This window comes from Variovorax sp. P1_G12 (assembly GCF_056405555.1).
The window spans coordinates 1-54971 of sequence record NZ_JBFUBW010000006.1; the positions used below are offsets into that span (position 1 = coordinate 1).

General features: G+C 68.6%; 55 protein-coding genes and 1 pseudogene (1 of these 56 running past the window's edge). 16 read left to right on the top strand and 40 right to left on the bottom strand.

All coding sequences use genetic code 11. The features are described from left to right. Positions 1-218: 218 nt before the first annotated feature. The 3 genes from AC1D2O_RS08350 to AC1D2O_RS08360 are packed head-to-tail and all read right to left on the bottom strand — an operon-like array spanning position 219 to position 2213. Positions 219-470, bottom strand: coding sequence for a hypothetical protein (locus tag AC1D2O_RS08350; protein WP_478089950.1), 252 nt, complete (start codon positions 468-470; stop codon positions 219-221). Continuing rightward, positions 412-1281, bottom strand: a complete 870-nt coding sequence (locus tag AC1D2O_RS08355; protein WP_478089949.1) for a YbgC/FadM family acyl-CoA thioesterase — start codon at positions 1279-1281, stop codon at positions 412-414. Before AC1D2O_RS08355 ends, AC1D2O_RS08350 begins: the two co-directional genes overlap by 59 nt. After that, complete coding sequence (locus tag AC1D2O_RS08360) at positions 1278-2213, bottom strand: alpha/beta hydrolase (protein ID WP_478089948.1); 936 nt, start codon at positions 2211-2213, stop codon at positions 1278-1280. The genes AC1D2O_RS08355 and AC1D2O_RS08360 overlap by 4 nt, the downstream gene beginning before the upstream one ends. Before the next feature lie 123 nt (positions 2214-2336). On the opposite strand from AC1D2O_RS08360, the gene AC1D2O_RS08365 reads away from it, so the two are divergent. Continuing rightward, positions 2337-3473 (top strand): iron-containing alcohol dehydrogenase, encoded by a 1137-nt coding sequence (locus AC1D2O_RS08365; RefSeq protein ID WP_478089947.1) that lies wholly within the window; start codon positions 2337-2339, stop codon positions 3471-3473. Here AC1D2O_RS08365 and AC1D2O_RS08370 read toward each other — a convergent pair. Next, positions 3443-4342: a LysR family transcriptional regulator gene (locus tag AC1D2O_RS08370; RefSeq protein ID WP_478089946.1), complete on the bottom strand. Its 900-nt coding sequence runs from the start codon at positions 4340-4342 to the stop codon at positions 3443-3445. The two genes, AC1D2O_RS08365 and AC1D2O_RS08370, sit on opposite strands and share 31 nt — an antisense overlap. A gap of 94 nt (positions 4343-4436) precedes the next feature. Between AC1D2O_RS08370 and bla the strand changes: the two genes are divergently transcribed. Continuing rightward, the gene (gene bla, locus AC1D2O_RS08375) at positions 4437-5306 is read left to right on the top strand and encodes a class A beta-lactamase (RefSeq protein WP_478089945.1); all 870 of its coding nucleotides are present in this window, start codon (positions 4437-4439) and stop codon (positions 5304-5306) included. 10 nt (positions 5307-5316) lie between these two features. Here the strand turns inward: bla and AC1D2O_RS08380 are convergent, their stop codons facing one another. Beyond that, the gene (locus AC1D2O_RS08380; RefSeq protein WP_478089944.1) at positions 5317-6303 is read right to left on the bottom strand and encodes a tripartite tricarboxylate transporter substrate binding protein; all 987 of its coding nucleotides are present in this window, start codon (positions 6301-6303) and stop codon (positions 5317-5319) included. A 154-nt stretch (positions 6304-6457) separates the two neighbouring features. On the opposite strand from AC1D2O_RS08380, the gene AC1D2O_RS08385 reads away from it, so the two are divergent. From AC1D2O_RS08385 to AC1D2O_RS08400, 4 genes are read left to right on the top strand one after another with little or no spacing between them, the layout of a single operon-like run. Continuing rightward, positions 6458-8029: an AMP-binding protein gene (locus AC1D2O_RS08385; RefSeq protein ID WP_478089943.1), complete on the top strand. Its 1572-nt coding sequence runs from the start codon at positions 6458-6460 to the stop codon at positions 8027-8029. Positions 8030-8048: 19 nt separating this feature from the next. Beyond that, a complete protein-coding gene (gene nthA, locus AC1D2O_RS08390; RefSeq protein ID WP_478089942.1) occupies positions 8049-8678 on the top strand; it encodes a nitrile hydratase subunit alpha in 630 nt (209 codons plus the stop codon). After that, positions 8675-9337 (top strand): nitrile hydratase subunit beta, encoded by a 663-nt coding sequence (gene nthB / locus AC1D2O_RS08395; RefSeq protein ID WP_478089941.1) that lies wholly within the window; start codon positions 8675-8677, stop codon positions 9335-9337. The genes nthA and nthB overlap by 4 nt, the downstream gene beginning before the upstream one ends. After that, on the top strand, positions 9334-9699 hold the full coding sequence (locus AC1D2O_RS08400; RefSeq protein ID WP_478089940.1) for a nitrile hydratase accessory protein: 366 nt from the start codon (positions 9334-9336) through the stop codon (positions 9697-9699). Before nthB ends, AC1D2O_RS08400 begins: the two co-directional genes overlap by 4 nt. Positions 9700-9714: 15 nt before the next feature. On the opposite strand, the gene AC1D2O_RS08405 is transcribed toward AC1D2O_RS08400, so the two are convergent. From AC1D2O_RS08405 to AC1D2O_RS08415, 3 genes are read right to left on the bottom strand one after another with little or no spacing between them, the layout of a single operon-like run. After that, positions 9715-9936, bottom strand: a complete 222-nt coding sequence (locus AC1D2O_RS08405) for a hypothetical protein (protein ID WP_478089939.1) — start codon at positions 9934-9936, stop codon at positions 9715-9717. 44 nt (positions 9937-9980) lie between these two features. After that, complete coding sequence (locus AC1D2O_RS08410; protein ID WP_478089938.1) at positions 9981-11060, bottom strand: patatin-like phospholipase domain-containing protein; 1080 nt, start codon at positions 11058-11060, stop codon at positions 9981-9983. A 47-nt stretch (positions 11061-11107) separates the two neighbouring features. Then, positions 11108-13480, bottom strand: a complete 2373-nt coding sequence (locus AC1D2O_RS08415; RefSeq protein WP_478156708.1) for a Tex family protein — start codon at positions 13478-13480, stop codon at positions 11108-11110. Between the two features lie 97 nt (positions 13481-13577). On the opposite strand from AC1D2O_RS08415, the gene AC1D2O_RS08420 reads away from it, so the two are divergent. The 5 genes from AC1D2O_RS08420 (at position 13578) to AC1D2O_RS08440 (ending at position 17233) form a co-directional block, all read left to right on the top strand. Beyond that, complete coding sequence (locus AC1D2O_RS08420; protein ID WP_478086408.1) at positions 13578-14072, top strand: hypothetical protein; 495 nt, start codon at positions 13578-13580, stop codon at positions 14070-14072. Between the two features lie 59 nt (positions 14073-14131). After that, the gene (locus AC1D2O_RS08425) at positions 14132-14494 is read left to right on the top strand and encodes a GIY-YIG nuclease family protein (protein ID WP_478086409.1); all 363 of its coding nucleotides are present in this window, start codon (positions 14132-14134) and stop codon (positions 14492-14494) included. Positions 14495-14568: 74 nt separating this feature from the next. Next, on the top strand, positions 14569-15141 hold the full coding sequence (locus tag AC1D2O_RS08430; protein ID WP_478086411.1) for a DUF2239 family protein: 573 nt from the start codon (positions 14569-14571) through the stop codon (positions 15139-15141). A 74-nt stretch (positions 15142-15215) separates the two neighbouring features. Beyond that, the gene (locus tag AC1D2O_RS08435) at positions 15216-16571 is read left to right on the top strand and encodes an MATE family efflux transporter (RefSeq protein WP_478156817.1); all 1356 of its coding nucleotides are present in this window, start codon (positions 15216-15218) and stop codon (positions 16569-16571) included. Beyond that, positions 16538-17233: a glutathione S-transferase gene (locus AC1D2O_RS08440; protein WP_478086412.1), complete on the top strand. Its 696-nt coding sequence runs from the start codon at positions 16538-16540 to the stop codon at positions 17231-17233. The genes AC1D2O_RS08435 and AC1D2O_RS08440 overlap by 34 nt, the downstream gene beginning before the upstream one ends. A 9-nt stretch (positions 17234-17242) precedes the next feature. Here the strand turns inward: AC1D2O_RS08440 and AC1D2O_RS08445 are convergent, their stop codons facing one another. Together AC1D2O_RS08445 and AC1D2O_RS08450 are read right to left on the bottom strand one after the other, a co-directional pair. Further along, positions 17243-17545 carry a hypothetical protein gene (locus AC1D2O_RS08445; protein ID WP_478086413.1) on the bottom strand — a complete coding sequence of 101 codons (303 nt, stop codon included), beginning with the start codon at positions 17543-17545 and terminating at the stop codon, positions 17243-17245. Positions 17546-17708: 163 nt separating this feature from the next. Beyond that, positions 17709-18686: a LysR substrate-binding domain-containing protein gene (locus AC1D2O_RS08450; protein WP_478086415.1), complete on the bottom strand. Its 978-nt coding sequence runs from the start codon at positions 18684-18686 to the stop codon at positions 17709-17711. A 90-nt stretch (positions 18687-18776) separates the two neighbouring features. Here AC1D2O_RS08450 and AC1D2O_RS08455 point away from each other — a divergent pair, with 90 nt between their 5' ends. Then, a complete protein-coding gene (locus tag AC1D2O_RS08455; protein WP_478086416.1) occupies positions 18777-19487 on the top strand; it encodes an FMN-dependent NADH-azoreductase in 711 nt (236 codons plus the stop codon). 84 nt (positions 19488-19571) lie between these two features. Here the strand turns inward: AC1D2O_RS08455 and AC1D2O_RS08460 are convergent, their stop codons facing one another. Together AC1D2O_RS08460 and AC1D2O_RS08465 are read right to left on the bottom strand one after the other, a co-directional pair. Then, a complete protein-coding gene (locus AC1D2O_RS08460; protein WP_478086417.1) occupies positions 19572-20306 on the bottom strand; it encodes a glutathione S-transferase family protein in 735 nt (244 codons plus the stop codon). Positions 20307-20501: 195 nt separating this feature from the next. Continuing rightward, the gene (locus tag AC1D2O_RS08465; protein ID WP_478086419.1) at positions 20502-22106 is read right to left on the bottom strand and encodes an MFS transporter; all 1605 of its coding nucleotides are present in this window, start codon (positions 22104-22106) and stop codon (positions 20502-20504) included. Positions 22107-22322: 216 nt separating this feature from the next. On the opposite strand from AC1D2O_RS08465, the gene AC1D2O_RS08470 reads away from it, so the two are divergent. Then, on the top strand, positions 22323-23777 hold the full coding sequence (locus tag AC1D2O_RS08470) for an alpha/beta hydrolase (protein WP_478086420.1): 1455 nt from the start codon (positions 22323-22325) through the stop codon (positions 23775-23777). On the opposite strand, the gene AC1D2O_RS08475 is transcribed toward AC1D2O_RS08470, so the two are convergent. From AC1D2O_RS08475 to AC1D2O_RS08525, 11 genes are all read right to left on the bottom strand, one after another. Beyond that, entirely contained in the window at positions 23778-24623 is an 846-nt protein-coding gene (locus AC1D2O_RS08475; protein ID WP_478086421.1) for a PA4780 family RIO1-like protein kinase, read from the bottom strand. Positions 24624-24682: 59 nt separating this feature from the next. Continuing rightward, on the bottom strand, positions 24683-26395 hold the full coding sequence (locus tag AC1D2O_RS08480) for a hypothetical protein (protein ID WP_478086422.1): 1713 nt from the start codon (positions 26393-26395) through the stop codon (positions 24683-24685). 213 nt (positions 26396-26608) lie between these two features. Then, positions 26609-27943 (bottom strand): MFS transporter, encoded by a 1335-nt coding sequence (locus tag AC1D2O_RS08485; RefSeq protein ID WP_478086452.1) that lies wholly within the window; start codon positions 27941-27943, stop codon positions 26609-26611. 79 nt (positions 27944-28022) lie between these two features. Next, positions 28023-29228 carry a multidrug effflux MFS transporter gene (locus AC1D2O_RS08490; protein WP_478156710.1) on the bottom strand — a complete coding sequence of 402 codons (1206 nt, stop codon included), beginning with the start codon at positions 29226-29228 and terminating at the stop codon, positions 28023-28025. A 65-nt stretch (positions 29229-29293) separates the two neighbouring features. Further along, positions 29294-29836, bottom strand: coding sequence for a methylated-DNA--[protein]-cysteine S-methyltransferase (locus AC1D2O_RS08495; protein WP_478086425.1), 543 nt, complete (start codon positions 29834-29836; stop codon positions 29294-29296). A 30-nt stretch (positions 29837-29866) separates the two neighbouring features. Continuing rightward, a complete protein-coding gene (locus AC1D2O_RS08500) occupies positions 29867-30499 on the bottom strand; it encodes a PqiC family protein (RefSeq protein ID WP_478086426.1) in 633 nt (210 codons plus the stop codon). Beyond that, entirely contained in the window at positions 30496-32133 is a 1638-nt protein-coding gene (locus AC1D2O_RS08505) for a PqiB family protein (protein ID WP_478156712.1), read from the bottom strand. Before AC1D2O_RS08505 ends, AC1D2O_RS08500 begins: the two co-directional genes overlap by 4 nt. After that, positions 32126-32791 carry a paraquat-inducible protein A gene (locus tag AC1D2O_RS08510; protein WP_478086429.1) on the bottom strand — a complete coding sequence of 222 codons (666 nt, stop codon included), beginning with the start codon at positions 32789-32791 and terminating at the stop codon, positions 32126-32128. Before AC1D2O_RS08510 ends, AC1D2O_RS08505 begins: the two co-directional genes overlap by 8 nt. Then, positions 32788-33411 carry a paraquat-inducible protein A gene (locus AC1D2O_RS08515; RefSeq protein ID WP_478086431.1) on the bottom strand — a complete coding sequence of 208 codons (624 nt, stop codon included), beginning with the start codon at positions 33409-33411 and terminating at the stop codon, positions 32788-32790. Before AC1D2O_RS08515 ends, AC1D2O_RS08510 begins: the two co-directional genes overlap by 4 nt. A gap of 45 nt (positions 33412-33456) precedes the next feature. Continuing rightward, positions 33457-34221 (bottom strand): carbonic anhydrase, encoded by a 765-nt coding sequence (locus AC1D2O_RS08520; protein WP_478086433.1) that lies wholly within the window; start codon positions 34219-34221, stop codon positions 33457-33459. 151 nt (positions 34222-34372) lie between these two features. Further along, positions 34373-35293 carry a LysR substrate-binding domain-containing protein gene (locus AC1D2O_RS08525; protein ID WP_478086434.1) on the bottom strand — a complete coding sequence of 307 codons (921 nt, stop codon included), beginning with the start codon at positions 35291-35293 and terminating at the stop codon, positions 34373-34375. A gap of 160 nt (positions 35294-35453) precedes the next feature. Here AC1D2O_RS08525 and AC1D2O_RS08530 point away from each other — a divergent pair. Next, a pseudogene (locus AC1D2O_RS08530) lies at positions 35454-35660 on the top strand (MFS transporter); the annotation flags it as partial. A 40-nt stretch (positions 35661-35700) separates the two neighbouring features. Then, positions 35701-36741, top strand: a complete 1041-nt coding sequence (locus AC1D2O_RS08535; protein WP_478086435.1) for an aldo/keto reductase — start codon at positions 35701-35703, stop codon at positions 36739-36741. Positions 36742-36780: 39 nt separating this feature from the next. Here AC1D2O_RS08535 and AC1D2O_RS08540 read toward each other — a convergent pair whose 3' ends face one another. Further along, positions 36781-37140, bottom strand: coding sequence for a DUF1428 domain-containing protein (locus AC1D2O_RS08540; RefSeq protein ID WP_478086437.1), 360 nt, complete (start codon positions 37138-37140; stop codon positions 36781-36783). 138 nt (positions 37141-37278) lie between these two features. Between AC1D2O_RS08540 and AC1D2O_RS08545 the strand changes: the two genes are divergently transcribed. Then, entirely contained in the window at positions 37279-39102 is a 1824-nt protein-coding gene (locus AC1D2O_RS08545) for an SLC13 family permease (protein WP_478086438.1), read from the top strand. A gap of 21 nt (positions 39103-39123) precedes the next feature. On the opposite strand, the gene AC1D2O_RS08550 is transcribed toward AC1D2O_RS08545, so the two are convergent. The 16 genes from AC1D2O_RS08550 to AC1D2O_RS08625 all read right to left on the bottom strand — a co-directional run. Further along, positions 39124-40029 (bottom strand): SDR family oxidoreductase, encoded by a 906-nt coding sequence (locus tag AC1D2O_RS08550; protein WP_478086439.1) that lies wholly within the window; start codon positions 40027-40029, stop codon positions 39124-39126. Positions 40030-40122: 93 nt separating this feature from the next. After that, positions 40123-41061, bottom strand: a complete 939-nt coding sequence (locus AC1D2O_RS08555) for a glutathione S-transferase family protein (RefSeq protein ID WP_478156714.1) — start codon at positions 41059-41061, stop codon at positions 40123-40125. 25 nt (positions 41062-41086) lie between these two features. Next, entirely contained in the window at positions 41087-42727 is a 1641-nt protein-coding gene (locus AC1D2O_RS08560; RefSeq protein WP_478086442.1) for an isovaleryl-CoA dehydrogenase, read from the bottom strand. Positions 42728-42746: 19 nt separating this feature from the next. Beyond that, positions 42747-43763, bottom strand: coding sequence for an NADP-dependent oxidoreductase (locus tag AC1D2O_RS08565; RefSeq protein WP_478086443.1), 1017 nt, complete (start codon positions 43761-43763; stop codon positions 42747-42749). A gap of 23 nt (positions 43764-43786) precedes the next feature. Continuing rightward, a complete protein-coding gene (locus AC1D2O_RS08570; protein WP_478086444.1) occupies positions 43787-44248 on the bottom strand; it encodes a PaaI family thioesterase in 462 nt (153 codons plus the stop codon). Position 44249: 1 nt separating this feature from the next. Further along, positions 44250-45044, bottom strand: a complete 795-nt coding sequence (locus tag AC1D2O_RS08575; RefSeq protein ID WP_478086446.1) for an SDR family oxidoreductase — start codon at positions 45042-45044, stop codon at positions 44250-44252. Positions 45045-45060: 16 nt separating this feature from the next. Continuing rightward, positions 45061-45345 (bottom strand): Dabb family protein, encoded by a 285-nt coding sequence (locus AC1D2O_RS08580; RefSeq protein WP_478086447.1) that lies wholly within the window; start codon positions 45343-45345, stop codon positions 45061-45063. Then, complete coding sequence (locus AC1D2O_RS08585; RefSeq protein ID WP_478086449.1) at positions 45342-45563, bottom strand: hypothetical protein; 222 nt, start codon at positions 45561-45563, stop codon at positions 45342-45344. Before AC1D2O_RS08585 ends, AC1D2O_RS08580 begins: the two co-directional genes overlap by 4 nt. Further along, positions 45563-47395 carry an acyl-CoA dehydrogenase gene (locus AC1D2O_RS08590; RefSeq protein ID WP_478086453.1) on the bottom strand — a complete coding sequence of 611 codons (1833 nt, stop codon included), beginning with the start codon at positions 47393-47395 and terminating at the stop codon, positions 45563-45565. The genes AC1D2O_RS08585 and AC1D2O_RS08590 overlap by 1 nt, the downstream gene beginning before the upstream one ends. Before the next feature lie 22 nt (positions 47396-47417). Beyond that, positions 47418-47891: a PaaI family thioesterase gene (locus tag AC1D2O_RS08595; protein WP_478094815.1), complete on the bottom strand. Its 474-nt coding sequence runs from the start codon at positions 47889-47891 to the stop codon at positions 47418-47420. A 17-nt stretch (positions 47892-47908) separates the two neighbouring features. Further along, positions 47909-49084, bottom strand: coding sequence for an acetyl-CoA C-acyltransferase (locus AC1D2O_RS08600; protein ID WP_478094817.1), 1176 nt, complete (start codon positions 49082-49084; stop codon positions 47909-47911). Between the two features lie 31 nt (positions 49085-49115). After that, a complete protein-coding gene (locus AC1D2O_RS08605; RefSeq protein ID WP_478156716.1) occupies positions 49116-50585 on the bottom strand; it encodes a M20 family peptidase in 1470 nt (489 codons plus the stop codon). Between the two features lie 20 nt (positions 50586-50605). Continuing rightward, positions 50606-52711: a 3-hydroxyacyl-CoA dehydrogenase NAD-binding domain-containing protein gene (locus AC1D2O_RS08610; RefSeq protein ID WP_478156718.1), complete on the bottom strand. Its 2106-nt coding sequence runs from the start codon at positions 52709-52711 to the stop codon at positions 50606-50608. A 180-nt stretch (positions 52712-52891) separates the two neighbouring features. Next, positions 52892-53587: an ABC transporter ATP-binding protein gene (locus tag AC1D2O_RS08615; protein WP_478092063.1), complete on the bottom strand. Its 696-nt coding sequence runs from the start codon at positions 53585-53587 to the stop codon at positions 52892-52894. Between the two features lies 1 nt (position 53588). Then, on the bottom strand, positions 53589-54359 hold the full coding sequence (locus AC1D2O_RS08620; protein ID WP_478092062.1) for an ABC transporter ATP-binding protein: 771 nt from the start codon (positions 54357-54359) through the stop codon (positions 53589-53591). An 82-nt stretch (positions 54360-54441) separates the two neighbouring features. Continuing rightward, positions 54442-54971 carry the final stretch of a branched-chain amino acid ABC transporter permease gene (locus AC1D2O_RS08625; protein ID WP_478092060.1) on the bottom strand. Its footprint extends 784 nt past the window's final position, so 530 of the gene's 1314 nt are visible here — the last part of the coding sequence; its start codon lies beyond the right edge, outside the window — the gene reads right to left on this strand; its stop codon occupies positions 54442-54444.

Consider the following 54971-nt stretch of genomic DNA (forward strand, 5'->3'; position numbering starts at 1 on the left):
TTGAGGCACCGCCGAGCAGCGCAGCGGTGCGCGGATCAGGGCTCGCGACTGTTTGAGTGGAGCGCAGCGGAGCGAGTTTGAGCGAGACCCCGCGTACCGTGAGCAGCGCAGGGCAGCCGCGAAGCGGCCGGTGACGTCGGCCGGCCCGGGGCCTACCGCCCACCGCCGCCGCCCCCGCCCCCGCCCCCGCCCTTCAACAAAACCCTAAACCCCAAAACTCAGGCAACCAGCTTCAGCTCTTCCCATTCGATGCAGCCGCAGACGTCGCGGATGTGGGTCTCGAGCGTGATGTTCTCCGCCGACTGGTGAAAGCGCTCGCCGACGCCGGTGTGGGTGGGCGTGAAGACGGTGTGCCCGGCGGCCCGCAGCGCCGCCGCGGTTTCCCTGTAGCACCAGCCGCCGGGACGAGGCTCAGAGCGTTCGCCGCATCTCGAGGTGCGCGATCCCCGCTTCCTCGAAAGGCTCGCCATGCGGTGCGTAGCCGAGCCGGACATAGAAGGCTTGCGCCGTGCGCTGCGCATGCAGGCTGACCTCGCGGTCGCCGCGCGCCTTGGCCACCGCTTCGAGTGCGCGCAGCACGGCCGCACCATGTCCGCCGCCGCGCAGGGTGCGGTGCACGGCCATCCGTCCGATGCGCGCCAGGCCGGGCGCTTCCGGGAGCAGCCGCCCGGTCGCGATCACCTGGCCAAGCCGGTTGCGCGCCACCGCATGCACCGCGGTCGCGTCATGTTCGTCCCATTCGAGTTCCTTCGGGATGCGCTGCTCGTCGATGAAGACCTCGCGCCGCACCTTGCCCGCGCCCTCGCCCAGCTGCACCCAGTCGCCGGTGGCGACCTCGCGCATCGGCTCGCCGGCCTCGTAGGCCGCGAGGATCTCGCGCAGCAGCGGCGGCACCGGCTTGGAGGTCTGCGTGGCCGGATCGGCGAACACGTAGACCAGCTCGCAACTCACCAGCAGTTGCTCGCCGCGGAACAGGCCGCCGTGGAACACGATCGAGGAGTTGCCCACGCGCTGGCACTTCATGCCGACGTCGAGCAGGTCGTCGACCCGCGCCGAGGCGTTGAACTCGACCGTGGCCTTGCGCACGTAGAGGTCGCCGTCGAGCGCCAGCATCGCTTCCTCGTACGGCAGTGCCATCGCCCGCCAGTAGTCGGCGATGGCGGTGTCGAAGTACATCAGGTAGTGGGCGTTGAAGACGATCTTCTGCATGTCCACCTCGGCCCAGCGCACGCGCAGGCGATGGAAGAAGCGGAAGTCGGATTTCTGGTGGAGGTCGGTCATGGTTGCAAGGCTTGTTTCAGGGCATGGGCGGCATCGGCATGGGCTTGCAGCGCTTCGGGAATGGCGCGGCCCATCTTGACGAATTCGTGAATCACGCCGCGGTAGATTTCAAGGTCGACCGCGACGCCGGCGGCACGCAGCTTGTCGGCGTAGGCGATGCCTTCGTCGACCACCGGGTCGATCTCGGCCAGGCCGATCCAGGCCGGCGCGACGCCCTCGACGTCGTCGGCATTGAGCGGCGCGAAGCGCCAGTCGTCGCGCTCGGCGGCCGAATGGACATACTGGCCGAAGAACCAGCTGATCAGCGCCTCGCCGAGCAGAGGGCCTTCGGCGTAGCGCCGGTGGGAGTCCGTGTCCTGATGCGCCGCGGTGCCCGGATAAATGAGCAATTGCAGCGCGATCGGCAGCCCGGCGTCGCGCGCCAGGATCGCGCAGACCGCGGCCAGCGTGCCGCCGGCGCTGTCGCCGCCGACGGCGATCCGCGTGCCGTCGAGGCCCCACTGCGCGGCGTTCTGCGCGACGTGTGCCAGCGCATCCCAGGCGTCGTCGGAGGCCGTCGGAAACCTGTGGTCGGGCGCCAGCCGGTAGTCGACCGAGATCACGGCGCAGCCGCTTTGCCGGCTCAGCACCCGGCACAGGGTGTCGTGGGTCGCGATGCTGCCGACCGTGAAGCCGCCGCAATGGAAGAACAGCAGCAGCGGCAGCACCTCGCTGGACGGCGCGTACAGGCGCGCCGGCAGCGCATGGCCATCGCGCGCGGGCACGCTGAAATCCTCGACGCGCGCGAGCTGCGGCTTCGGGACTTCGAGCACGCCGGCGCCTTTTTCGTAGGCCGCTCGGGCCTCGGCCGGTGTCAGGGCATTCAGCGGCGGTCGGCCGGCACGGGCCATGCGCTCGATGACGCCGGCCATCTTGGGGGTCAGCACTGCCATGGCCGGGCTGACCCGCCGGAGACAAGCGCTAGGGTAATTTTCGTGTCCAAGGACTGCGGTGCTTGTTAGATTCGAAGGCTCGCATCGTACCGTCCGCTTCACCGAACCACTCGCATCACAGCCATGGCCCTCATCCAGTACCTGACCCAGATCCAGTTCGACTTCGGCGCCGTCCAGCTGCTGCGCAGCGAATGCGAGCGCATCGGAATCACGCGGCCGCTGGTCGTGACCGACGCCGGCGTGCGCGCCGCCGGCATCCTGCAGAAGGCGCTCGACGCGCTCGGCGACCTGCCGGTGGCGGTATTCGACCAGACGCCCTCGAATCCGACCGAAGCCGCGGTGCGGCTGGCGGCCGCGCAATACCGCGAGGCGGGCTGCGACGGCCTGATCGCGGTGGGCGGCGGCTCGGCCATCGACTGCGCCAAGGGCGTCGCGATCGCCGCCACGCACGAAGGCCCGCTCAAGACCTACGCCACCATCGAAGGCGGCTCGCCGAAGATCACCGACCGGGTCGCGCCGCTGATCGCCGTGCCGACCACCAGCGGCACCGGCAGCGAGGTCGCGCGCGGCGCGATCGTGATCGTCGACGACCATCGCAAGCTCGGCTTCCACAGCTGGTTCCTGATGCCGAAGGCCGCCATCTGCGACCCCGAACTCACGCTCGGCCTGCCGCCGAAACTGACCGCGGCCACGGGCATGGACGCCATCGCCCACTGCATGGAAACCTTCATGTCGGCGGCCTTCAATCCGCCGGCCGACGGCATCGCGCTCGACGGCCTCGAACGCGCCTGGGCCCACATCGAGCGCGCCACCCGCGACGGCAGCGACCGCGAGGCCCGGCTCAACCTGATGAGCGCCTCGATGCAGGGCGCGATGGCCTTCCAGAAGGGCCTGGGCTGCGTGCATTCGCTGAGCCACAGCCTGGGCGGGATCGACCCGCGCCTGCACCACGGCACCCTCAACGCCCTCTTCCTGCCGGCCGTGATCCACTTCAACGCCGGCGCCGAGTCGGTCCGGAAAGAGCAGCGGCTGCAGCGCATGGCGCAGGCCATGCACCTGGATTCGGCCGGCGACCTCGGCGACGCGATCCGCGACATGAGCGCGCGCCTGGGCCTGCCCAAGGGCCTGGCCGAGGTCGGCGTCACGCCCGCGATCTTCGAGGCCGTGATCGACGGCGCGATGGCCGACCACTGCCACAAGACCAACCCGCGGCTCGCGACCCGCGACGACTACCGCCGGATGCTCGAAGCGTCGATGTAGGGTGCGCCGGCTTCGGCCAGCAGCCAGTTGCGGAACAGCGCCATCGGCGGACTCGGCGGCCGTGACCGCAGGCGGGTGAGCCAGTAGCTGCCGGTCATCACCTCGATGGCCAGGGGCCGCATCAACCGGCCTTCCTTCAGTTCGCGCTCGAACATCGAGGCCGGCGCCAGCGCGACGCCCGCGCCCTGCACGGCCGCCTCGACCATCAGCCGCGACGAGTCGAACACCGGCCCGCGAATGGCCGGGCAGTCCAGGCCCGCGGCGGCGAACCAGCCGGGCCAGTCTTCCGCGCGATAGGAGCGCAAAAGGGTCTCGTGCGCCAGGTCCTGCGGCCGGCGCACGCGGGCCGCGACCGCAGGGGCGCACAGCACGCTCAGCGGCGCGGTCAGCAAGGGGTCGGCCAGCAGACCCGGCCAGCTGCCGTCGCCGAAGCGGATCGCGAAGTCCAGCCCTTCGGCCGCCAGGTCGACCACGTTGTTGTGCGTCATCAGGCGCAGGTCGATGAAGGGGCAGCTTTCGCGGAACAGCCGAAGCCGCGGCATCAGCCAGCCGACCGCGAAGGTGCCGACCACGCCGATGCTCAGGACCTCGAAGAAATGGCCGTTGTCGAACTGCTGGATCACCGCCTCGATGCGGCCGAAGGCATCGACCAGCACCGGCAGCAGCGCATGGCCTTCGTCGGTCAGGACCAGGCCGCGCGGCAAGCGGCGGAACAGCGACACGCCGAGGCGCGATTCGAGACCGCGCACCTGCTGGCTCACCGCCGCCTGCGTCACGTGGAGCTCCGCCGCCGCGAGCGTGAAGCTGAGGTGGCGGGCGGCGCATTCGAAGGCCCGCAGCGCGTTCAGAGGAAGATGGGGGCGCGTCATTGGATGCGATAGATTTTCTTTTGTAATCTGCAAAATACCATCGTTTGCGCCGTCGTCCGGAAACGCCGAGAGTTGCCTGCTTTCAGGAGAATGAATGATTCAGCGACGACACTTTTCTGCCGGCCTGCTGGCCTCCCTTGCCGGCGCCTGCACCCTGGCCCGGGCGGACGGCAAGGCGGCCCTTTCGGCACGATTCGCCGAGATCGAGACATCCAGCGGCGCCCGCCTCGGCGTCTCGGTGCTCGACACCGGCAGCGGCGCCCGCGCCGGGCACCGCGAGGCCGAGCGATTTCCGATGTGCAGCACCTTCAAGTTCCTGGCTGCCGCGGCGATCCTGGCGCGTGTCGACCAGCGGCAGGAGCGGCTGGACCGCCGCATCGTCTTCACCGCCGCCGAGCTCGTGACCTACTCGCCCGTGACCGAAAAGCGCGTCGGTGGCGCCGGCATGACGATGTCGCAGCTGTGCGAGGCCGCCATCACCCGCAGCGACAACACGGCCGGCAACCTGATGCTCGCGAGCCTGGGCGGACCGCCCGGCCTGACGCACTATGCCCGTTCGCTGGGCGACGCGCAGACGCGGCTCGACCGCATCGAGACCGCGCTCAACGAGGCCCGCCCCGGCGATTTGCGCGACACCACGACGCCGGGCGCGATGCTGGACGACATGCAAAAGATTCTCTTGGGCGATGCGCTCTCGCCGCCGTCGCGTGCGCAGATGGAACGCTGGCTGGCCGCCAACCAGACCGGCGGCCAGCGGCTGCGCGCGGGCGTGCCGCCGGACTGGTCGGTCGGCGACAAGACCGGCTCCGGCGACCAGGGCACCGCCAACGACATCGCGATCCTGCGGCCGCCGGGCCGCGCGCCGATCCTGGCCGCGGTCTACCTGACCCAGAGCACGGCCTCGATGGAGGCCCGCAATGCGACACTGGCCTCGGTGGGGGCCGCGATCGCACGGGCCGCCTGAACGCGGTCGCTCAGTCCGGCTTCACGTTCGCCGTCTTGATGACCTGGGCCCACTTGGTGGTCTCGGCGGCGATGAAGGCATCGAACTCCTCGGGCGTGCTGCCCGCCGGGAAGGTGCCCATGGCCTCCAGCCGGGCCTTGGTCTCGTCGCTCTTGATGATGCGCGCCACCTCCTCCGACATGCGCTTGACGATCTCGCGCGGCGTGCCGGCAGGGGCCAGCATGCCGGCCCAGGTGCTGCCGGTGAAACCCGGGAAGCCCTGCTCGATGAAGGTCGGCACCTCGGGCAGCACCGGCAGCCGCCGTTCGCTGGCGACGCCGATGAGCCGCACCTTGCCGGCCTTGCCCTGGTTGATGAGCCCCGTGGGCGCATCGAAGAAGAGTTGGATCTGGCCGCCCATCAGGTCGGTCAGCGCCGGCACTGCGCCGCGGTACGGGATGTGGATCATGTAGGTCTTGGTGAGCGACTTCCACAGCTCGCTCGTGAGGTGCGCCGCCGAGCCGTTGCCCGACGAGCCGAAGCTCACCTTGCCGGGGTTGGCGCGCGCGTAGTCGATCAGTTCCTTCGCGGTCTTGAAGGGCGCGTCGTTGTTGACCGCCGCGAGCAGCGGCGAGACGCCCATCAGCGACACGCCGACCAGGTCGCGGCGCGGGTCGTAGGGCAGCTTGGGATAGAGCGTGGTGTTGGCCGCATAGGCCGCGATCACGACGCCGAAGGTGCTGCCGTCGGGCACCGCCTTGGCGACCGCATCGACGCCGATAAGGCTGTTGGCACCGGGCTTGTTGTCGATCACCACCGCCTGGCCGAGCCGGCTCTGCAGTCCGGGCTGGATCAGCCGTGCCATCTGGTCGGTGAAGCCGCCGGGCGTGTACGGCACGACGATGCGGATCGGCTTGGAAGGCCAGGCGGATTGCGCCAGCGAAGGCGCTGCGACCGAGACCGCCGCCGCGGCGGCCGACAGGTTGAAGACACGGCGGGACAGGCGGACATGCGGCATGAAAAAGGTCTCCAGGAGGGTCGACCCATTCTGGAAGGCGGCAGGCGGACCGAGCCTCAGGGTTTGCCCGTCAGCCCAGGGGTGCAGCCAGTTCACACAAGACGAGGCCTGGCGACCTCCCTATCTTCTCGGCATCCACACAGGGAGACAGGCAATGCTTGAACACGAGTTCGCCGCGCCGAGCGCGCTTGAGCGCAACCTCATCGAACGGGTCTGCGTGGGCGACGTGCTCGCCCGCAGCGCCGACCTCCATCCGGACCGGGTGGCCATCGTCGACGGCCCGCGCCGGCTCCGCTACGCAGACTTCGATCGCCAGGTCGACCAACTCGGCCACGCCCTGCTCGGCCTCGGGCTCGCACACCAGGACGTGGTGGCGGTGATGGCGCGCAATTGCACCGAACTGCTGCTGACCTACTTCGCCTGCGCCCGCGCCGGCCTGATCTGCGCGCCGGTCAATCTCGGGCTGCGCCCGGCCGAGATCGCCTGGTGCCTGCGCGATGCCGCCGCCCGCGTGCTGGTGGTCGAGGACGGGTTGCGCGACATGGCCCGGGGCGTGCTGGCCGAAGACCTTCCATCGCTCGCGCATCGCTTCCACACGGGCGCCGAGTTCGAGGCCCTGCTGGCCGGCGGAAGCCGCGAGCCGCTCGAAGTCGAGATCCGGGACCGCGACGTCGTGCAACTGCTCTACACCAGCGGCACCACCTCGACCCCGAAGGGCGTGCTGACCAGCCACCTCGCGGTGACGATGGCGGGCTTGACCGGTGCGCTGTCGCTGCACGGCGGCCCAGGCTACACCTCGCTGGTCGCACTGCCGCTGTTCCATTGCGCGATGCTCAACAGCGTGGTGCTGCCGCTGATGGTCATCGGCGGCACGCTGGTGCTGACCCAGGGATTCGAACCGCAACGGGTGGCGACGCTGTTCGAAGCCGAGGGCGTGCACCTGGTGGTCCTGCTGCCGATGATGTATGGCCTGCTGCTCGGGCATCCCGAGTTGCAGGGGCGCAGCTTTCCGGCGATGCGCCGCGCGATGTACGCGATGGCGCCGATGCCGCAGGAGCGGCTCGCGGCCATCCACGCGATGTTTCCGAACGCCGACGTGGTCCTCGGTTCGGGCCAGACCGAATTCACGCCGGCGACCTGCGTCCAGCGCCCCGAGCACCAGTGGAGCAAGTCGGCCACCTGGGGCACCGCCACCGCGATGACGCGCGTGGCCGTGATGGACGACCAGGGCCGGCTGCTGCCGCGCGGCCAGACCGGCGAGCTGGTCTACCGCGGCCCGCAGGTCATGAACGGCTATCTCCACCTGCCCGAGGAGAGCCGCGCCTGCCTGCGCCACGGCTGGTTCCACAGCGGCGACGTGGCGCACATCGACGAGGACGGCGCGATCTGGTTCGAGGACCGCTACAAGGACGTGATCAAGACCGGCGGCGAGAACGTGGCCTCGGTCGAGGTCGAACGCTGCCTGATGGACCACCCCGAGGTGGCGGAGGCCGCGGCGGTCGGGCTGCCGCATGCGCACTGGGGCGAGGCGATCACCGGCGTGGTCGTTCGGCGGCCCGGATCGGCACTCGACGAGGCGGCCCTGATGTCGCACTGCGCCGCCCGCCTGGCCGGCTTCAAGACGCCGAAGGCGATCGTCTTCGTGGCCGAGTTTCCGCGCACCGGCACCGGGAAGCTGCAGAAGCACCTGATACGCGGGCAGCACCAGGACTTGTACCAGCGCTGAGCCGCGCTAGCATGCGTGCATGGCCCACGACCACGACCACGCGCATTCCGACGACCACAGCGAACTCGGCGAAATGGACCTGCGGGTCCGCGCCCTCGAGACCGTGCTCACGCAGAAGGGGTATATCGATCCGGCGGCACTCGACGTGCTCATCGACACCTACCAGACCCAGATCGGCCCGCGCAACGGCGCGCGGGTGGTCGCCCGCGCGTGGGTCGATCCGGCCTTTCGCGACTGGTTGCTGAAGGACGCCACCGCGGCGATCGCCTCGCTGGGCTACAGCGGACGCCAGGGCGAGCACATGGTCGCGGTCGCCAACACCGACACCCAGCACCACATGGTCGTCTGCACCTTGTGCAGCTGCTATCCCTGGCCGGTGCTGGGCCTGCCGCCGACCTGGTACAAGAGCGCGCCCTACCGCTCGCGGGCCGTGAAGGATCCGCGCGGCGTGCTGTCCGAGTTCGACGTGAAGCTGCCCGCGTCGACCGCGATCCGTGTCTGGGACTCCACCGCCGAGGTGCGCTACCTCGTGATCCCGCAGCGCCCGGCCGGCACCGAAGGGTGGAGCGAGGAAGCCCTGGCCGATCTCGTGACGCGGGATTCGATGATCGGTACCGGACTGGCCCGCTCGCCTGAGGCCGCGCCATGAGCTACGTCTCCCACGCCGATCTCGGCGGCCGGGACCTGCCCGGCCAGATCGTCCGCGAGCCCGAGGGCGAGCCTTTCCACGCCCGATGGGAGGCGCGCGTGCTGGCCCTGACCCTGGCGATGGGCGGCACCGGATCGTGGAACATCGATGCCAGCCGCAGCGCACGCGAGACCCTGCCCGCCTACGCCCAGTTGAGCTACTACCAGATCTGGCTCGCGGCGCTCGAGGCGCTGATGGCCGAGCGCTTACAGCTGTTGCCCGACGAGCTGGCTGCGGGCCGGATGCTGCATCCACCGCAATCGGTCAAGCGCGTCCTGCGCGCGGCCGACGTTCCGGCCGCGCTGGCCCGGGGAACCGCCACGGAGCGCCCCGCGACCGCACCGGCACGCTTCGCGGCCGGCCAGCGCGTGCGCACCCGCGCCGGCGCCGTCGATCACCACACACGTCTGCCCGGCTACGTGCAGGGCCAGGTCGGCACTGTCGAGCGCCTGCACGGCATGCACGTCTTCGCCGACGCGCATGCGCAGGGGCTGGGTGAGCGACCGCAGTGGCTTTACACGGTCGTTTTCGACGGCGCTGCGTTGTGGGGCGAAGGCGCCGAGGCCGGACTCAGCGTCTCGGTCGACGCCTGGGAGAGCTACCTGGAGCCTGCCGAATGAACGCGATCCCCCGACTGCTGCCCGGCATGCCGACCGATGATGGCGCGGAGCCGGTGTTCCGCGAGCCCTGGGAGGCGCACGCCTTCGCCCTTGCGGTTTCGCTGCACCAGCGCGGCCTGTTCACCTGGCCCGAATGGGCCGATGCGCTGGCCCGGCAGATCGGCGCCGCCCAGGCTGCCGGTGATGCCGACCTTGGCGACACGTACTACCGCCACTGGCTGGCCGCGCTGGAGACGCTGGTCGCAGCCAAGGGCGCGAGTTCGGCGGCGGAACTCGAACGCTATCAACAGGCCTGGGACCGGGCAGCGGACCGCACGCCGCATGGGCGCGCGATCGAGTTGCGGGAGCAGGATTTCGGCTGAGCCCTGCGTGCGGCTTCAGCGCTTGCGCCCACCGATCACCACCAGCACCCCGCCCACCACGATCGCTCCGATGCCGGCCCAGATCGGCAACTCGATGTCCCGCTTCTCCTTGACCGCCAGCTCGACCGGTCCGATCTTGATCTGGTGGGTCGACTTGGTGAAGCTGACATGACCCAGCGCGAGCGACAGGATGCCGGCGAAGATCAGGATCAGGCCAATGATTCGGTATGCGTTCATGGAGAGCTTCGAGGGAGGCAATGCGTCTGTCGACTGTAGCGCCGTCATGCCTGGAGCGGCTGCACCTCACGCACGCTGCAGCCCGTTTCCAGCCACTGCGAGAACTCCTCCGCCAACTGGCACGACGCCGCGGCCGCAGTGCTCCAGGCCTTGATGCGTCCGGCCAGGTCGCTGCCATAGCGCAGGAAGTCGTTGCGGTCCGGCAGCTTGCCGTTGGGCAGGCCCTTGACCCACTCCGGATCCGGCGCCAGCACCACCATGCGGTCGAGGAATCCCGTGGGCTTGTGGCGCCACCTGAGCCCCTTGTCGAGCCAGCCCGGCACCACCGCCCGCTGGAAATGCGGATACAGCACGAGCCCCTCGGCGTTGCCGTAGTCCAGGTGCAGGTGGTAGTCGGTGATGCCGCCGTCCCAGTAGGCGCCGGGCGGCGCGCCCGGGATGTCGTGCACCGCCTCGAGCATGAACGGAATCGAGCACGAAGCCTGCAGCGCGAGCTCGAAGTTGGCCTCGACCAGATCGACCTGGCGCGTGCGGAGATCCCGCGTGCCGAAAGGCAGCGCGGCCCCCGGCGTCGAGAACACCACGCGCTCGAGCCAGGCGCCCAGGCCCTTGCGGTGCACGCTGTTGGTGAGGAAGGCGCCCAGGTAGCCCACCGGCGTGCGCGCCCTGCCCTCGCGCCCGAGGATGTGCCGGCCGCGCGAGGTGATCACGTGCAGCCGGTAGCGCGAGTGCCCGAGCACCTCGGCCGAGCGGCCGCCGTAGAAGCTGCGCAGTCCTTCGCCGAACTGCGCGCTGACCTGCTTCGCGCTCAGCCGCTTCTGGCCCGGCGGCAGCTCGAAATGCTGATGGATGTAGCCGTGCTCGAACTGCTCGAAGGCGCTCCGGGGTTCGCTCAGGCAGGCATTGGCCAGCCGCCAGGCGCCGATGGAAGCGCCGACCAGGTCGACCGGTTGCGACGAACGCGGCAACCAGTCGCCGAACAGGAAGCGGTCGATCGGCCCGAGCACCAATCCCTTGGGGCCGCCGGCGGCCCCCGGGATGGTGCGCACGTCTGCCGGCTGCAGGCCGTGGCCAGCGATGTGTTCGCGGGCCGCCGGGCCGGCGTAGATCCGAAGCGCTTTCATGCCCGGTCCACTGGCAAGAATCGTGCGCTCCGGCCCACGGCGGCCACTTACTTGCGCAGCCCTTGCAGCTTGGCGAAGGCCGAGGCCATCTGGCCGGCCGGCTGCGGCGAGTTGTCGCGGCGCGGCGCCTGCTGGCCGCGTCCCGCGCCTTCGAAGCGGTTGTCGCGCGGACCATCGCGGCGCGCCGGCGCGGCGTCGAGCTTCATCGACAGCCCGATGCGCTTGCGCGCGACGTCGACCTCCATCACCTTGACCTTGACGATGTCACCGGTCTTGACCACCTCGCGCGCATCGTTGACGAACTTGTGCGAGAGCTGGCTCACGTGCACCAGGCCGTCCTGGTGCACGCCCAGGTCGACGAAGGCACCGAACTGCGCGACGTTGCTCACCGTGCCTTCGAGCACCATGCCTTCGACCAGGTCCTTGATGTCGTCGACGCCGTCGTTGAAGCGCGCCACCTTGAAGTCGGGGCGCGGGTCGCGGCCGGGCTTCTCGAGCTCGCCGAAGATGTCCTTGACCGTGATGACGCCGAACTTCTCGTTGGCGAACAGCTCGGGCTTCAGCGTCTTGAGCATGTCGGCGCGGCCCATCAGCTCCGCCACCGGCTTGCCGGACTTCTCGATCATCTGCTCGACCACCGGGTAGGTTTCCGGATGGACGCCGGTCATGTCGAGCGGGTTGCTGCCGCCGCGGATGCGCAGGAAGCCCGCGCTCTGCTCGAAGGTCTTGGCGCCGAAGCCGCTGACGTCCAGCAGCTGCTGGCGGCTGGCGAAGGCGCCGTTGGCTTCGCGCCAGCGCACCACGGCCTTGGCGACGCTGGCCGACAGGCCCGAGACCCGCGACAGCAGCGGCACGCTGGCGGTGTTGAGGTCGACGCCGACCGAGTTCACGCAATCCTCGACCACCGCGTGCAGCGTGCGCGCGAGTTCGCTCTGGTTCACGTCGTGCTGGTACTGGCCGACGCCGATCGACTTCGGATCGATCTTCACGAGTTCGGCCAGCGGGTCCTGCAGGCGGCGCGCGATGCTGGCGGCGCCGCGCAGGCTGACGTCGACATCCGGCATCTCCTGCGAGGCGAACTCGCTGGCGGAGTAGACCGAGGCACCGGCCTCGCTCACCACCACCTTGTCGACGTTGACGTCCGGCGCGCCGGCCTGCGCCGTCATCTTGGCCAGCAGCTTGATCAGGTCGGCCGCCAGCTTGTCGGTCTCGCGGCTGGCGGTGCCGTTGCCGATCGCGATCAGGTTCACGCCATGCTTGGCGCACAGCTTGCCGAGCGTGTGCAGCGAGCCTTCCCAATCCTTGCGCGGCTCGTGCGGAAAGACGGTCGCGGTCTCGACCAGCTTGCCGGTCGAATCGACCACCGCCACCTTGACGCCGGTGCGGATGCCCGGGTCCAGCCCCATGACGACGCGCGGGCCGGCCGGTGCGGCCAGCAGCAGGTCGCGCAGGTTGTCGGCGAAGACCTTGATGGCGACCTTCTCGGCCTCTTCGCGCAGCCGCGTGAACAGGTCGCGCTCGGTCGACAGCGCCAGCTTGACCCGCCAGGTCCAGGCCACGCACTTGCGGATCAGGTCGTCGGCCGGCCGGCCCGCATGGCTCCATCCGAGGTGCAGCGCGATCTTGCCTTCGGCGATCGAGGGCTTGCCCGGCTCGGGCTCGACCGGCAGCAGCAGCTTGGCGTCGAGGATCTCCTGCGCGCGGCCGCGGAACACCGCGAGCGCACGGTGCGAGGGCACGCGGCCGATCGGCTCGTCGTAGTCGAAGTAGTCGCGGAACTTGGCGATGTCGGCGTTGTTCTCGTCCTTGCCTGCCATCAGGCTGGACTTCAGCAGGCCCTCGGCCCAGAGCCACTCGCGCAGGCGCTGCACCAGCGGGGCGTCCTCGGCCCAGCGCTCGGAAAGGATGTCGCGCACGCCATCGAGCACGGCCGGGACGGTCGAGAAATCCGGACCCGGCTTGCCGTCGTCCAGTGTCGTGGCCGGCTGCAGGAAGGCCTGCGCCTCGACGGCCGGATCCAGCGTGGGATCGGCGAGCAGCTTGTCGGCCAGCGGCTCGATGCCGAATTCACGCGCGATCTGGCCCTTGGTGCGGCGCTTCTGCTTGAAGGGCAGATAAAGGTCCTCCACCTCCTGCTTGGTGGGCGCCGATTCGATCGCGCTGCGCAGTTGAGGGGTGAGCTTGCCCTGCTCGTCGATGCTCTTCAGCACCGCGGCGCGGCGATCCTCGAGCTCGCGCAGGTAGGACAGGCGGGCCTCGAGTTCACGTAGCTGGATGTCGTCGAGGCCGTCGGTGACCTCCTTGCGGTAGCGGGCAATGAAGGGCACGGTGGCACCGCCGTCGAGCAGCTCGACGGCAGCCTTCACCTGGTGCTCGCCGACCTTGATCTCGGCCGCGAGCTGGCGAATGATTTTCTGCATGGATGAGGAGGAAAGTCCCAGGGACGACGGCGCCCTTGGCGCCTGCCGGATAAAGCGCGGAAGTTTGCCATAGGCCCCAAGCGGACAATGGCGCCGAATGCGTATCTTGAAGAAACTCCTGAGCTTGATCGGCATGGCGCTGCTGGTGCCGGTGCTGCTGTTCGAGGAGTGGGGCTGGGACCCGCTGGCCCGCGGCGCAGCCCGGCTGGCGCGGCTGCGCATCTGGGCGCGCATCGAGGCCGCGGTGCGTGCGCTGCCTCCCTGGGGCGCGGTGCTGGCCTTCTTTCTGCCGGCACTGATGCTGCTGCCGGTCAAGCTTTTCGGACTCTTCCTGCTCGGCGAAGGGCACGCCGTGAGCGCCTTGCTGCTGCTGCTCGGTGCCAAGCTGGTGGGCACCGCGATCCTGGCACGGCTGTTCCAGCTGGTCCAGCCGGCGCTGATGCGCATCCCATGGTTCGCGCGCTTCTATCCGCGCTGGAAAAGCTGGAAGGACGGCGTGCTGACGCGCGTTCGCGAGAGGCGTGCCTGGCGCCTTGTGCGGGCGCTGAGACGCCGCATTCGTCGGGGCTGGCGGCGCCTGCGGGAAGGTTGAGCTCCTTATTTTTACCCGGGTATATTGAAGAACTCAATTTACCCGGGTAATATGTGGGCATGAACTTGCCACAAGAAACGCGGCGCGCCCTGACGCGAACGTACAAAGACGCCCTGCGACCGGCAGGGGTCCTGGCCATCACGAACACCTTGAACGGCCGCAGCTACATGGCCGGCAGCCTGGATGTCGAGGGTGCCCTGAACCGCGCGCGCTTCGAGCTTGGCCTGCGCTCGCACCGCAACAAGGCGCTGCTGCGCGACTGGATCGAACACGGCGCGGCGCACTTTCGCTTCGAAGTGGTCGACCGGATCAAGGAGAGCGACGACCCGGCCTTCGACCGTGGCGCCGAAGTCGAGAAGCTCCTCGCCCTCTGGCGCGAGGAACGCCAGTGTGTCGGCGAACGCGGGTACCACGCACCGTGACGCTCGAAGCTCGTCAGCGGGTAGATTACGAGCCTCCTTCCTGCCCGGCCCCCTCGATAACAAAGAAAACCACCATGCCGTCCGATTCCGCCCCCCTCAACCTGATCGTCTTCGCTGACCTGAAGCGCATCGCCCACGGCAGCACGGCTGACGTGCTCGCGCAGTTGCGCGAGCGGGAAGACGATGCGCCCTGCCTCGTGTTCGACGAACAGACTGGCGAATTGCTCGACTTCGATGTGCATCACAGGGCCGGCGCCGCGACACCGGCGGCCAGCGCCGAGGCGCCTGCAGAGGCGCCGCGCGGCGTAGGCCGTCCCAAGCTGGGCGTCGTGGCGCGCGAGGTCACCCTGCTTCCGCGCCACTGGGACTGGCTCAACCGCCAGCCCGGCGGCGCTTCCGTGGCGCTTCGGCGCCTGGTCCAGGAGGCCAGCCGCGTCAACGCCGACCGTGACGCCGTACGTGCGGCGCGCGAATCCGCCTATCGATTCATGACCGTGATCGCCGGCTCCCTGCCCGGCTTCGAGGAAGCCACCCGCGCGCTGTTCGCCGGCGACCGCGAGCGCTTCGCGCAACGCGTCGCGGATTGGCCCGAGGACGTCGGCGCCCAACTCCACAAGCTCGCCGCATCGGCCTGGAGCCAGCAATGAGCGCCGTCGACCCGGCCGCCGCTGCCGCTGCCGACACGGTGCCGCCGCCGGTCGCCCCACCCGCCAATGCGCGCATGGCCGCGATGGCGTCCAAGCCGCTGTGGAAGGTGTTCCTGCTGTTCCTCGCGCCGATGTTGCTGAGCAACATCCTGCAGTCGCTCTCGGGCACGCTCAACAACGTCTACCTGGGGCAGATGCTCGGTGTGCGCGCGCTGGCGGCGGTGTCGGGCTTCTTCCCGATCATGTTCTTCTTCATCGCCTTCACGATCGGCCTCGGGGCTGGCGCCTCGGTGCTGATCGGCCAGGCCTGGGGCGCGCGCGAGCCCGACAAGGCGCGCGCGGTGGCCGGCACGACACTCACGGTGGGCATCCTGCTCGGCCTCGGTGTCGCGCTCTTCGGCGGCATCTTCACCGAACCGATGCTGAAGCTGCTCGGCACGCCGGCCGACATCCTGGTCGACGCCACCCGCTACGCGCGCATCATCCTGATCGCGATGCCGGGCCTGTTCGTGTTCCTGCTGTCGACCGCCATGCTGCGCGGCGTCGGCGACACCGTGACCCCGCTCTACACGTTGATGATCTCGACCGCGCTGGGCCTGGTGATCACGCCGGCGCTGATCAGGGGCTGGTTCGGCCTGCCGCAGCTCGGCGTGGCCAGCGGCGCCTGGGCCACCGTGGTCTCCTTCGTGGTCGCGACCGCCTGGCTGGCCTTCCATCTTCGGCGCAAGAAGAGTCCGCTGGCGCCGGATGCCGACTTCGTGCGGCACTTGCGCGTGCGTCCGGCGCTGCTCAAGGCGGTGCTCAAGGTCGGCGTGCCGACCGGCGTCCAGATGATCGTCGTCTCGCTGGCCGAGATCGCGCTGCTGTCCTTCGTCAATGCCTACGGTTCCGATGCGACCGCGGCCTATGGCGCGGTCAACCAGGTGGTGGCCTACGTGCAGTTCCCGGCGATCTCGATCGCGATCACGGCCTCGATCCTCGGCGCCCAGGCGATCGGCGCCGGCCAGGTGCAGCGCCTCGGCGCGATCACCCGCACCGCGCTGTTGATGAACCTGATGCTGACCGGCTCGCTGGTGGTGCTGGGCTACCTGTTCTCGCGGCCGCTGATGGGCTTCTTCATCACCAGCGAGCCGGTGATCGAAGTGGCGCAGACGCTGCTGCACATCATGCTGTGGAGCACCGTGATCTTCGGCATGGGCGCGGCCCTGTCGGGGATCATGCGCGCCAGCGGGTCGGTGCTGGTGCCGACCGCGATCTCGATCTTCTGCATCGCGCTGATCGAGGTGCCGGTGGCGTGGGGGATGAGCCACCGCCTGGGCCTGAACGGCATCTGGATCTCCTATCCGGTGGCCTTCACCGCGATGCTGACGCTGCAGGCCTGCTACTACCGCTTCGTATGGCGCAAGAAGGCGATCCAGCGGCTGATCTGAGCGCGGCCGCGCGGCCGATCCTCTACTCCTTCCGGCGTTGCCCCTATGCGATGCGGGCGCGGATGGCCATCGCCGTCAGCGGCCAGTTCTGCGAACTGCGGGAGGTCGTGCTGCGCGACAAGCCGGTCGAACTGCTGGCCGCGTCGCCGAAGGGCACGGTGCCGGTGCTGGTCGACGTGGATGGCCGCGTGATCGACCAGAGCCTTGACATCATGCTGTGGGCGCTGAGGCGCAACGACCCGAAGCACTGGCTGAGGCCCGCTCACGCGACGCTGGACGAGATGCTGGCGCTGATCGCCGAATGCGACGGTGATTTCAAGCGGCACCTGGACGGCTACAAGTATCCGGAGCGGCAACCGGTGGCCGAGGCCGGTGCCGAATCACATCGCGCACGAGGCGCCCTCTTCCTCGCGCGGCTTGAGACGCTGCTGCAGACCCGGTCCTGTCTGCACGGCGACACGCCCGCGGTCGCAGATATCGCGATCGCGCCTTTTGTGCGGCAGTTCGCGCAGGTCGATGCGGCCTGGTTCGAAGCGCAGGAGGCCTGGCCGCGCCTGCACGCCTGGCTGGCCGCACGGCTCGAGGCACCGGTCTTTGCGCACGTGATGCACAAGTACCCGCCCTGGCGCGCCGGCCAGCGCGGCGTCGAGTTCCCTGCCTGATCGAAAACCTCAGGACGTCTGCGCGATCAACTCCAGCGGCACGACCTCGACCTCGCCGCCGGCGACGCGCTTGCTTTCCTCGGTATAGCGCTTGAAGAAATCCTGGCTCTGCAAGGCCTTGATCGCCTGCTCGTCCGACGCGGCGGCCAGATGGTAGTAGCCTGCGCCATCCCGCTCCTTCAGGCAGCGGTAAGAAATCTTGCCCTTCACGGCCGGCTCGGTGTCCAGCCAGGCGATGAACTGGCGGATGTGCTCATGCCATGCCTCGGCCGTGCCGTTCTTGAACTGGTACTTGATGAGGAAGTGCTTCATCGACGGCCACCTTTCGGATGTCGGACTGGCGGCGGCGTCGGAACGCCCAGGGGCCGACGCCGCACCTGACGCCATTGGGCTCGGGAACGCGCGGACTGGCAAGCCGGGACGGGAAAAGGACGGCTGTTCTCGCAGCTATTCGAACACCACGGCTCCCGCTTCGCTATCCCTGACGCGCCGCTTCGCCCGCGGCCCAGCGCCACACCGCCTGGATCGCAGGCTCGCGCTCGCGCCCGTTTGCCGCCGCGAGGAAATAGCTGCCTGTCGAGAGAATCGGCCCGAACGGTTGCAGCAATGCGCCGCTTCGCAGTTCGTCGGCGGACAGTGTCAAGCTCAGCAAGGCGACGCCGTGGCCCGCCAATGCGGCGAGCATCGCGTGCGTCTCGTCCGAGAACGACAGATCGCCCTTCCCGCCCTTTTCTCGCGTCCTGCCGCCGTGCCGTCCTTGCGGCGCGATGCCGGCCTCGTCGAACCAACGCATCCAAGTCGCGGGCGCATGCGCCCGTGCCTGCCAGTCGAAGTGGATCAGCGGCATCTTCGCCAGGTCCTGCGCGCGGCGAAGGCCCAGATGCGGACTGCACACGGGCGCATATCGTTCGGCGATCAGCGCTTCGGTCACCAGTCCGGGCCACCGCCCCGATCCCGAGCGGATCGCGAGATCGGCCTCCGCGCGCGTCAGATCAACGACCGCGTCGCTCGCATGCAGGCGCAGTTCGATGCCGGGGCATGCGGCCCGGAAGCTGGCCATCCGCGGCAGCACCCATTTGGCGGCGAAGGCGGCGTGAGTGGTCAGCGTCACGGTCTCGCGGGCGCTTCGTGCGCGTGCGGAGCGAACGCCCGCCTCGACCATGTCCAGCCCTTCGCGCACGGCAACGAAAAGTCGTTCGCCAGCAGGCGTCAATGCAAGCTGACGCGTGAGCCGACGAAACAGCGGCTGGTCGAGCGCCTCTTCGAGGCCACGCACCTGATGGCTGATGGCGGTCGGCGTGACGGACAGCTCGCGCGCGGCGCGCTGAAAACTGAGGTGGGCTGCGGCGGCTTCGAATGCGCGCAGCGACGACAGCGGAGGCAATCGCCTGGGGCTTCGAACAGATGAATTCAATTCATCTAAAGGCAAGAAATCATCGTTTGTCATCGTCATTTCGACATTTGAAAATTCAAAGACCCTGACGCCTTTCTCAAAGAGAAACGAAAAAATAACTCATCCATTATGTCCAACGAAAGCTCCCCGATGACACAGATTCTTCATATCGACGCCAGCGCCCGTGCCGGCCGCTCCGGCATCGATCCCCATGGTTCACACACACGCAGGCTCTCTGCTCGCTTCGTCGAGCGCTGGCGCGCTTCGCGGCCCGACGACCCGATCGAGTACCTCGACGTGGGTCGGTCGCCGCCCGCGCACGTCACGGGACCATGGATCCACGCGGCGTTCACGAAACCCGAGGCGCGCGAGCCATGGATGCATGACGTCCTGGCGGAAAGCGATCGCCTGGTGGACCAGTTGCTCGCGGCCGACCTGATCATCGTGGGGCTGCCGATGTACAACTTCAGCGTGCCGGCGCAGTTCAAGGCCTACATCGACAATGTCGTTCGTGTGGGCCGCACGTTCGGTTTCGACCGTGCGCGGGGCGAGGTGCCGTACTGGCCCCTGCTGTCCGATGCCGGCAAACGCGTGGTGTTGCTGGGTTCGCGTGGCGACTTCGGCTATGGCGACGCTCAGCGCATTGCACACCTCAATCACGCCGAAGCCAGCGTGCGCACCGCTCTGGGCTACATCGGCATCACCGAGGTCTTCGACGCCGCGGTGGAATACGACGAGTTCGGTGGCGAGCGGCTGGCCCGGTCGATCAAACAGGCGGAGTGCGCCGTCGACCAGTTGGTCGAACGGTTGACGACGCAAGCAACTCTGAGGCGCGATGGTCAGATCACGCAGTGGAGATGAGCTTGTTGCCGTTCGGGTCGCGAAAGTAGCTGCAGTAGATGGGACCGCGTTCGAACTCCGGGCTGTACCGAAGATCGGACAGAGTCAAGTCGACACCGCTTCCCGCTCCGGCCAATACTGCGCCAGCATCCGCTGGTGATAGCCCACGAGGTTCGATCGGCCGGCCACCAGTTCCTTTTGCGGGGAATCGAAGGGAGGCAGCAACAGCGTGTGAAGGAAAGCGAAGACGGTCGCATCGAGTTCGCTCGGCCGGTCGCCCAGGAAGTACGGCTTGTCGGCCAGGAAGTCGCTGGCCGCGGCATAACCGCGGTCCGCCATGGCGTGGATTTGCTCGATGGGTCGCCGGCCGGTGCCTTGCGCCTTGAGCTGGGCCAGCGTGTTGCGCCGCACCGCCCTGACCGCCCACGGGCGCACGAATGCGGGCACGCCCAGCGCGCCCATGTAGTCGGCCATGACCGCGATCAGGATTGCGAAATTCGGGTCCGGAACCCAGCGCTGGTAGTAGGCGGCGAAATAGAGGTCGGTCTCGAACAGGGATCGCCAGGCGCGCGCCACCGCCCGCTCGGACGGGCCCCAGCGCCGCTCACCCAGCGGGTCCTGATGCAATTCGCGCAGCATGTCGATGATCTGCTGCGAATCATTGAGAAGCCGGCCGTCGTCCAGCGTCAAGGCCGGCAGCTTGTCGTTGCCCATCTTGCGCACATTGGCGACCTGCGTGGTGCACGGCAGCTGCGCCATCCGCAGCCAGGTCAGAAGCTTGACGACGAACGGACTCAGGTCGATGCAGTTCCAGGCGGGGCCGAAGGTATGGACGATCATCTCGATGCTCTGTGATTTGCCCAGAGGCTAACCCGACGAGGCCCGAAAGCCGAGCGGCCTGCGACAAACCGCTACGAGATGCTCACTCGAACACCTCGTCGCCCGTCGGTTCGCAGTGCGGCACCGCGTTCATCGTGTGCCGCAGCTTCGCCAGCTCCCAGTACATCCGTCGTGCGGATGCACCTATGAGGTCCTCTAGCGGATCCGGGTGTTTGGTGCGCTGCGCGCGGGATCGCGACCGATGAGCATCCAGGCGCTCAGGGCGCTCAGCAGTGCCAGGCCGGCGCACACGAGCATGACCCAGCGGAAGCCCGAGACGAAGGCGGCGTTGACCGTCTGCCTGAGCGCCGCGGCCGCAGCCGCGTCGGCGCCGGGCGGCAGCGCGGCGCCCGCCAGTTGGCTGCGCTGGGCCTGCACGAAGGCGGTGGTCTCGGCCGAGGCGCCGAGCTCGCGCAGGCCCTGGCCCAGCCGCAGGTCGAAGGCCCAGGCCAGGACCACGCCGAAGACCGCGATCGCCAGCACCGCCGCGGCACGCGAGACCGCGTTGTTCACGCCCGAAGCGATGCCCGCGAGATCCGCGCCGACCGCATTCATCACGGTGGTGGTGAGCGGCGCGACCGTCACCGTCATGCCGAAGCCGAGCACCACCACCGCCGGGAAGAACGAGGTCCAGTAGTTCGCGCCGACACCCGGCACCGCGAACAACGCAAAACCGATCGCCGCGATGCTCGGCCCCACCACCAGCGGCAGGCGCGGGCCGAAGCGATCGACCAGTTGTCCGGCCCAGCCCGAGAGCGCGAACATGATCAGGATGAACGGCAGCAGGGCCGCGCCCGCCACCGTCGCCGAGTAGCCCTGCACCTGGATCAGGTTGAGCGGGAAGAAGTACAGCCCGCCGCCGAGCGCCGCATAGAGCAGCAGCGTCAGCAGGTTGGCGCCGCCGAAATTGCCGATGCGAAGCAACGGCAGCGGCAGCATCGGCGAGCGCACCCGCCACTCGACCACGACGAAGGCGACGCTGGCGGCGAGGCCGCCGAGCAGCGCAGCCAGCACGGACGGCGAGCCCCAGCCCTGGGTCGGCGCCTCGATGAAGGCATAGACGATGCCGCCGAGCGCGACCGTGGCCAGCGCCGCGCCCCAGAGATCGAGCCGCTCCCCGGCGGCCGCGCCGCCACGGCTTTCAGGCACGTGGCGCCAGACGATCAGCAGCACCACGACCGCCATCGGCAGGTTGACCAGGAAGGCCCAGATCCACGAGTAGTGATCGACCAGGAAGCCGCCCACCACCGGCCCGATGGCGGCCGTGATGCCGCTGAAGCCCGACCAGGTGCCGATCGCGCGGCCGCGCTCCTTCTCGGGAAACGATGCGCTGATGAGCGCCAGGCTGCCCGGCACCAGCATGGCGCCGCCGACACCCTGCACCGCGCGCGCCAGGATCAACTGCCGCACGTCGCCCGCCAGCGCGCAGCCGAGCGAGGCCAGCGCGAAGAGCGCGACGCCGACCGCGAAGATTCTCCGCCGCCCGAAGTGGTCGCCCAGCGACCCGCCGACGAGCAGCAGCGCGGCAAGAAAGAGCGCATAGGACTCCACCACCCACTGGGCCTGGAAGGCGGTCGCATGCAGATCGGCCTGGATCGCGGGCAACGCGACGTTCACCACCGTGCCATCGATGAAGGCCATGCTGGAGCCGATGATCGCCGCGCCCAGCACCCACGGCTTCGAGGCCGGCGGACAGCCGGTCGGCTCGCAGCCGTGAAGGATCAGCGTGTCGTCGCCCGGTGGCTTGCCGATCTGGCTCATGGGGTGTGCCCTCCGCGCAGGGGTGTTGGTCGCCGGAGTATGAAGGCCGGCCGCGATTCCGGCGCAGGACCGCCCACGCGATCGACGCCGTCGAACCGGATTTTCAAGGCTCGGGCCCGGGCGCCGCACCGGTTCCCGGCTTCGGGCCTCGTGATAGATTGCACGCCGGGAAGTTTCCCGGGACGCGTGCGCGAACAAGAACGGAAGAGGATCGGAATGGGACCCTGGCTGGCCAGGATGCTGAAGCGCACGGCGCTGCTGCTGGGCATCGTTTTCGTCACCCTGATCGCGGTTCGCACCTACGACGTGCAACGCGGCCCGGCGCTCGAACCGTGGCATACGCACGTACCGCACGAGCTCTCCGGCGACGAGATCCGCAAGGCCGACTGGCCCGCCTGGCTGGCGGCCGAGAACGCGGCCTTCGATCAGGTCCGGCAGGAGGTGACGCAGAAGCTGCCGCCCGAGCTGCAGACCCCGTCGAACCGCTATTTCGAAGGCAGCCCGATCTATCCGGGCCATTTCCGGCAGGACTGGAACCGCTCCTACACGCTCGACCCGCAAGGGCCGCCGAAGGGGGCGGTGGTGCTGCTCCACGGCCTGACCGATTCGCCCTTCAGCCTGCGCCATGTCGCCACGCTGTACCGCGACCGCGGCTTCGTGGTCGTCGCGATCCGCATGCCGGGCCACGGCACCGTGCCCGCCGGGCTGACCCACGTCCAATGGGAGGACTGGTCCGCGGCGACGCAGCTCGCGGTGCGCGAAGCACGGCGGCGCGTGCCGGCGCCGTTGCCCCTGCACGTGGTCGGCTTCTCCAACGGCGGCGCGCTGGCGACCAAGTACGCACTCGATGCCATCGACGACAGACAGCTTCCGCGGCCCGACCGGCTGATCCTGATCGCGCCGATGATCGGCATCACCGAGCTGTCGCGCTTTGCCGGCGTGTTCGGCTGGCCGGCCGTCTTCCCGGCCTTCGCCAAGGCGGCCTGGCTCGGCATCGTGCCGGAGTTCAACCCCTTCAAGTACAACTCGTTCCCGGTCAACGGCGCACGCCAGTCGTCCCTGCTCACGCGCGACCTGCAGGCGCACGTGCTGCGCGAGGAGCGAGCCGGCCGGCTCGACCAGCTGCCGCCGATCCTCACCTTCCAGTCAGTGATCGACTTCACGGTCAGCACCCGCGCGATCGTCACCAGCCTCTATGCGCGGCTGCCCGCCAATGGCAGCGAACTGGTGCTGTTCGACCTCAACCGCAGCGTCAAGTTCGGACCGCTGCTGCGCTCCGGCAGCGACCTGCGGCCGGACCGGGTGCTGCCGCCGGCACCGCGGCGTTTCCGCTCGACGCTGGTCACCAATGCCGACATTCACAGCCGCGAAGTCGTGGAACAGGTCACGGAGGCCGGCTCGACCACGGTGCAGACCCGGCCGCTGGGGCTCGAGTTTCCGATCGAGGTGTTCTCGCTCTCGCACCTGGCCCTGCCCTTCCCGATCACCGATCCGCTGTACGGCATCCGGCCCGACGACAGCGACGATTTCGGCGTCAACCTCGGCGCGCTGGCGGTGCGCGGCGAGCGCGGCGGGCTGATCGTCAGCCTGGATTCGCTGACCCGGCTGTCCTCGAACCCGTTCTACGACTTCATGGCCGAACGGATCGCGGCGACCATTCCGGCGCCCTGATCAGCGGGCCGCCACACGCATCAGGCGCGCCGCCTCTTCCGCGCGCGCGTCGTCGACCTCGCGCAACACGCCCCCCAGGTCGACCGGCCCGGTCGCGCGCACGAAGGTGCCCGTCAATGCCGAGGCGGTGTGCAACTCGCCGCGTTCGTAGAGGTTCCAGATCTCTTCGCCGTAGCGGGTCGGCAGTAGTTCGGGTGCGAACTGGCCGAAGAAGGCATTGAGATTCGCCACGTCGCGCAGCAGCATCCGCCGTGCGTGGTTGTTGCCCGCCGCGTCGACGGCCTGCGGCAGGTCGATGATCACGGGACCGTCGGCGCCGAGCAGCACGTTGAACTCCGAGAGATCGCCATGCACCACGCCGGCACACAGCATGCGGACCACTTCCACCAGCAGCGTCGCATGGTGCCGCCGCGCATCCTCGGGCGTGAACACCACGTCGTTGAGGCGCGGCGCGGCATCGCCCTGCGCGTCGGTGACCAGCTCCATCAGCAACACGCCGTCGCAGAAGTTGTAGGGCTCCGGCACCCGGACGCCCGCGGCCGCCAGGCGATAGAGCGCGTCGACCTCGGCGCTCTGCCAGGCGGCCTCGGTGGCCTGCCGTCCGAACTTGGTGCCCTTGGCCATCGCGCGCTGCAGGCGCGTGTTCTTGACCTTGCGGTTCTCGGTGTAGTCGACGGCCTGGCGAAAGCTGCGCTGGGTGGCTTCCTTGTAGATCTTGGCGCAACGCGTGTCGTCGCCGCAGCGCACCACGTAGACCATCGCTTCCTTGCCGCTCATGAGCTGGCGTACCACGCTGTCGATCAGGCCTTCGTCGATCAGCGATTGCAGTCGGGGGGGTGCTTTCATGGCGCATTCTGCCTGTCGGCCATTCACAGCCCGGCGCAGCCGCCCTCCGGCTCACGACTTCAGGCGTGGATCCAGAACGCGCTTTCCGCAAACTCCTCGCCGTTCCACCAGCCGGCCTTGCCGGTACCGCGGCTGAAGTTGCGCACCCCGGCCTGGCTCTGCAGCGGCGCGATGACCAAGCCGGCGGCATTGCGGCGGGCGCTCGCGGTGGCGGTTTCGGGCACCACCGCGACGATGTGGCCCGAGCGGCCGTCCTCTTTTCTTCGCGCCACGATCAGGCCGACCGCACCCTGGTTGGCGGCCTGTTGCAGCTCGGTCAGCATCCCGCTCTGGCGCCAGCCGAAGGCCTGGCCGAAGTCGCGCAGCCAGCGGAACAGGTCGTTGGCGCGCAGTTCGACCACGGTGTTGCCGATCATGGGCGTCACCTGCGCTCCACCGGCCAGCGCCAGGATGGCCGGCGTCGTCCACCAGACCCGCGGCAGGTACACGCCCGCGAGGTGGCAGAAGTCGTGGCAGTAGATGTTGCAGAAGGTCAGGCCCGCGCGCGGCTGGTAGCGCTTGTGCGAGGGCTTGTCCACCGCCAGCCAGTCGACGATGGCGCCGAGCTCGGCACGCAGCGCCTGCGCACTCGTGCCGAGCCGGCCCGGCTGGTTCGGCTCGTTCAGCGAATGGGCGTTCGCGTTGTCGCGGCGCCGGGTCAGGTGGCCCGGCGGACGCGGCAGGGCCGCCGCCGGCGGCGTGAAAACCGGCTGCGGCGCTGCGCGGGCGCCGTTCGGCGTCACGGGATTCCGGCGCGTGGGCGCGGGCGCCAGGAACTTCGTCGACGCGAAGCCGTGCAGCCGCGCGCCGAAGAGTTCGGTCTCCACCTCCAGGAAGCCCTTCACCGGCATTCCGGTCACGGCGCGCACCGGATGCCCGCTGGGCAGGTTCGCGACCACATTGGCCTGGGGCGGCGTGCTGATCGAAGGCGCGCTGCGAAGGCGCAGCATGCCGTCGACCGTGGTCACCACCATCGCCGCTCCCTCGGCGATCGGCGGCGCGGGCGGCGGCACGATGGCGACACCCGGCGGCGGTTCGACCAGCGGTGCCGGGTCATCCGGCATTGCAGCGGTGCGCGCCAGCCGGATGAAGTCGAACAGCAACTCGCCATAGAAGCGGGTGCCGTTGAAGTGGCCCTGCCTGAGGCCCTTGGCGGGACTGAAGCCGCCGGTGTTGTAGGCGATGCCGACCGCGGCGAGTTCGAGGTCGCCGAGCGACTCGCGGTCCTGGAAGCCCAGCTTGCGCAGCGCGTGGCGCAGCTCGACCAGGCACTTGCCCAGCGTCTCCTCGAAATGCTCGTACCGGCGCTCGAGAAAATAGTCCGGATCGGTCAGGAAGAACTGCAGGTCGCACTGGAACATGCCGTAGCCGTGGCAGAACTTGTCGGGCCGGGCGGCCGCGCCGGTGTAGCCCGGCACCTTCGCCGCCATCTCGACCAGCGCCTGGCGGGCGATCGCGAACATCCGGTCGCCGTTCGGCCGGGCCAGCAGCTCGGCCTTGGTCCTCGGGAAGGCGCGGCGACCCTTGTCGGCATCGAGCGTGTCGCCGACGCAGAGCGCGAGGATGCGCGGCGTCGCCATGTTCTCGCGCCGCAGCAGCGGCCAGATGTGGCCGGTCTCCTGGCAGGCGATGGCGGCGATCATGTCCACGGTCAGCGGGGTGCCGGCCAGGAGCGGCACGATGCGCGGCCCGAACTCGGTCTTGAACCACAGGATGTCCGAACGATCTGGCATGAGGCCCCCCTTGGCGCCACAGGTGCCTCAACGATAGGAGGCTGCCCCGCGGCCGGCAATCGGCCGTCGGAGATAGGGCCGGACTGCACCGCCTGGGGGCGGCGAATGCACGGAGTGACGGGCGTGGGGGCTGGGTCCGCCGCCGGGCCGCCCCAAGGCGGACCGCGCCCCCTCGGGGGTCAGCGAGTACACGGAGTGACGAGCGTGGGGGCTTCAGTCCTGCCGGGTGCGCAGCGTGCTGCAGACCGCGGCGACTGCCGCGCAGCAGGCCGCAAGGCTCAGCGCAATCACCTGCCCCTTGCCCTCGTGCGGGCTCCAGAAACTGAAGATCGCGGCCAGCAGCACCGCGCCCAGGGTCTGGCCCGTGAGCCGCGCGGTGCCCAGCATGCCGCTCGCCGCCCCGCTGCGGTGCGGTGGCGGCGTGGTCACGATGGTGTGGTTGTTGGGCGACTGGAACAGCCCGAAGCCCAGGCCGCACAGCACCATGCGCCAGACGATGTCGACGTTGCCCGGATGCGCCGGCAGCGCCGCCAGCAGCGCCAGGCCGGTGGCCAGCAGGGCCAGGCCGATGCCCCCCAGCAAGCCGTCGGAGTATCGGCCGATCAGCCGACCCGCGATCGGGGCCATCACCACGATCGCCAGCGGCCAGGCGGTGATCAGCAGGCCGGCTTCGACGTGCGAGCGCCCGTAGGTGTCCAGCAGCAGGAAGGGCAGCGCGATGAACGACAGCATCTGGGCGCAGAAGGCAGCCACCGAGGTGCCCATCGAGAGCGCGAACACCGGGATGCGCAGCAGGTCGACCGGGAACAGCGGCACGGCCAGCGCAGCCTGCCGCCGCAGGTAGAGGAAGCCAACCGCCACGCCCGCCAGCAGCAGCGCCCAGGCCATGGGCCCGGCGCCTTGCCCGGATTCGCCGCGCACGCCCAGCCGATCGGCGCCGACGAAGATCAGCGCGAACATCGCCACGTTGAGCACGACGTCGATCAGCGAGAAGCGAACCCCGGATGACATCGAATCGTTGACCGGCAGCGCCCGCAGGCCCAGCACCCACACCAGCGCCCCGAGCGGCACGTTGAGCGCGAACAGCCAGGGCCACGAAGCGACCGAGAGGATCCCGGCTGCCACCGAAGGGCCTGCCACCGAGGCGGTGGCCACCACCATCGAGTTGATCGCCATGCCGCGTCCGAGCTGGGCCGACGGAAAGATGCGCCGCACCAGCGCAGCGTTGACGCTCATGATGCCGGCGGCGCCCAGCCCCTGCAGCGCTCGGCCCGCGATCAGCATGCCGAGCGAGTTGGACAGCGTGGCAATGAGCGAAGCGGCCGCGAACAGTGCCATGCCTGTGAGGTAGACGCGCCGGTAGCCGATCCGGTCGCCGAGCGAGGCGAGCGGCAGCAGCATCACGAGGGCCGCGATCTGGTAGGCGTTGACCACCCAGATGGCATGCGCCGGGTCGGCCTGCAGCTCGCGCGCAATGCCCGGCAGCGCGAGATTGACGATGGTGCCATCAAGAATCGCCACCGCGATGCCGAGGATCACCACCATCATGGCCTGCCGGCGCTGCGGCTGGGGCAGCCCGTCGGGCGCGGCGGAAGCGGCGGGCGCCGCCAGGGTGGCCGACACCGTCTCAGCCCGCCGGACAAGCGGCCTGGCGCCGCCCGTCCAGCGTGAGCCAGGTCAGCACGACGGCGATCAGCGCGCCGCCCGCCATGCCGGCGACCATCGGCAGCGGTCGGCCGTCGGTGAAGACGCCGACCACCGCCATCACCACCGCGCCGGTCAGCATCTGCAGCGTGCCGAGCAGGGCCGAGGCGGTGCCGGCGATGGTGCCGTGCTTTTCGAGCGCCAGCACCGAGGTGGTGGGAATGACCAGCCCCATCAGCCCGCTGGCGATGAAGTACAGCACGATCAGCACCGCCAGCCGGTCGCCGCCGCCCGCGTAGTAGGCGAACATGGCCAGCATCACGGCGCCGCAGGCGGCAACGCTGCTCTTGACCACGCGCTCGATCCCGAAGCGTTCGCACAGCGGCCCGTTGAGCTGGGCGGCGGCGAAAAAGGCCGCCGCATTGACGCCGAAGGCCACGCTGTACAGCACCGGCGACAGCCCGTAGTGGTCGATCATCACGAAGGACGAGTTCGCCAGGTAGGTGAAGAAGCCCGCCATCGCGAAGGCGCCGATGAAGACCAGCCCGAGGTAGTGCGTGTCGCGCAGCAACACGCCGTACGCCGCGAGCGCGCTGCCCAGGCTGCTCTCGACCCGCTCCTCGGCCGGCCGGGTTTCCTTCAGCACCAGGGCGACGGTCGCCAACCCGATCACTGCGGCCAGCGTCACGGCCCAGAACACGCCGCGCCAGCCGGTGAAGGCGATCACTGCGCTGCCGGCCAGCGGCGCCAGGATCGGCGACACGCTGAAGACCAGCATCAGCAGCGACATCAGCCGCGCCGCGTCGTTGCCGGTGTGCAGGTCGCGCACCACGGCGCGCGGGATCGCCATGCCGGCCGCGGCGCCCAGGCCCTGCACGAAGCGCAGCGCGATCAGCATCTCGATGCTGGTGGCCATCGCGCAGCCGATGCTCGCGAGCGCGAACAGGCCGAGCCCGAAATAGAGCGGCGGCTTGCGCCCCACCATGTCGGACACCGGGCCATAGAGCAGCTGCCCGACGCCGAGCGAGATGAAGAAGGCGGTGAGGCTCATCTGCACCGGCCCGATACCGGCGTGCAGGCTGCTGCCGATCTCGGGCAGGGCCGGCAGGTACATGTCGATCGCGAACGGGCCGATGGCCGACAACAGGCCCAGCACGAGCGCGATCTTGAAGAAGCGCGAAGAAGTCATGCACCGATTGTCGCCAAGGTCCCGATGGACCGTGGGCAGCGCGATCGGGCCGCCTGTGCTAGCGCTCAGAACAGATGTCCGCTGTCACTGTCCGGCCGCGCGCCCTCGATGGCCAGCATGCGCAGCTTCGACGCTGCGCCGCCGTGGGCCGAGAAGCCGCCCCACTGCCCGCCCGCGGCCAGCACCCGGTGGCAGGGCACGACCGGCGCGAAGGGATTGAGCCCCAACGCCTGGCCGACCGCGCGCGCCAGGCCCTTGTCGCCGAGCTCGGCCGCGATGTCGCCATAGGTGCGGGTGCGTCCGGGCGGAATGCGGCGCGCGATCTCGTAGACGCGCCGGTGGAATTCGCTGACGCCCTCGAGGTCGAGCTCGATCTCGGCCAGGTCGCGCGGTTCGCCGTTCAGCAGAGCACGGATGCCTTCGATCGCCGGGGCGACCTCCGGCGGCGGTTCGCACTCCGGCCATTGCGCGAAGCGCTTCCTCATGCGCTCGCGCGTGGCGCCCTCCCCGCCTTCGGGCAACTGCACGCCGGCAATGCCGCGCGGACCCCAGGCGATGCCGCAGGCGCCGATGGCGGTGTCGAACAGCGCGAATCCGGGCGCAGCCATGGTTGTCTTCCGGTTCGATCCGGCGCGCTGTCAGGCCCCGCAGGGCGGAGTCGGGCTGGCCTGCAGCGCCGAGGCGCTGGCCGCGATGGCATCGGCCAGCCGGGCGGCGACCCGCTGCGCGCCCTCGGCCAGCGCATCCATGCCGGCGTCCACGGGCTCCGACAGCGAGAGCCGGCAAGCGACCGCCGGCCCTTCGTCCGTGCGACGCACGGTCCAGCTGAAGCTGGCGTCGACCCGGCTGGCCTCGATGGCGTCGAACTGTCCCATCTGCACCGTGATGCGGATCGCCGGCTGGCCGCGAGAGCGGCCGGACTTGGTCAGGTCGACCGCCCCGAGCCGGGCCGCGATGGCGCTGCCCAGCGCGTCGCGCAGCTCATTCTCGAACGAGGAGGACCAGCGGTGCTGCTCGAGGATGTCCACCTGCGGGCCGCCGGCCGAGCCTTGCTGCCGAACCACCAGCTGCGGCCGGGCGAAGCGCTCGGGCATGGCGATCGGCGCGAGTTCGATGAAGGCCGGCGCTGCCGCGGCGGTCGCGGCCGGTGCGCGGGCCGGCGGCGTGGGCTCGGCCAGGCTGTAGAACTGGGTGCGGGTGCTGCCGCATCCGACCAGCAGGAGCGCCGCGCTCAGCGCCGATGCCGCGAGGCGCCATGTCGTGGTTCTCATTTCTGCTTGTCCTCCGGCTTGCCGCGGATCAGTGATTCGGGATGGCGTTCCAGGTAGTCGGTCAGGATGCGCAGCGACGCCGCCGCCCGCGTGACTTCCTGCAAGGTCTGGCGCATGTCCTGCTGCAGCGGGGAGTCGTCGGCGATCGTCTTCTCGGCCGAGTTCAGCGTCCGGCGCACATCCTTCATGGCTGCCGCCATCTCCGGCGTCAGGTCGTTGTTCAGGCTCTTGGCGAGCTGCTCGGCGCTGGTCAGCGTCTTGTTGAGCGTGGCCATCGTCTTTCGCAGATCGGCGCTGAGCTCCTCGAAGGGCACCTTGTTGATCTTGCGCGCGATGTCCGACACCTGGGACTGCAGCTCGTCCAGGCTGTTGGGCGCGGTCGGCAACTCGATCGGCGTCCGGCTGATGTCCAGGGTGGCCGGCTTCGCATCGGGGAAGAAGTCGATGGCCACGTAGACCTGGCCCGTCAGCAGGTTGCCGGTGCGCAGCTGGCCGCGCAGGCCCTTGCTGACCAGGAAGCGCCAGCGCTCGAGCTGCGTGAACTGCGACTCCCTCCCGGGATTGACGTCACGGCGCCGCAGGCGGTCGGGGTAGATCTGCACCATCACCGGCATCTTGAATTCGCGCTCGCTGCGGTCGAACTCGACGCCGATCGACTTGACCTCGCCGACGACCACGCCACGGAAGTCGACCGGCGCACCCGGCGACAGGCCGCGCAGCGACTGGTTGAAGTACAGCAGCATGGTCTGGGAGGGCCCGTCGGGCTCCTTCATCGCGGTGACTTCGTCATTCGCGAGCCCGAACTCCGTGTTCTCCTGCGCCTGCGGCCCGCTCTGGTCGTCGGGCGACTGGAAGGCGATGCCGCCGATCAGGACCGTGACGAGCGACTGGGTGCGCACCTTGAGCCCGCTCGCGTTCAACTCGACATCGAAGCCGCTGGCATGCCAGAAGCGCGTGTTGACGCCGACGAACTTGTCGTACGGCGCGTTGACGAAGACCCGCAGCGTCACGCCGCGGCCGTCGGGGTCGAGCACGTAGGCCGCCACCTGCCCCACCTTGATGCGCCGGAAGTACACGGGCGATCCGATGTCCAGCGAACCGACGTCGCGCGAGTGCAGCAGGAACTGCCGCCCGGAAGCGTCGCGCGTGACGATGGGCGGCGTCTCGAGCCCGATGAATTCGCCCGCGGTCTCTTCCGAAGTGCCGGCATCGGCGCCGATGTAGGCGCCGGACAGCAAGGTGCCGAGGCCGGAAATCCCGGAGGTGTCGAGCCGCGGGCGCACCACCCAGAAACGCGTGTCTTGCGCGGTGAAGGCGCTGGCCTCCTTCTTGAGCTGCACCAGCACGCGCACATGGGAGCGATCGTTGGCCAGGCGGATGCTCTGCACCGTGCCGATCTGCACGTCCTTGTACTTGACCGCCGTCTTGTTGGCCTCCAGGCCCTCGGCGCTCTTGAAGGTCAGCACGATCTCGGGACCGCGGTCGATCAGGATGCGTGCGACCAGCGTCACGCCGACCAGCGCGGCCACGATCGGGATCAGCCAGATCAGCGACGGCAGCCAGTTGCGTCGCTTGACTACCGTCGGCGCGCCCAGCGCCGGCTGGGGCTCGGGAGTCGTGTCTGCTTCATTCATGTGGATTCATTGTCATGTTCGTTTCGTTCTCCCGTGCATCGGGCCGGCTGTCCCAGGTCAGCCGTGGGTCGAAGCTCAGCGACGCCAGCATCGTCAACACGACCACCGCGCCGAAAGCCGCGATCCCGACCCCGGCCGTGATCTCGGCGAAGCCTTGGATGCGCACCAGCCCGGCCAGCAGCGCCACCACGAAGACGTCCAGCATCGACCAGCGCCCGATCACCTCGAGGATGCGATAGAGCTTGGCCCTCTCGAGTTGCCGCCAGGCGCTGCGACGCTGGGCCGTGATGTTCAGCAAGATCAGCGCGGTGAGCTTGAACAGCGGCACCAGGAAGCTCGCGATGAAGATCAGCGCGGCCAGGCCGTAGGCGCCGGACACCCAGAAGTAGATGACACCGCTCAGGATGGTGTCCTGCTGGGTCCCCAGCAGGCTCTTGGTGATCATCACCGGCAGCAGGTTGGCCGGCAGGTAGAGGACCGCGGCGGCCGCCAGATAGGCCCAGGTGCGGTTGATGCTGTCGGGCTTGCGCACGTGCAGGCGGGTGCCGCAGCGCCCGCAGGGCTCGCCGTCGAATGCGCCTTGCCAGGTGGTGCCGCAGTGGTGGCAGCCCATCAGCCGGCCGGCCCCGGCGTCGTCGATCGGCGCGGGCTGGTTCATTCGCGTTGTCCCGGCCGCGGCTCGAAGGCCATCTCCCAGAAGGTTCGCGGGTTGAACGACAGCACCGCGGTCAACAGCACCGTGAGCCCCATGAAGGCCCAGAGCGCCGGGCCGGGGATGACCTGGGCCATGCTGCTGAGCTTGATGATCGCCACCAGCACGCCGAGCAGGAACACCTCGACCATGCCCCAGGGCCGAAGCGCCTGGAGCGCCCCCACCAGGATGCGGAAACCCGCCGGCCGCCGCTCGTAGCGCATCGGCACCAGCAGGTAGAACAGGATGCACAGCTGAATCAACGGAAACAGGAGCGTGGTCGCCAGCACCAGCAGCGCCACCGGCGACATGCCTTCGGAACTCAGCGCCACTACCGCGCCGGCCAGCGTGGTCTCGTTGCTGAGCCCCTGCAGCTCGATCTCGACGATCGGGAACAGGTTGGCGATCGCGAACAGGATCAGGCAGGCTGCGGTGAGCGGCAGCACGCGACCGCTCTGGTCGCCCGCATGGCGGTCGAGTTCGGTGCTGCAGCGCGGGCAGTGCGAGATCTCGCGCGGACGCAGCCGCACACGACGGTAGACGGCGTCGCAGCCTTCGCAGACGATGGCGTCGGGAACTTCTTTCATGCGTATGTGCGGCTATTGTCAGGCAAGCCGAACGGCCGCGGCGCCCTACTCGCCGGCGATCTCTTCCACCGGCTCGCGCCCGTTCAGCGGCTGCACCGGACGGTGATTGTCCGAGAACAATCGACGGAAGGCACTGATCTGCGCGCGCGACATCTCGATCGGCTGCTCCAGCACGACCCACTGCACCTGCTCGGTGCACGGCGGCGTGGTCAGGGAACCGGTGTACAGCAGCACCCTGTGGTCGGCCGGCATCAGCGCGGCGAGATCGAGCTTCCGGTCACGCCCGGCGGCGCCGGCCTTCGGCGGCTGCACGAAGATCGGCGCCAGCGCCTCGTTCTTCTTGCCGGCCTTGATGAGCACGCCGACCACGACGATCCCGCCCTCGGCATTCCGGTTGACCAGATGCAGTTCCATCGGGAATGCCTTGGCGTCGAGGCGGTGCTCGCTGGGCGCATGGAAGTGGAACTGGTCCAGGCGATGTTCGCGGCCCTGGAAGACGACCGCGTTCCCGGATTCGCCGGCCACGTCGAACTGGAGCGTGTGGCCGTTGTTGAGCAGATGGCCCGCGACCTTGCCGTAGTGGATCGCGGCATCGTGCTGCGCGAGCGCACGGGCCTGGGCGGCATGCAGGTCGATCGGCGACTGCTGCCGACCGGCCTTGCACAGCGTGTTGTCCGGCGCCAGAGCAGCCCATTGGGACGGCCCGGTCTTGCCGGCATAGGACCAATGCGCGTGCTCGACCGCCGTGGCGGCGGTGCAGAGGCTGACAACGAACAGGCCCGTGATGGCGGGGCGGCGGAAACGGACCATGGGGCGACGAAGTGGAGGGTAAAGGACCGCCGCTGGAAACGGGGCGTGGTCGGATTTTCAAGCAAGTGCGAGCGCTCGTCGCGAAGAAATTCACCCGAAGTTTCCCGAGTCCGCCGGGGAGAACTCCGGCAATCGTTCGGCACTGGCCTGTCTAAGGCCGGGGCCGCCCGTCCTCCCTGACATGGGCCACCAGGAAATCGAGCAGCGCGCGCACCCGCGCCGGCAACCGACCGGGCCTGCCGAGGTAGAGCGCATGGATCGGCGCGATGTCGCGCGGATTGAACGCCTCCAGCACTGGCACCAGCCGGCCGGCGTCGATGTCGGCCTGCACGTGATAGAGCGACAGCCGCCCCAGGCCGACGCCCGCCAGCACCAAGGCCCGCAGGGCCTCGCCATCGCCGGCTCGCACGTTGCCGGTGATGGGCATGTCGATCACGCGCCCGTCGACCGACAGCGGCCAGTCCGGCACGCTGCGCCTATAGGTGAAACCGAGGCGGTTGTGCGCTTCGAGTTCCTGCGGCGTGCTTGGCGTGCCGTGGCGCGCGAAATAGCCCGGCGACCCGAGGATGGCCTGCCCGGTGGCGCCGAGCCGGCGCGCGATGAGGTCGGACGGCGGCAGTTCGCCCCAGCGAATGGCAACGTCGGCGCGCTCTTCCATCAGGTCGACCACGCGATCGGTGAGCACGATGTTGAGCGTGATCTGAGGATGCAGTTCGAGAAAGCGCGGCACCAGCGGGATCAGCACGTGCTGGCCGAAAGGGACGCTGGCATTGATGCTCACGCGCCCGCTCGGTGCCGCACCTGCGGCGGCGCAGCGCTCGGCCTCGTCCATGTCGGCCAGCACGCGCACGCTGCGCTCGTAGAACTGCCGCCCTTCGGCCGTGAGCTGCAGCTTGCGCGTGGAACGGTGCACGAGCTGGGTCGCGAGCCGCGCCTCCAGCCGCCCGATCAGCTTGCTGACCGCCGAGGGCGTCAGCCCCAAGGCCCGGGCGCCGGCCGAGAAGCTGCCGCGCTCGACCACCTGGACGAAGGCTTCCATCTCGCCGGAGCGGTTGATCTCGGAGCGTGGCATTTGTGAATTAAATTCACAGGATCGTGTCGGACAAGCATTCTATTCATATGAGCACGCAACCGGCACAGTCTCGGACATCATGCCCATCGCCCTCCTCGCCCTCCTCGCCCTCACGCCGGCCGGCGCCTGGCTCGGGTTGCACTTCGGCTGGCGCGCGACCCTCGCATCCAGTCTCAACATCGCGGCCTTCAACCTCGGCAACGCGCTGGGCGCCTGGGTGGGCGGCGCGACGATCGAACGCGGACCGGGCCTCCAGGCACTCGGCTGGGTGGCCGCGCTGCTGACGCTGGTCGGGCTCGCGATCGCGCTCTGGAGCCGTTCGCTCGATCGACGCCTCCCGGCAGCGGCCGCAACCGCCTGCGCGTGAATCGCCTCACCTCCATCCATCTCGACCACAAGGATCCACCATGGAACAACGCTATCTCGGCAACTCCGGCTTCAAGGTGCCGGCCCTCGGCTTCGGCGCCGGCACCTTCGGCGGCGAGGGCCCGCTCTTCAGCGCCTGGGGCAACACCGACGTCGCGGCCGCGCGCCGCATCGTCGACATCTGCCTCGACGCCGGCGTCAATCTGTTCGACAGCGCCGACGTCTATTCGAGCGGCGCCTCCGAATCCATCCTCGGCGCGGCGATCAAGGGTCGGCGCGACAAGGTCATCCTGTCGACCAAGCTGTCGCTGCGCGCGGGCAACGGGCCCAACGACGTCGGCTCCTCGCGCCATCACCTGGTCCAGGGCGTCGACGCGGCGCTCCGGCGCCTGGGCAGCGACACCATCGACCTGCTGCAGCTCCATGCCTTCGACGCCATGACGCCGGTCGACCAAGTGCTGCGCACGCTCGACGACCTGGTTCGCGCGGGCAAAGTGCGCTACATCGGCGCCTCCAACTTCTCGGGCTGGCAGCTGATGAAGTCGCTGGCTGCCTCCGACCGACTGGGCCTGTCGCGCTACGTGGCGAACCAGACCTACTACTCTCTGGTCGGCCGCGACTACGAGTGGGAGCTGATGCCGCTCGGGCTCGACCAGGGCGTCGGCGCCATCGTCTGGAGCCCGCTGGGCTGGGGTCGGCTGACCGGCAAGATCCGGCGTGGCCAGCCGTTGCCGGCCGGCAGCCGCCTCCACGAAACGGCCGGCTTCGCGCCGCCGGTGGAGGACGAGCGGCTCTACCGCGTGGTCGATGCGATGGACCAGGTGGCCGAGGAGACCGGCAAGTCGCTGCCGCAGATCGCGCTCAACTGGCTGCTTCAGCGGCCCACCGTGTCATCGGTGCTGATCGGTGCGCGCGACGAGGCGCAGCTCAAGCAGAACCTCGGCGCGCTCGGCTGGAAGCTCACGACCGAGCAGATCGCGCGGCTCGACGCCGCGAGTGCGGTGACGCCGCCCTACCCTTACTACCCCTACTGGAACGGGCAGTTCGCGGAACGCAGCCCGGTGGCCGTCCAGCCGCGCTGACCGCCCCCACGCTCCGCGCCGCCGCCCGGCGACGGACTCTCAGGCCTCAACCAGCGGCTCGAAGCCACCCCAGAACATCCGCTTGCCATCGAAGGGCATCTTGGACGGATCCATCATGTCGGCCAGGCGCGGGTCGCTCATCGCCTTGGCGTTGACCTTGTCGCGGTGGTCGCGCGATTCGAAGACGATCCACGAGAACACCACCGTCTCGTCGTCCTTCAACTGGACGCTCTGCGGAAACGAGGTGTGCTCGCCAGCCCTGACGTCCTCGGCGATCCATTCGCGGTACTCGAGGGCGCCATGCTCGCGCCAGACGGCACCGGCGCGGGCCGCCAACTGGCGGTACGCCTCGATCTTGTCCTTCGGAACGGGAACAACGTATCCATCGACGTAGGCCATGCAGGTCTCCTTGGTGTGATCGAACATACACAGAACCGAGTGGTTCAGTATATGCAATCCTGCCGCCCGCCCCAAGCCCCGACGCGGCGCACGGGCAATCCCGCAGAATCCAGCCTGTTCTTCCTGCGGACTCTTCCCATGTCGTCTGAACTGATCCAGGTCCTCGTGCTGCTGGGCGTCGCGATCACCATGTTCGTCTCGGGCCGGCCACGGCTCGACGCGGTGGCGCTGATCATGATCGTGCTGCTGCCCGTCACCGGGGTCATCGACATGAACGAAGCGCTGGCCGGCTTCTCCGACCCGAACATCGTGCTGGTCGCCGCCCTGTTCGTGCTGGGCGAAGGGCTGGTGCGCACCGGTGTCGCCCAGAACGTCGGCGACTGGCTGGTGGCGCGCGGCGGCAGCAGCGAAACCCGCCTGCTCGTGCTGCTGATGCTGGCGGTCGGCCTGATGGGCTCGTTCATGAGTTCCACCGCGGTGGTCGCCATCTTCATCCCCATCGTGATGCGCATCGCGCAGCAGACCGGCATCGCAGCCAGCCAGCTGCTCATGCCCGTGAGCGTGGCGGGCCTGATCAGCGGGATGATGACGCTGGTCGCGACCACGCCGAACCTGATCGTCAACGGCGAACTCATGCGCCACGGCGCGGAAGGCTTCGGCTTCTTCGCCTTCACGCCGATCGGCGTGCCGGTGCTGATCCTCGGCATCGCCTACATGCTGGTGGCGCGGCGCCGGCTGCCCAGCGAGAGCACCGCGGCGGGCGGCGGACGGCCCAGCCTGAACGACTGGGTGGAGCAGTACAAGCTGCACGACCGCGCCTTCCGGCTCAGCGTGGAGCCGCGCTCGCCGCTGGTGGGCCGCAGCCTGGATGGGCTGGGGTTGAACGATGCCTCCGATGCCCGCGTGATCGCCCTGGAGCGCCAGCACACGCTGCGGCGAGAGGTTCTGCGCGCATCCGCCGACACCGAGATCCGGGCCGGCGACATCCTGCTGCTGGACGTCGAGTCCAGGGACTTCGACGTGCCGCGCCTGTGCGAGCGGTACGCGCTCCACATGCTGCCGATCTCCGGCGCCTACTTCACGGACCAATCGCGCGACGTCGGCATGGCCGAGGCGATCATCCCGGTCGATTCCACGCTGGTCGGCACCACCGGCGACGAGTCGCGCCTGCTGGCCCAGCACGACCTCACGATCGTGGGCTTGCGCCGCGGCCGGGTCACCCACGAGCACGGCCTCGAGAATGCGCGGCTCAAGGTCGGCGACACGCTGCTGCTGGTGGGCCCGTGGCAGGCCATCCGGGCGCTGCAGTCCGACGGCCACGACCTGGTGGGTCTGAGCCTGCCGCTGGAAGGCCGGACCCTGATCCCGGTGCCGCGGCGCGCGCCCCACGCGGTGTTCTGCCTGCTGCTCGTGATCGGGTTGATGCTGTGGGGCGTCATACCCAACGTCCAGGCCGCCATCGTCGGCTGCCTGCTGATGGGATTGTTCCGCTGCGTCGACCTGGACACGGCCTATCGCGCGATCCACTGGCGCAGCCTGATCCTGATCGTGGGCATGCTGCCCTTCTCGCTGGCGCTGCAGCGCACCGGCGGGATCGACCTCGCCGCCGACGGCCTGCTCGCGCTGGTGGGCAACTTCGGCATCCGGCCGGTGCTGGCCAGCCTGTTCATCCTGACCGCGGGGATCGGCCTGGTGGTGTCGAACACGGCCACCGCGGTGCTGATGGCGCCGGTGGCGCTGGCACTGGCCAAGCACCTCGGCGCATCGCCTTACCCGTTCGCGATGATGGTGGCCCTGGCTGCGTCGGCCGGCTTCCTCACGCCGATCTCCTCGCCCGTGAACACGCTGGTCAGCACGGCCGGCAACTACAGCTTCGGCGATTTCGTCAAGGTCGGGCTGCCGCTGGCGGTCATGGTGGGCATCGCGAGCGTCCTGCTGGTGCCCTGGCTGCTGCCGCCCTGATCGACGGCGGCAGCGGCGCGCTCAGCCCGCGCGCAGTTGGGCGCGCAGGTTGGCGCCGATCTCGGGGCGCTCGAGGAACGGGTCGGCCGGGTTGGTGATCGACACGATGTGCTCCATCCGGCTTTTCACGTTGCCCAGCGCCTTGGGGTGGCTGAAGATGTAGAACTGGTTGGCGGTGATGGCGTCGAACACCATCTGCGCGACCTGGGCGGCGCTGACCTTGCCGCTGCTCACCGCCTTGTTGCTCATCGCCTGGCCGATCAGCTGGCTCTTGGTGAGTTCGCCGCCCGCCAGCGCGCCGGGCCGGTTGCGTTCGCTCTGCGTGATGCCGGTGGGCACGAAGTACGGGCACAGCAGGCTGGCGCCGACCTGGTCGGTGACCAGCTTCAGGTCCTGGTAGAGCGTTTCGGTGAGGCTCACGACGGCCGCCTTGGCCGCGTTGTAGATGCCCATGTTGGGCGGCGTCAGCAGGCCCGCCATGCTGGCGGTGTTGACGATGTGGCCGCGGTACGCCGGGTCCTTGGCAGCGGCCTCGAGCATCATCGGCGTGAACAGTCGCACGCCGTGCACCACGCCCATCAGGTCGACCCCGAGCACCCATTCCCAGTCGGCGACGCTGTTCTCCCACACCAGGCCGCCGGCGCCGACGCCGGCGTTGTTGAAAACGAAGTGCGGTGCGCCGAAGCGCTGCTGCACCGCGCGGGCGAGTTCATCCATCTGCGCCGCATTGGCGACGTCGACCTTGCGTGCCAGCACCTGCGCACCGGCGGCCTCCATCTCGGCCTGCGCCTTGTCCAGCGCATCCTGCTGCACGTCGACCAGCACGAGGTTCATGCCGCGCGCCGCGCCGATGCGCGCGCATTCGAGGCCGAAGCCGGAACCGGCACCGGTGAGTACGGCCGTCGTGCCCTTGAAGTCCTGAATCATTTGCGCGTGTCCTTTCGTCTCTTGTGATTGGCGGTGAGGCGCTATTGAAATACGGAATGTCCGCCAGCGCAGTCGCCAAGGTGCCCGGGCGCCTCAGCCTTCAACTGCCTTGAGCACGAAGCCGATGCGCGGGAAGTGCACATGCACGGTGCCCGCACGCGGGTCGCTGCGGCGCAGCGTGTAGTGCGTGCGGCTGGCGACGATGAGCTCGCCCTCGGTGGCCTCGAGGCCGAAGCTCTCGGCCGTGATCGTGACGCGCGAGCCCAGGGCGATCCCGTGCTCGTCCTGGAAGGTACTGTCCGACAGCAGCGTGTGCGGCGTCGAGGCCGCCGCCGCTTCGATGGCGCGCTGGGCATCGAATGTCTCCATCGTGCCGTGGCCGATGGCCGACATCCGGTCCATCCAGTCGCCCACCGCCGGCGTCAGTTGCAGGATACCCGCCATCGAAGGCGTGCGCTTGCGCGTGAACCACAGCGGGTGGTAGCAGGCGAAGTCGGCCACCGTCGGGAAGGCACCGAGCAGGTAGTCGGTGTCATCGAGCATGTCCGACAGGCGCCGCAGATAGGACTTGTATGCCGCCGCGGCATCGGCCGGACGCAGCCGCACCATGCTTGTGCTCATCGCGCGGCGGTCGTCGGTGAAGGCCTTGGCCAGCTCCGGCGGCGCCTTGCCGAAGATGTCGGCCGCGCCCTTGGGGCTGAAGTTGTAGGCCATCGCGGCCCAGAACAACGTGCTGTCGGCCCACTGCGCGACCAGGCGCGACAGCCCCTTGCCCGGCTCCGGGTAGATCGACGGCAGCGGCGCCAGATGCTCGAGCACGTCGCAGATCAGCGCCGTGTCGCAATAGATGTCGGCACCGATCTGCAGCACCGGCGTGCGCCGGTAGCCGCCGGTGAGCGCGACCAGTTCGGGCTTGGGCGCGATCTGCGGAATGATCACCGACTTCCAGGCCAGCTGCTTGTAGCCGAGGATCAGCCGCAGCTTTTCCGAGAACGGGGAGGTCGCGTAGTGGTGGAGGATCAGGTCTGCCATGGGGTCCTTTTTCCGAAGAGTGCGGTCACTGGGGCCGGGCACGGGAAATGATCGCATCGAGGTCGACGCCGGCGCCGAGCGTGCCGAAGGCGTGGCCCCAGTCGCCGCCCAGGCGCGAGGCGCAGAAGCCGCCGACGACGGCCGCCGGCGCGGTCTGCACCAGCAGGGCTGCCTGTACCGCGAGCGCCACGTCCTGTGCCAGCCGGCGCGCCTCGGTTTCGGTCGCCATCGCCTCGATGCGCGCGGGCAGCGCGTCGGCCAGGCGGTCGAGCGCGGCGTCGCTGCCGCGCGCCGGCGCCAACTCGCGGGCCAGCGCAGCGACCGCGTCGCCCTTGCGCAGGCCGCGCAGCAGGTCGAGCGCCATGATGTTGCCGGCGCCTTCCCAGATCGAGTTGAGCGGCATCTCGCGGTACACCCGCGCCATCACGCCCTCGCCGCCCTCTTCCACGTAGCCGTTGCCGCCCAGGCATTCCATCGCTTCCTGCGCGAAATGGCTGCCCCGCTTGCAGATCCAGAACTTGGCCACCGGCGTCAGCAGGCGGGCCATCAGGCGCTCGTGTTCGTCCTCGGGGCGATCGAAGGCGCGTGCCAGGCGGATCGCCAGCGCGGTCGCGGCTTCGCTTTCCAGGGCCAGGTCGGCCAGCACGTTCTTCATGAGCGGCTGCGCGATCAGTGGCTTGCCGAAGGCCTGCCGCTGCGCCGTGTGGTTCAGCGCCAGGCTCAGTGCCTGCCGCATGAGGCCGCTGGTGCCGAGGGCGCAGTCGAGCCGGGTCATGGTGCCCATCTCGAGGATCTGCGGAACGCCGCGCCCTTCCTCCCCGACCAGCCAGGCGCTGGCGCCGTGGAACTCGACCTCGGAACTGGCGTTGGCCTTGTTGCCGAGCTTGTCTTTCAGGCGCTGGATGCGGATTTCGTTGCGGCTGCCGTCGGGCAGCACGCGCGGCAGGAAGAAGCACGAGAGCCCGGCGGGTGCCTGCGCGAGGATCAGGAAGGCATCGCACATCGGCGCCGAGAAGAACCACTTGTGGCCCGTGATCTCGTAGCGCTCGCCCCAGCCGTCGCTTCCCGCACGGACTGCGCGAGACGTGTTGGCGCGGACATCGGAGCCGCCCTGCTTCTCGGTCATGCCCATGCCCATGGTCACGCCGGGCTTGTCGCGCCAGGGCTTGAGCGCCGGGTCGTACCAGCGGCTCGAAAGCTTCGGGGCCCAGTCGGCGTACACGGCCGCATTGCCGCGCAGCGCGGGCGTCACCGCATAGCTCATCGAGATCGGGCACAGCATGGAAGGCTCGAGCTCGGTGAACAGCATGAAGCCGGCCGCGCGCTGCACATGGGGCGACTGCGATTCGCCGGCCCAGGGCGTTCCGTGCAGGCCGGCGCCGACGGCCGCCGCCATCAGCGCGTGATAGCTCGGGTGGAATTCCACCTCGTCGATGCGGCGACCGAAGCGGTCGTGGGTGTGCAGCACCGGCGTGTGCGTGTTGGCGAGCCGCGCATGGGTCTGCATCTCGACCGTGCCGATCTCGGCGCCCAGGTGTTCGAGCGGCGCCAGCTGCAACTGCGGCGCGTTGTGCTTGAGCGCATCGCGCAGCGGCCGGTTGGTTTCGAACAGGTTGTAGCCGGCGAGCGGCGCCGGCTGGTTGAAGACCTCGTGCGTGGTGTCCATGCCAGCCTCCCTGGAGGGGTCAGATGAGCTTGACGAGTTGCTTGCCGAAGTTCTTGCCCTTCAGCAGGCCTAGAAAGGCCTCGGGCGCCGATTCGATGCCCTGGGCGATCGACTCGCGCGGCCGGAGCTTTCCACTGGCGACCAGGGCGCCGAGTTCGGCCAGCGCCTCGGGCCAGACCTCCATGTGCTCGCTGACGATGAATCCCTCGAGCTTGAGCCGGTTGACCAGGAACAGCGCCGGGTTGGCGAGCGGCAGCGGCTGGCCGTCGTAGCCCGCGATCATGCCGCACAGCGCGATGCGCGCGAAGGCGTTGGTGCGCAGCAGCACCGCGTCGAAGATGTAGCCGCCGACGTTCTCGAAGTAGCCGTCGATGCCCTTCGGGCAGGCTTCCTTGAGCGCCGCGCTCATGCTCTTGACGTCGGGATGCTGGCGGTAGTCGATGCAGGCATCGAAGCCCAGTTCGTCGACCACGTACTTGCACTTGTCCGGGCCGCCGGCGATGCCGACCACCCGGCAGCCGCGCGCCTTGGCCAGCGCGCCGAAGGCGCTGCCGACCGCACCGCTGGCCGCGGTGATCACCACCGTCTCGCCGGCGTTCGGATTGATGATCTTCACCAGGCCATACCAGGCGGTGACGCCGGGCATGCCGACCGCGCCCAGGTAGTGCGACAACGGCACGTGCGTGGTGTCGACCTTCTTCAAGGCGCCGGGCTGCGAGGCATCGACCACGCTGTATTCCTGCCAGCCGCCGAAGCCGACCACCTTGTCGCCCACGGCGTACTTGGGATGCTTGCTCTCGACCACCTCGCCGACGGTGCCACCCTGCATCACCTGGCCCAGGGGCTGAGGCTGCGCGTAGCTCTTGGCGTCGTTCATGCGGCCGCGCATGTAGGGATCGAGGCTCATGAAGTGGTGGCGCACCAGCACCTGGTTGTCCTTCAGGGCCGGCGTCTCGGTGGTCACGAGCTTGAAATTGCTGGCGACGGCTTCGCCCTCGGGGCGGTTGTCAAGGATCTGTTGTCGGTTGGTGGGCATGGAGGTCTCCAGGGAAAAAGGGGTCAATCGGTCGAAGGCGGGCGCATCGCGTTGGCGCTGGCCGGCCCCGTGGGCAGGCGGCGCTTCACGTACTTGAAGGTCCCGGTGGCGTGGGCGCAGACGCGTTCCTGGGCGTCGAAGATCTTCGCCTCGGTGAAGCCCATCGTCGCGGTGCGGTGCAGCAGGCTGCCGCGCGCGATCAGCGGGCCAACCGAAGGCGCCATGAAGGTGGTCTTCATCTCGATCGTGACGACGCCGATCTCCGGCGTCTCGCTGCGCGCGGCGGCGGCCATCGCGATGTCGAGCATCGTCATGACGGCGCCGCCGTGCGTCACGTCGAAGGTGTTCAGGTGCTCGGGCTTCGCGGTGTAGCGCAGCTCGGATTCGCCGCCCTCGAATTTCGTGATCTCGAACCCGAGATGGCGCGCGAACGGGATGCGGTCCGTGTAGGAGCGAAGGTTGATGCTGTCGTCGAAATCAGTCATTTCAGGCGCCAAGAACGACGCTCACGCCGCCGTCGATCGCCAGCCACTGACCTGTGATGTGCTTGCCGGCGTCGCTCGCGTACAGCAGCGTGATGCCCTTCAGGTCCTCGTCGTCGCCGAGCCGGCCCAGCGGCGCGTGCGAGGCCATCTTCTCCTCGCCGATCGAGTGGATCAGGCCGGCCGCCAGTTTGGTCATGAAGAAACCCGGGCAGATCGCGTTGACGTTGATGTTGTACTTGCCCCATTCGGCCGCCAGCGTGTGGGTGAAGCCGATCACCGCGCTCTTCGAGGTGTTGTAGGCCAGGGTCTGCATCTCGGGCGGATTGCCGTTCAGGCCCGCGATCGACGCGATGTTGATGATCCGTCCGGCCTTCTTCGGGATCATGTAGGCACGGGCGACCTGCTGCGCCAGGATGAAGTAGCCGCGCACGTTGAGGTTCATCACCTTGTCCCAGGCCGCGACCGGATGGTCCTCGGCCGGGGCGCCCCAGCTGGCGCCGGCGTTGTTGACCAGGATGTCGATCGCGCCCATGCGCTCGAGCGTCTCGTCGGCCAGGCGGCGGGTGTCCTCTTCCTTCGCGCAATCGGCGGCGATCCAGCGCGCGTCGATGCCGGCCGCCTGCAGCTCGGCGGTGGCCTGCTCGAGGTCGTCGGCCTTGCGCGAGCTCAGCATGATCCTGGCGCCGGCCTCGCCGAGCGCATGGGCCATCTGCAGCCCGAGGCCGCGCGAGCCGCCGGTGATCAGCGCGGTCTTGCCGCTGAGGTTGAAAAGTTCTTGGACGCTTCTTGCAGTCATGGGGTCTCCGGGGAATTCAGGGTGTTTGGTAGTCGAGCACGCTGCGCGCCTCGCGCAGGCTGCCGAGGAAGCCCGACACCTCGACGTGCGTCGGATGCTCCAGGTAGGCCTTGAGCGCCGCCTCGTCGTCGAAGGCCGAGCACAGCACCACGTCGCAGTTCGCTTCGAGGCCCGGCGTGCGCACGGCCACCTCGAACTGCCGCATGCCCGGCACCAGGCCCTGGCAGGTGTCGAGCCTGGCCTTGAAGGCGGCGGCGTCGCCGGGGTTCTTGAGCTTCCACATCACGATGTGCTTGATCATGGCGAGTCCTTGCTGTCCTTGAGTCGGGAACGAACGTAGATGAGCACCACGCCGACCGCCACCAGCACCGCGCCAGGCACGGCCATGGCCCAGCCCAGCGCCTCTTCGGTGCGGCCGGTCGAGATGCCGAGGATCACGGCAAAGAGGCCGCCGTAGATCAGGATCCAGATCCACTTCTCGAGCGTCGCATGGGGCTTCGGAGGTTTCGGCTCGGCCATCAGAACGCCTCCTCGGGCAGCGCGGCGCAGGTCGGGTCCCGGCTCTCGACCACGTTGAGCCAGGCATCGATTTTCGGCAATTCGTAGTGGAAGAAGAAGTCGGTGGCGCCGATGCGGCCGACCGTGGCCGGCGACGCCTTGGCAGCATCGCGCTCCAGCGCGCGCAGGGCGACATCAAGCCAGATCCAGGCCAGCACCACATGGCCGAAGGCCTGCATGTAGGGCACGGCGTTGGCCAGCGCCTCCTGCGGATCGCCGGTGGCCCAGGCCTTCTTGGTCGCCGAGCCGATGCGCTGCAGCGCTTCGCCGAGCGCCTCGGCATGGGCCGCCAGCGCCGGCACCAGGGCGGCGCGCCCGAGCGTGTCGGCGATGCGTCCGGCCAGCAGCTGCAGGCCGCGGCCCTCCTCCATCAGCACCTTGCGCCCGAGCAGGTCGGCCGCCTGGATGCCGTGCGTGCCCTCGTGAATCATGTTGAGGCGGTTGTCGCGCCAATACTGCTCCACCGGGAAGTCGCGCGTGTAGCCGTAGCCGCCGTGGATCTGGATCGCGAGCGAGTTGGCTTCCAGGCACCACTCGCTGGGCCAGCTCTTGGCGATCGGGGTCAGCACCTCGAGCAGCAGCCGGGCGTCGTCGGCAGCCTGCGCCTCACCGGTCTTCTGCTCGTCGACCAGCCGCGCGCAATAGAGCTCCAGCGCCAGCGCGCCCTCGCAGTACGCTTTCTGCGCGAGCAGCATGCGGCGCACGTCGGCGTGTTCGATGATCCGCACCTGCGGCTTGGCCGAGTCCTTGCCGGCGGGGCCCGCCGGCCGACCCTGCGGGCGCGTCTTCGCATATTCGAGCGAGGCGTGATAGCCGGCCATGCCGAGCATGGCCGCGGCGGTGCCGACGCCGATGCGGGCCTCGTTCATCATGTGGAACATGCAGAACAATCCCTGGCCGGGCTGGCCGACCAGGTAGCCCACGGCACCGGCCTTGCCGCCGACCGGAAACTTGCCCTCGCCGAAATTGAGCAGCGTGTTGGTGGTGCCTCGCCAACCCAGCTTGTGGTTCAGGCCGGCCAGCGCGACGTCGTTGCGTTCGCCGGTCAGTTGCCCCTGGGTATCGACCATCTTCTTCGGGACGATGAACAGCGAGATGCCGCGCGTGCCCGGAATCAGCTTGCCGTTCTCGTCCGGGATCTTGGCCAGCACGATGTGCACGATGTTCTCGGTCAGCTCGTGGTCGCCGGCCGAGATCCACATCTTGTTGCCGGTGAGGCGAAAGCGTGGGCCAAGCGGATCGTCCTGGAAATCTGCACCGTCGGGCACGGCACGGGTCGCGACATCGCTGAGGCTGGAGCCGGCCTGCGGTTCCGACAGGCACATGGTGCCCGACCAGCGTCCCGCGAATTCGTTCTTGGCGAACACGTCCTTCTGCATCTCGGTGCCGTGCACCATGAGCAGGTTGGCGTTGCCGCTGGTGAGCATGTTGGCGCCGATGCTGACCGACGCCATGGCGAAGAAGCTGTTGGCCGCCGCCGACAGGGTGTAGGGCAGCTGCATCCCGCCGATGTCGTAGTCCTGCGCCGCGCTCAGCATGCCGGAATCGACGAAGGCCCTGTGCGCATCGTGCGTCGCCTGCGGCAGGATCACCCGCTCGCCGTCGAAATGCGGCTCCTGGGTGTCGACGATGCGGTTGTTCGGCGCGTACTTTTCGCGCGCGATGCGCTCGCAGGTGTCCAGCACGGCATCGAAGGTCTCGCGCGAGTGGTCGGCGAAACGCTCGCGCCCGCTGAGCGACTCGGCCTGCAGCCAGTCGTAGAGAAGGAAGTCGAGGGTGGGACGAAGGCTCATGGATGGGAACGCTGGGCTGTGTCTATGGATTGGAACTCGGTGCGGCCTGGGCATCCGGCGCCGACGGCTGAGCTGCAATGGTGCCCTGGGCCAGCGCGCAGAGCTTTTCCTCGCCGCCCTTGACCGCAAAGACTTCGCAGGTACAGACCGCCTGGGTACGGCCGACGTGCACGGCCCGGGCGCGCGCGATCAGGCGCTCGCCGATGGCCGGACGGAGGTAGTTGATCTTGAACTCGGCCGTGACCACCGGCACCTGCATCGCGGTGCCGCCGGCAAAGGTCAGCGCGTTGTCGGCCAGGTAGCTGACCGCGCCGCCATGGGCGAAGCCATGCTGCTGCTTCAGCTTGTCGGTGATCGGCAGTTGCAGGTCGATGAAGCCCGGCCGCAGCGCATGCATCTCGGCTCCGACCAGCACGCTGAAGGGCTGGGTCGCGAGCACCTCCCGGCCCATGGCCAGGAACTGCTCGGGAGTGGCCTGCTGCGCGGGCGCGGCCATGGCCTGGGGCTCGCGCGTCAGAGGATTTCGAACACGCCGGCGGCGCCCATGCCGCCGCCGATGCACATCGTCACGACCACCTTCTTGGCGCCGCGGCGCTTGCCTTCGATCAAGGCATGGCCCGTGAGGCGCTGGCCGCTCACGCCGTAGGGGTGGCCGACCGCGATCGCGCCGCCGTCGACGTTGAGCCGGTCGCCCGGAATGCCCAGCTTGTCGCGGCAGTAGATCACCTGCACCGCGAAGGCTTCGTTGAGTTCCCACAGGTCGATGTCGCTGACCTTCAGGCCCAGGCGGTTCAGCACCTTCGGGATCGCGAACACCGGACCGATGCCCATTTCGTCGGGCTCGCAGCCCGCGACCGCGAAGCCGAGGAAGCGGCCCAGGGGCTTCAGGCCCTTCTGCTCGGCGTACTTCTCGTCGACCAGCACGCAGGCGCCGCCGCCATCGGAGAACTGGCTGGCATTGCCGGCCGAGATCAGGCCGCCGGGAATCGCCGGACGGATGCCGCTGATGCCTTCCTTGGTGGTGCCGGCGCGGATACCTTCGTCGTTCTCGATCGTGACTTCCTTGGTGCGCAGGCCCAGCACCGCGTCGGCCACACCGGCCAGCACGGTGATCGGCGCGATCTCGTCCTTGAAGCGGCCGGCTTCGAGCGCGGCCGTGGCCCTCTGCTGGCTGGCGGCGCCGTACTCGTCCATCGCGTCGCGGCCGATGTTGTAGCGCTTGGCGACCTGCTCCGCGGTCTGCAGCATGTTCCAGTAGATCTCGGGCTTGTGCTTGACCAGCCAGGGGTCGGCCAGCATGTGCTTGTTGGCCTCGTTCTGCACGCAGGAGATGCTCTCGACGCCGCCAGCCACATAGACCTCGCCCTCGCCGGCGATGATGCGCTGGGCGGCGGTGGCGATGGTCTGCAGGCCCGACGAGCAGAAGCGGTTGATGGTCATGCCCGAGGTCGTGATCGGCAGGCCGGCGCGCAGCGCGATCTGGCGCGCGATGTTCGAGCCGGTGGCGCCTTCGGGCGTCGCGCAGCCCATGATCACGTCGTCGACCGAGGCCGGATCGATGCCGGCGCGCTGCACGGCATGCTGCACCGCGTGGCCGCCGAGCGTGGCGCCGTGCGTCATGTTGAAGGCACCCTTCCAGCTCTTGGCGAGCGGCGTGCGGGCGGTGGAGACGATGACGGCGCGGGTCATGATGGAGTCCTTTGAGAAAGAGGAATGGCGGTTACTGGGGCTGTGCCGTGTTGCGCAGCAGCTGCTGATAGAACTGGATCATCTCGCCGTAGTTCGAGATCGACAGGCGCTCGTTGGTGCCGTGGAAGCGCGGCAGGTCTTCGGCCTTTGCGCGGAACGGCGAGAAGCGATAGACCGAATCGCTCACCAGGCTGAAATGGCGCGAATCGGTGGCTGCGGTCATGAGGCCGGGCGCCACCACGGCATCCGGGAAGCTCTGCCGAACCGCCTGTTCGATCGAGCGGTAGCCGGTGCTGTCGGTCGGCGACACCGGTGAAGGTTCCGAGTTGCCCGGGTAGCGCTTGACCTGGATCGCGTCGTCGCCGAGTGCGCTCTTCAAGTGCTTCTCGACGCTGTCGATGCTGTCGCCCGGCAGGATGCGGAAGTTGACCGCCGCCTCGGCCCGGCCCGGCAGCACGTTGTCCTTGTTGCCGGCCCGTACGATCGTCAGCGCGGTGGTGGTGCGCAGCATGGCGTTGCTGCTCGGGCTCTTTTCGAGCTGGCCCTTCACCAGCGGCGCGGTCAGCCACAGGTTGGTCAGCGCCACACGGTTGAAGCCGCTCATCTCGGGCGCCAGCGTTTCGAACATCTGCCCCGCCACGCCCTTGATGCCGCCCGGCATCTGGGTCGCCTCGAGCCGGGCCAGTGCCGCGCTCATGCGGCCGATGGCGCTGTGCTGCGGCGGCATCGACGAGTGGCCGGGCGCGGTATCCAGGCTCAGGAAGAAGGTGCCATAGCCCTTTTCGGCCAGGCCGATCAGCGCCGCCGGCTTCGACAGGCCGGGCAGCACGCCATCGAGCACCAGCAGCCCTTCGTCGAGCACCCAGTCCAGGCGCACGCCGCGCGACTTGAGCAGTTCGGCGATCGGCAGCGCGCCGCGCAGGCCGCTGACCTCCTCGTCATCGCCCATCACCAGGTAGATGGTCTGCGTCGGCTTGAATCCCTGCGAGATCAGCAGTTCGATGGCTTCCATCTGCGCGAACAGATTGCCCTTGTTGTCGAGCGTGCCGCGACCCCAGACGAAGCCGTCCTGGATGGCACCGCTGAAGGGATCGACCGACCAGGCTTTCTCGGTGCCCGGCGCGATCGGGACCATGTCCTGGTGCGCCATCAGCGCAATCGGCTTGGCCGTGGGGTCGGAGCCGACCCAGGTATAGAGCAAGGCCTTGTCGCCCACCACTTCCTTCTTGAGGGTGGCGTGGACCTTGGGGAACTGCTCGGCCAGGTAGGCATGCAGCTTGTCGAACTCGGCCGCGTTGCCCGACGGGTCGTCGAGGCTGGACACCGTCCGGAACGCAATCGCGCCGGCCAGCCGCTTGGCGGCTGCCTGCACATCGACCGCCAGCTTGGGCGCCGGCGCCACGGCGAGTTGCCGCGACGGCGTGCGCCAGGTATTGACCGCCACAGCCGCCGCCAGTGCCACCAGCACCAGCAGCAGCGCCAGGAAGACGCGTTTCACCATAGGGCGGTCTCGTTCCTGCTTCAGCTGAAGCTCTTGCCTTCGGCCACCAGCTTCTGGATCAGCGGCGCCGGTTGCCAGAAGCTCGCGTCATCGCGCGGATTCTTCGCGAAGCGCTTCATGGCCTCGGCCACGTTGTAGAGGCCGACCTGCGACGCGTAGTGCATCGGGCCGCCGCGCCAGATCGGGAAGCCGTAGCCCGTGAGGTAGACCATGTCGATGTCGCCCGACTTGGAGGCAATGCCGTCCTCCAGGATGTGGGCGCCTTCGTTGACCAGCGCATACACCAGGCGCTGCACGATTTCCTCGTCGGAGATCTTGCGCGGCGTGATGCCCAGTTCCCTGCGATGGTCCTCGATCATCTTGTTGACCAGCTCCGACGGAATCGCGTCGCGCTTGCCGGCCTGGTAGTCGTACCACCCTGCCCCGGTCTTCTGGCCGAAGCGGCCCAGTTCGCACAGCTTGTCGGCCGTGCGGCTGTACTTCATGTCGGCGACTTCGGTCGCACGGCGCTTGCGGATCGCCCAGCCGATGTCGTTGCCGGCCAGGTCGCCCATGCGGAACGGGCCCATCGCGAAGCCGAACTTCTCGATCGCCTTGTCCACTTGCTGCGGCGTCGCGCCCTCGTCGAGCAGGAAGCCCGCCTGGCGCGAGTACTGCTCGATCATGCGGTTGCCGATGAAGCCGTCGCAGACGCCCGAGACCACCGCGGTCTTCTTGATCTTCTTGGCCGTCGACATCACGGTGGCGAGCACGTCCTTGGCGGTCTGCTTGCCGCGCACCACCTCGAGCAGCTTCATCACGTTGGCCGGACTGAAGAAGTGCATCCCGACCACGTCCTGCGGACGCTTAGTGAATGCAGCGATCTTGTCGACGTCCAGCGTGGAGGTGTTGGAAGCCAGGATCGCACCGGGCTTGGCGACGCGATCGAGTTCCTTGAAGACCGCCTCCTTGACGCCGAGTTCTTCGAACACGGCCTCGATGATCAGGTCGGCGTCCTTCAGCTCGTCATAGCTCAGCGTGGTGCTCAGGAGCGCCATGCGCTGCTCGTACTTGTCCTGCTTGAGCTTGCCCTTCTTGACCTGCGCCTCGTAGTTCTTCTTGATGGTCGCAACGCCGCGGTCGAGCGCCTCCTGCTTCATCTCGAGGATCTTGACCGGGATGCCCGCGTTCAGGAAGTTCATCGAGATGCCGCCACCCATGGTGCCGGCACCGATCACGCCGACCGCCTTGATGGCGCGCTGGGGCGTGTCGTCGGCGACGTCGGGAATGCGCGAAGCCGCGCGCTCGGCCATGAACAGGTGGCGCAGCGCCGCCGATTCGGGTGTGAACATCAGCGCGGTGAAGAGACGCCGCTCCTCGGCCATGCCGTCGGCGAACTTCATCTTGGTCGCGGCTTGGACCGCATCGACGCACTTGAGCGGCGCCGGGTAGTTCTTCGACATGCCGCCGACCATGTTCCTGGCGAACTGGAAGTAGGCGTCGCCCTGCGGATGCTTGCACGGCAGGTTGCGCACCAGCGGCAATGCATCGCCGGTCTTGCCGGCCACCGACTTGGCGAACTCCACCGCTTCGTCGAACACCGACTCGGGCGACGCCGCGAGCTTGTCGAACAGCTTCTGGCCCGGCAGCGAGGCGAGGATCTCGCTCTTCACGGCCTCGCCGCTGACGATCATGTTGAGCGCGGTCTCGACGCCCAGCACGCGCGGCAGGCGCTGCGTGCCGCCGGCGCCGGGCAGCAGGCCCAGCTTGACTTCGGGCAGCGCGATGCTGGTGCCGGGCGCCGCCACGCGATAGTGGCAGCCCAGGGCCAGTTCGAGGCCGCCGCCCATGCAGACGGAGTGGATCGCCGCCACGATCGGCTTGGTCGATGCCTCGAGCGCGAGGATGACGCTCAGCAGATTGGGCTCCTGCAGCGCCTTGGGCGTGCCGAACTCCTTGATGTCGGCGCCGCCGGAGAAGGCCTTGCCCGCGCCCGTGATGACGATCGACTTGACGGCCGGGTCGTCGATGGCCTTGGAGAGCCCGTCGGTGATGCCGATGCGCGTCGAGAAACCGAGGCCATTGACCGGGGGATTGGTCAGGGTGATCACGGCGACGTCGCCGAGCACTTTGTATTCAGCCGTCATGCTGCGTTCCTTTGGGATGGGAGAGGATCGAAAAATTCGGGTCCGAGGGCATGGCGCAAATCATGCGCCGCTGCCCCGTTCATAAAAAGCACGGACGTTCTTTTTTTATCGAATTCTAGGCGTTTCGAGCGACCGGGCAACCGGGCCAAGTCGCTGCCGGGACAAGGCAGCCTGAGGCGATCAGACCTCCAGCCACTCTTTCCGGGTAGAGGCATCCGCACGCAGGCTGTCGGGCGTGCCGTCGAACACGATGCTGCCATGGCCCATCACCAGCGCGCGATCGGAAATCTGCATCGCGATCGTCAGCTTCTGCTCGATCAGCAGCACCGAGATGCCCTTGTCCTTGAGCGTGCGCAGGTACTGCCCGACCAGCTCGACGATCTTCGGCGCCAGTCCCTCGGTCGGCTCGTCGATGATGATCAGGTCGGGGTCGCCCATCAGCGTGCGGCACAAGGTCAGCATCTGCTGCTCGCCGCCCGAGAGCACGCCGGCCTCGGTGTGCTGGCGTTCCTTGAGCCGCGGGAACATGCCGTACATGTCGTCGAACTGCCAGCGGCTGCCGCGGCCGTTGCCCTTCTGCCCCAGCAGCAGGTTCTGGTGCACCGTCAGCTTGGGGAAGATGTCGCGGTTCTCGGGCACGTAGCCTATGCCGAAATGCGCGATCTCGTAGGCCTTGCGGCGCAGGATGTCCTGTTCCTTCCAGCGCAGCGTGCCCTCGGCGTGCACCAGGCCCATGATGGCCTTGGCCGTGGTCGAGCGGCCCGAGCCGTTGCGGCCCAGCAGCGCGACGATCTCGCCGGGGCCGACGTCGAACGAAACACCATGCAACACATGGCTCTTGCCGTAATAGGCGTGGATGTCTTGTAGCTTCAACATTTCAGTGTCCTCCGCCCTGCGCATCGGCGACGGACGACCCCAGGTAGGCTTCCTGCACGCGCGCATTGGCGCGCACCGCCGCCGGCGTGTCAAAGGCGATCACCTCGCCGTAGACCACCACGGCGATCTTGTCGGCCAGGCCGAACACCACGCCCATGTCGTGCTCCACCGTGAGCAGGGTCTTGCCGACCGTGACCTGCTTGATCAGCGAGATGAAGTGCGAGGTCTCGGTCTTGCTCATGCCGGCCGTCGGCTCGTCGAGCAGGATCACGCCGGCGCCGCCGGCGATGGTGACGCCGATCTCCAGCGCACGCTGCTCGGCGTAGGTCAGGTTCACCGCGTGCACGTCGCGCTTGCGGTCCAGCCCGACCTGGTGGATCAGTTCCTCGGTGCGCTCGTTGGCGTCGTGGAGATTCGACAGGAAGCGCAGGAAGCTGTAGCGATAGCCCAGGCTCCACAGCACGCCGCAGCGCAGGTTCTCGAAGACGCTGAGCTTCGGGAAGATGTTGGTGATCTGGAAGCTGCGCGACAGGCCCAGCCGGTTGATCTCGAAGGGCTTCTTGCCGTCGATGCGCTGGCCGTTCAGCAGCACCTCGCCGCTGCTGGGCGCGAGCCGCCCGCTGATCAGGTTGAACAGCGTCGACTTGCCGGCGCCGTTCGGCCCGATGATCGCGATCCGCTCGCCGGCCTCGACCGCGAGATCGACGCCGCGGATGATCTCGGTCTTGCCGAAATTCTTGCGCAAGGCTTTGAGTTCGAGTGCGTGGGTCATAGGGCCCCCACGCTCGGCACTGCCGTGTCCTCGCTGCCCCCCAAGGGGGCGCGAGCTTGCTTGAAGCGGTTCTGCGCTGCGCTCATGCCGTCTCCCTCCGCTTGATCTCGGCCTCGATCTGCTCTTGCGCGGTACCCCACGCCCGCACGAAGCGCAGCCGCACGAACTCGAGCACGGCCAGGCCCGCGACCATGATCAGCGCCGCGCCGAACCAGCTGGCGACGCCCGAAGTGTCGAGCGAGACGCCCATGAACGGCAGGTTCGGCCCCAGGGCCGAGTTGAGCTGGATGTGATAGATCATCTCGATGAGCGCGGCGGCGCCGATCACCACCGGGACGATCGCCACCAGCAAGCCGCCGTAGAGCGGCCAGAATTGCTTGAACTTGCCGAACTTCGCCACCCGCAGGTTCATCATCACCAGGCTGGCGATGCCGCCCGGCGCGAACATCACCATGAAGACGAAGACCAGCCCGAAGTAGAGCTGCCAGGCCTTGGAGAGCTCCGACAGCAGCACCGCGGCGAACACCAGCAGCACCGCGCCGATGATCGGCCCGAAGAAGAAGATCGCCCCGCCCAGGAAGGTGAACAGCAGGTAGCTGCCCGAGCGCAGGG

Coding starts and splice junctions, on each gene's coding strand:
- AC1D2O_RS08350 (WP_478089950.1), bottom strand. CDS start 470: ATGGCGAGCCTTTCGAGGAAGCGGGGATCGCGCACCTCGAGATGCGGC.
- AC1D2O_RS08355 (WP_478089949.1), bottom strand. CDS start 1,281: ATGACCGACCTCCACCAGAAATCCGACTTCCGCTTCTTCCATCGCCTG.
- AC1D2O_RS08360 (WP_478089948.1), bottom strand. CDS start 2,213: ATGGCAGTGCTGACCCCCAAGATGGCCGGCGTCATCGAGCGCATGGCC.
- AC1D2O_RS08365 (WP_478089947.1), top strand. CDS start 2,337: ATGGCCCTCATCCAGTACCTGACCCAGATCCAGTTCGACTTCGGCGCC.
- AC1D2O_RS08370 (WP_478089946.1), bottom strand. CDS start 4,342: ATGACGCGCCCCCATCTTCCTCTGAACGCGCTGCGGGCCTTCGAATGC.
- bla (WP_478089945.1), top strand. CDS start 4,437: ATGATTCAGCGACGACACTTTTCTGCCGGCCTGCTGGCCTCCCTTGCC.
- AC1D2O_RS08380 (WP_478089944.1), bottom strand. CDS start 6,303: ATGCCGCATGTCCGCCTGTCCCGCCGTGTCTTCAACCTGTCGGCCGCC.
- AC1D2O_RS08385 (WP_478089943.1), top strand. CDS start 6,458: ATGCTTGAACACGAGTTCGCCGCGCCGAGCGCGCTTGAGCGCAACCTC.
- nthA (WP_478089942.1), top strand. CDS start 8,049: ATGGCCCACGACCACGACCACGCGCATTCCGACGACCACAGCGAACTC.
- nthB (WP_478089941.1), top strand. CDS start 8,675: ATGAGCTACGTCTCCCACGCCGATCTCGGCGGCCGGGACCTGCCCGGC.
- AC1D2O_RS08400 (WP_478089940.1), top strand. CDS start 9,334: ATGAACGCGATCCCCCGACTGCTGCCCGGCATGCCGACCGATGATGGC.
- AC1D2O_RS08405 (WP_478089939.1), bottom strand. CDS start 9,936: ATGAACGCATACCGAATCATTGGCCTGATCCTGATCTTCGCCGGCATC.
- AC1D2O_RS08410 (WP_478089938.1), bottom strand. CDS start 11,060: ATGAAAGCGCTTCGGATCTACGCCGGCCCGGCGGCCCGCGAACACATC.
- AC1D2O_RS08415 (WP_478156708.1), bottom strand. CDS start 13,480: ATGCAGAAAATCATTCGCCAGCTCGCGGCCGAGATCAAGGTCGGCGAG.
- AC1D2O_RS08420 (WP_478086408.1), top strand. CDS start 13,578: ATGCGTATCTTGAAGAAACTCCTGAGCTTGATCGGCATGGCGCTGCTG.
- AC1D2O_RS08425 (WP_478086409.1), top strand. CDS start 14,132: ATGAACTTGCCACAAGAAACGCGGCGCGCCCTGACGCGAACGTACAAA.
- AC1D2O_RS08430 (WP_478086411.1), top strand. CDS start 14,569: ATGCCGTCCGATTCCGCCCCCCTCAACCTGATCGTCTTCGCTGACCTG.
- AC1D2O_RS08435 (WP_478156817.1), top strand. CDS start 15,216: ATGGCCGCGATGGCGTCCAAGCCGCTGTGGAAGGTGTTCCTGCTGTTC.
- AC1D2O_RS08440 (WP_478086412.1), top strand. CDS start 16,538: ATGGCGCAAGAAGGCGATCCAGCGGCTGATCTGAGCGCGGCCGCGCGG.
- AC1D2O_RS08445 (WP_478086413.1), bottom strand. CDS start 17,545: ATGAAGCACTTCCTCATCAAGTACCAGTTCAAGAACGGCACGGCCGAG.
- AC1D2O_RS08450 (WP_478086415.1), bottom strand. CDS start 18,686: ATGACGATGACAAACGATGATTTCTTGCCTTTAGATGAATTGAATTCA.
- AC1D2O_RS08455 (WP_478086416.1), top strand. CDS start 18,777: ATGACACAGATTCTTCATATCGACGCCAGCGCCCGTGCCGGCCGCTCC.
- AC1D2O_RS08460 (WP_478086417.1), bottom strand. CDS start 20,306: ATGATCGTCCATACCTTCGGCCCCGCCTGGAACTGCATCGACCTGAGT.
- AC1D2O_RS08465 (WP_478086419.1), bottom strand. CDS start 22,106: ATGAGCCAGATCGGCAAGCCACCGGGCGACGACACGCTGATCCTTCAC.
- AC1D2O_RS08470 (WP_478086420.1), top strand. CDS start 22,323: ATGGGACCCTGGCTGGCCAGGATGCTGAAGCGCACGGCGCTGCTGCTG.
- AC1D2O_RS08475 (WP_478086421.1), bottom strand. CDS start 24,623: ATGAAAGCACCCCCCCGACTGCAATCGCTGATCGACGAAGGCCTGATC.
- AC1D2O_RS08480 (WP_478086422.1), bottom strand. CDS start 26,395: ATGCCAGATCGTTCGGACATCCTGTGGTTCAAGACCGAGTTCGGGCCG.
- AC1D2O_RS08485 (WP_478086452.1), bottom strand. CDS start 27,943: ATGATGGTGGTGATCCTCGGCATCGCGGTGGCGATTCTTGATGGCACC.
- AC1D2O_RS08490 (WP_478156710.1), bottom strand. CDS start 29,228: ATGACTTCTTCGCGCTTCTTCAAGATCGCGCTCGTGCTGGGCCTGTTG.
- AC1D2O_RS08495 (WP_478086425.1), bottom strand. CDS start 29,836: ATGGCTGCGCCCGGATTCGCGCTGTTCGACACCGCCATCGGCGCCTGC.
- AC1D2O_RS08500 (WP_478086426.1), bottom strand. CDS start 30,499: ATGAGAACCACGACATGGCGCCTCGCGGCATCGGCGCTGAGCGCGGCG.
- AC1D2O_RS08505 (WP_478156712.1), bottom strand. CDS start 32,133: ATGAATGAAGCAGACACGACTCCCGAGCCCCAGCCGGCGCTGGGCGCG.
- AC1D2O_RS08510 (WP_478086429.1), bottom strand. CDS start 32,791: ATGAACCAGCCCGCGCCGATCGACGACGCCGGGGCCGGCCGGCTGATG.
- AC1D2O_RS08515 (WP_478086431.1), bottom strand. CDS start 33,411: ATGAAAGAAGTTCCCGACGCCATCGTCTGCGAAGGCTGCGACGCCGTC.
- AC1D2O_RS08520 (WP_478086433.1), bottom strand. CDS start 34,221: ATGGTCCGTTTCCGCCGCCCCGCCATCACGGGCCTGTTCGTTGTCAGC.
- AC1D2O_RS08525 (WP_478086434.1), bottom strand. CDS start 35,293: ATGCCACGCTCCGAGATCAACCGCTCCGGCGAGATGGAAGCCTTCGTC.
- AC1D2O_RS08535 (WP_478086435.1), top strand. CDS start 35,701: ATGGAACAACGCTATCTCGGCAACTCCGGCTTCAAGGTGCCGGCCCTC.
- AC1D2O_RS08540 (WP_478086437.1), bottom strand. CDS start 37,140: ATGGCCTACGTCGATGGATACGTTGTTCCCGTTCCGAAGGACAAGATC.
- AC1D2O_RS08545 (WP_478086438.1), top strand. CDS start 37,279: ATGTCGTCTGAACTGATCCAGGTCCTCGTGCTGCTGGGCGTCGCGATC.
- AC1D2O_RS08550 (WP_478086439.1), bottom strand. CDS start 40,029: ATGATTCAGGACTTCAAGGGCACGACGGCCGTACTCACCGGTGCCGGT.
- AC1D2O_RS08555 (WP_478156714.1), bottom strand. CDS start 41,061: ATGGCAGACCTGATCCTCCACCACTACGCGACCTCCCCGTTCTCGGAA.
- AC1D2O_RS08560 (WP_478086442.1), bottom strand. CDS start 42,727: ATGGACACCACGCACGAGGTCTTCAACCAGCCGGCGCCGCTCGCCGGC.
- AC1D2O_RS08565 (WP_478086443.1), bottom strand. CDS start 43,763: ATGCCCACCAACCGACAACAGATCCTTGACAACCGCCCCGAGGGCGAA.
- AC1D2O_RS08570 (WP_478086444.1), bottom strand. CDS start 44,248: ATGACTGATTTCGACGACAGCATCAACCTTCGCTCCTACACGGACCGC.
- AC1D2O_RS08575 (WP_478086446.1), bottom strand. CDS start 45,044: ATGACTGCAAGAAGCGTCCAAGAACTTTTCAACCTCAGCGGCAAGACC.
- AC1D2O_RS08580 (WP_478086447.1), bottom strand. CDS start 45,345: ATGATCAAGCACATCGTGATGTGGAAGCTCAAGAACCCCGGCGACGCC.
- AC1D2O_RS08585 (WP_478086449.1), bottom strand. CDS start 45,563: ATGGCCGAGCCGAAACCTCCGAAGCCCCATGCGACGCTCGAGAAGTGG.
- AC1D2O_RS08590 (WP_478086453.1), bottom strand. CDS start 47,395: ATGAGCCTTCGTCCCACCCTCGACTTCCTTCTCTACGACTGGCTGCAG.
- AC1D2O_RS08595 (WP_478094815.1), bottom strand. CDS start 47,891: ATGGCCGCGCCCGCGCAGCAGGCCACTCCCGAGCAGTTCCTGGCCATG.
- AC1D2O_RS08600 (WP_478094817.1), bottom strand. CDS start 49,084: ATGACCCGCGCCGTCATCGTCTCCACCGCCCGCACGCCGCTCGCCAAG.
- AC1D2O_RS08605 (WP_478156716.1), bottom strand. CDS start 50,585: ATGGTGAAACGCGTCTTCCTGGCGCTGCTGCTGGTGCTGGTGGCACTG.
- AC1D2O_RS08610 (WP_478156718.1), bottom strand. CDS start 52,711: ATGACGGCTGAATACAAAGTGCTCGGCGACGTCGCCGTGATCACCCTG.
- AC1D2O_RS08615 (WP_478092063.1), bottom strand. CDS start 53,587: ATGTTGAAGCTACAAGACATCCACGCCTATTACGGCAAGAGCCATGTG.
- AC1D2O_RS08620 (WP_478092062.1), bottom strand. CDS start 54,359: ATGACCCACGCACTCGAACTCAAAGCCTTGCGCAAGAATTTCGGCAAG.